The sequence below is a fragment of the Mycobacterium sp. D16Q16 genome, from assembly GCF_002013745.1.
GTDB lineage: Bacteria > Actinomycetota > Actinomycetes > Mycobacteriales > Mycobacteriaceae > Mycobacterium.
This window is the reverse complement of record NZ_MAEY01000005.1, coordinates 230687-282741: the sequence shown is the minus strand read 5'-3', so window position 1 is coordinate 282741 and position 52055 is coordinate 230687. Positions and strand designations below refer to the sequence as shown.

At 62.8% G+C, this 52055-nt stretch carries 60 protein-coding genes and 3 pseudogenes (1 of these 63 cut by a window edge); 22 read left to right on the top strand and 41 right to left on the bottom strand.

Features of this window, described 5'->3' with window-relative positions; genetic code table 11:
• The coding region (locus tag B4394_RS08655) for an ester cyclase (protein WP_217697766.1) at positions 1-471 on the top strand (471 nt) is incomplete at its 5' end.
• A gap of 45 nt (positions 472-516) precedes the next feature.
• On the opposite strand, the gene B4394_RS08650 is transcribed toward B4394_RS08655, so the two are convergent.
• Positions 517-1545, bottom strand: coding sequence for a fused (3R)-hydroxyacyl-ACP dehydratase subunits HadA/HadB (locus B4394_RS08650; RefSeq protein WP_078314750.1), 1029 nt, complete (start codon positions 1543-1545; stop codon positions 517-519).
• A gap of 215 nt (positions 1546-1760) precedes the next feature.
• Between B4394_RS08650 and B4394_RS08645 the strand changes: the two genes are divergently transcribed.
• Positions 1761-2015 carry a hypothetical protein gene (locus B4394_RS08645; protein ID WP_078313039.1) on the top strand — a complete coding sequence of 85 codons (255 nt, stop codon included), beginning with the start codon at positions 1761-1763 and terminating at the stop codon, positions 2013-2015.
• Between the two features lie 112 nt (positions 2016-2127).
• A complete protein-coding gene (locus B4394_RS08640; RefSeq protein ID WP_078314772.1) occupies positions 2128-3036 on the top strand; it encodes a glycoside hydrolase family 6 protein in 909 nt (302 codons plus the stop codon).
• Between the two features lie 15 nt (positions 3037-3051).
• On the opposite strand, the gene B4394_RS08635 is transcribed toward B4394_RS08640, so the two are convergent.
• Positions 3052-3672, bottom strand: a complete 621-nt coding sequence (locus B4394_RS08635; RefSeq protein WP_078314749.1) for a TetR/AcrR family transcriptional regulator — start codon at positions 3670-3672, stop codon at positions 3052-3054.
• 22 nt (positions 3673-3694) lie between these two features.
• Between B4394_RS08635 and B4394_RS08630 the strand changes: the two genes are divergently transcribed.
• Positions 3695-4174 carry a hypothetical protein gene (locus B4394_RS08630; RefSeq protein WP_139360037.1) on the top strand — a complete coding sequence of 160 codons (480 nt, stop codon included), beginning with the start codon at positions 3695-3697 and terminating at the stop codon, positions 4172-4174.
• A 53-nt stretch (positions 4175-4227) separates the two neighbouring features.
• On the opposite strand, the gene B4394_RS08625 is transcribed toward B4394_RS08630, so the two are convergent.
• Positions 4228-4932: a chymotrypsin family serine protease gene (locus tag B4394_RS08625; protein ID WP_139360036.1), complete on the bottom strand. Its 705-nt coding sequence runs from the start codon at positions 4930-4932 to the stop codon at positions 4228-4230.
• Between the two features lie 442 nt (positions 4933-5374).
• On the opposite strand from B4394_RS08625, the gene B4394_RS08620 reads away from it, so the two are divergent.
• Both B4394_RS08620 and B4394_RS08615 read left to right on the top strand, forming a co-directional pair.
• The gene (locus B4394_RS08620; protein WP_078314747.1) at positions 5375-5644 is read left to right on the top strand and encodes a hypothetical protein; all 270 of its coding nucleotides are present in this window, start codon (positions 5375-5377) and stop codon (positions 5642-5644) included.
• Positions 5645-6014: 370 nt separating this feature from the next.
• Entirely contained in the window at positions 6015-6815 is an 801-nt protein-coding gene (locus B4394_RS08615; protein WP_078313056.1) for a DUF4344 domain-containing metallopeptidase, read from the top strand.
• Between the two features lie 43 nt (positions 6816-6858).
• Here B4394_RS08615 and B4394_RS08610 read toward each other — a convergent pair whose 3' ends face one another.
• Positions 6859-7248 (bottom strand): PPOX class F420-dependent oxidoreductase, encoded by a 390-nt coding sequence (locus tag B4394_RS08610; RefSeq protein WP_078313034.1) that lies wholly within the window; start codon positions 7246-7248, stop codon positions 6859-6861.
• A gap of 11 nt (positions 7249-7259) precedes the next feature.
• Complete coding sequence (locus tag B4394_RS08605; protein WP_078314746.1) at positions 7260-7874, bottom strand: class I SAM-dependent methyltransferase; 615 nt, start codon at positions 7872-7874, stop codon at positions 7260-7262.
• Positions 7875-7953: 79 nt separating this feature from the next.
• Between B4394_RS08605 and B4394_RS08600 the strand changes: the two genes are divergently transcribed.
• Both B4394_RS08600 and B4394_RS08595 read left to right on the top strand, forming a co-directional pair.
• Positions 7954-8526 carry a TetR/AcrR family transcriptional regulator gene (locus B4394_RS08600; RefSeq protein ID WP_078314771.1) on the top strand — a complete coding sequence of 191 codons (573 nt, stop codon included), beginning with the start codon at positions 7954-7956 and terminating at the stop codon, positions 8524-8526.
• A 202-nt stretch (positions 8527-8728) separates the two neighbouring features.
• Positions 8729-9526 carry a L,D-transpeptidase gene (locus B4394_RS08595; protein WP_078313033.1) on the top strand — a complete coding sequence of 266 codons (798 nt, stop codon included), beginning with the start codon at positions 8729-8731 and terminating at the stop codon, positions 9524-9526.
• A 110-nt stretch (positions 9527-9636) separates the two neighbouring features.
• Here the strand turns inward: B4394_RS08595 and B4394_RS25345 are convergent, their stop codons facing one another.
• From B4394_RS25345 to B4394_RS08580, 3 genes are all read right to left on the bottom strand, one after another.
• Positions 9637-10086 carry a hypothetical protein gene (locus B4394_RS25345; protein WP_078313032.1) on the bottom strand — a complete coding sequence of 150 codons (450 nt, stop codon included), beginning with the start codon at positions 10084-10086 and terminating at the stop codon, positions 9637-9639.
• 400 nt (positions 10087-10486) lie between these two features.
• Positions 10487-10942, bottom strand: a complete 456-nt coding sequence (locus tag B4394_RS08585; RefSeq protein WP_078313031.1) for an SRPBCC family protein — start codon at positions 10940-10942, stop codon at positions 10487-10489.
• A gap of 40 nt (positions 10943-10982) precedes the next feature.
• A complete protein-coding gene (locus B4394_RS08580) occupies positions 10983-11984 on the bottom strand; it encodes an adenylate/guanylate cyclase domain-containing protein (RefSeq protein ID WP_078314745.1) in 1002 nt (333 codons plus the stop codon).
• A gap of 141 nt (positions 11985-12125) precedes the next feature.
• On the opposite strand from B4394_RS08580, the gene B4394_RS08575 reads away from it, so the two are divergent.
• The 3 genes from B4394_RS08575 (at position 12126) to B4394_RS08565 (ending at position 15967) form a co-directional block, all read left to right on the top strand.
• Positions 12126-12572, top strand: a complete 447-nt coding sequence (locus B4394_RS08575) for a hypothetical protein (protein ID WP_078313029.1) — start codon at positions 12126-12128, stop codon at positions 12570-12572.
• Positions 12573-12749: 177 nt separating this feature from the next.
• Positions 12750-13148, top strand: coding sequence for an MmpS family transport accessory protein (locus B4394_RS08570; protein ID WP_078313028.1), 399 nt, complete (start codon positions 12750-12752; stop codon positions 13146-13148).
• A gap of 35 nt (positions 13149-13183) precedes the next feature.
• Positions 13184-15967, top strand: a complete 2784-nt coding sequence (locus B4394_RS08565) for an MMPL/RND family transporter (RefSeq protein WP_078314744.1) — start codon at positions 13184-13186, stop codon at positions 15965-15967.
• On the opposite strand, the gene B4394_RS08560 is transcribed toward B4394_RS08565, so the two are convergent.
• From B4394_RS08560 to B4394_RS08550, 3 genes are all read right to left on the bottom strand, one after another.
• The gene (locus B4394_RS08560; RefSeq protein WP_078314770.1) at positions 15873-17144 is read right to left on the bottom strand and encodes a PepSY-associated TM helix domain-containing protein; all 1272 of its coding nucleotides are present in this window, start codon (positions 17142-17144) and stop codon (positions 15873-15875) included. The two genes, B4394_RS08565 and B4394_RS08560, sit on opposite strands and share 95 nt — an antisense overlap.
• A 115-nt stretch (positions 17145-17259) precedes the next feature.
• Complete coding sequence (locus B4394_RS08555) at positions 17260-17955, bottom strand: cupin domain-containing protein (protein ID WP_078313026.1); 696 nt, start codon at positions 17953-17955, stop codon at positions 17260-17262.
• 72 nt (positions 17956-18027) lie between these two features.
• Positions 18028-18636 (bottom strand): TetR/AcrR family transcriptional regulator, encoded by a 609-nt coding sequence (locus B4394_RS08550; RefSeq protein ID WP_078313025.1) that lies wholly within the window; start codon positions 18634-18636, stop codon positions 18028-18030.
• 124 nt (positions 18637-18760) lie between these two features.
• Here B4394_RS08550 and B4394_RS08545 point away from each other — a divergent pair, with 124 nt between their 5' ends.
• From B4394_RS08545 to B4394_RS08535, 3 genes are read left to right on the top strand one after another with little or no spacing between them, the layout of a single operon-like run.
• Positions 18761-19696, top strand: coding sequence for a metal-dependent hydrolase (locus B4394_RS08545; RefSeq protein WP_078314743.1), 936 nt, complete (start codon positions 18761-18763; stop codon positions 19694-19696).
• A 2-nt stretch (positions 19697-19698) separates the two neighbouring features.
• Positions 19699-20865: a hypothetical protein gene (locus B4394_RS08540; protein ID WP_078314742.1), complete on the top strand. Its 1167-nt coding sequence runs from the start codon at positions 19699-19701 to the stop codon at positions 20863-20865.
• 38 nt (positions 20866-20903) lie between these two features.
• Entirely contained in the window at positions 20904-21314 is a 411-nt protein-coding gene (locus B4394_RS08535) for a WhiB family transcriptional regulator (protein WP_078314741.1), read from the top strand.
• On the opposite strand, the gene B4394_RS08530 is transcribed toward B4394_RS08535, so the two are convergent.
• The 20 genes and pseudogenes from B4394_RS08530 to B4394_RS08440 form a co-directional block, all read right to left on the bottom strand.
• The gene (locus B4394_RS08530) at positions 21304-23250 is read right to left on the bottom strand and encodes a YhgE/Pip domain-containing protein (protein WP_078313021.1); all 1947 of its coding nucleotides are present in this window, start codon (positions 23248-23250) and stop codon (positions 21304-21306) included. The genes B4394_RS08535 and B4394_RS08530 overlap by 11 nt on opposite strands.
• A gap of 2 nt (positions 23251-23252) precedes the next feature.
• Positions 23253-23993: a hypothetical protein gene (locus tag B4394_RS08525; RefSeq protein WP_078313020.1), complete on the bottom strand. Its 741-nt coding sequence runs from the start codon at positions 23991-23993 to the stop codon at positions 23253-23255.
• Positions 23994-24082: 89 nt separating this feature from the next.
• Positions 24083-24757 carry a nitroreductase family protein gene (locus tag B4394_RS08520; RefSeq protein WP_078314740.1) on the bottom strand — a complete coding sequence of 225 codons (675 nt, stop codon included), beginning with the start codon at positions 24755-24757 and terminating at the stop codon, positions 24083-24085.
• A gap of 13 nt (positions 24758-24770) precedes the next feature.
• Positions 24771-25136 (bottom strand): hypothetical protein, encoded by a 366-nt coding sequence (locus B4394_RS26005; protein WP_078314769.1) that lies wholly within the window; start codon positions 25134-25136, stop codon positions 24771-24773.
• A gap of 21 nt (positions 25137-25157) precedes the next feature.
• Positions 25158-25502, bottom strand: a pseudogene (locus tag B4394_RS08510) (terminase large subunit domain-containing protein); the annotation flags it as partial.
• Complete coding sequence (locus B4394_RS25670; protein ID WP_286141994.1) at positions 25450-26232, bottom strand: DNA-methyltransferase; 783 nt, start codon at positions 26230-26232, stop codon at positions 25450-25452. The pseudogene B4394_RS08510 and the gene B4394_RS25670, both read right to left, overlap by 53 nt.
• 10 nt (positions 26233-26242) lie before the next feature.
• The gene (locus tag B4394_RS25665; protein WP_286141993.1) at positions 26243-26557 is read right to left on the bottom strand and encodes a ParB N-terminal domain-containing protein; all 315 of its coding nucleotides are present in this window, start codon (positions 26555-26557) and stop codon (positions 26243-26245) included.
• Positions 26558-26752: 195 nt separating this feature from the next.
• Positions 26753-27745 (bottom strand): hypothetical protein, encoded by a 993-nt coding sequence (locus B4394_RS08500; protein ID WP_078314739.1) that lies wholly within the window; start codon positions 27743-27745, stop codon positions 26753-26755.
• Between the two features lie 18 nt (positions 27746-27763).
• Positions 27764-28870, bottom strand: coding sequence for an LppU/SCO3897 family protein (locus B4394_RS25660; RefSeq protein WP_286141992.1), 1107 nt, complete (start codon positions 28868-28870; stop codon positions 27764-27766).
• A 730-nt stretch (positions 28871-29600) separates the two neighbouring features.
• Positions 29601-30191 (bottom strand): annotated as a pseudogene (locus tag B4394_RS26000) (hypothetical protein); the annotation flags it as partial.
• A gap of 316 nt (positions 30192-30507) precedes the next feature.
• Positions 30508-30927, bottom strand: a complete 420-nt coding sequence (locus B4394_RS25085; RefSeq protein WP_139360033.1) for a HicB family toxin-antitoxin system — start codon at positions 30925-30927, stop codon at positions 30508-30510.
• A gap of 1 nt (position 30928) precedes the next feature.
• Complete coding sequence (locus B4394_RS08480) at positions 30929-31144, bottom strand: type II toxin-antitoxin system HicA family toxin (RefSeq protein ID WP_078314738.1); 216 nt, start codon at positions 31142-31144, stop codon at positions 30929-30931.
• A gap of 655 nt (positions 31145-31799) precedes the next feature.
• A complete protein-coding gene (locus B4394_RS08475) occupies positions 31800-32108 on the bottom strand; it encodes a hypothetical protein (protein WP_078314737.1) in 309 nt (102 codons plus the stop codon).
• Between the two features lie 54 nt (positions 32109-32162).
• Positions 32163-32366, bottom strand: coding sequence for a hypothetical protein (locus tag B4394_RS08470; RefSeq protein WP_078314736.1), 204 nt, complete (start codon positions 32364-32366; stop codon positions 32163-32165).
• A complete protein-coding gene (locus B4394_RS08465) occupies positions 32359-33012 on the bottom strand; it encodes a recombinase family protein (RefSeq protein WP_078314735.1) in 654 nt (217 codons plus the stop codon). Before B4394_RS08465 ends, B4394_RS08470 begins: the two co-directional genes overlap by 8 nt.
• Positions 33009-33224 (bottom strand): hypothetical protein, encoded by a 216-nt coding sequence (locus B4394_RS08460; protein WP_139360032.1) that lies wholly within the window; start codon positions 33222-33224, stop codon positions 33009-33011. The genes B4394_RS08465 and B4394_RS08460 overlap by 4 nt, the downstream gene beginning before the upstream one ends.
• Before the next feature lie 228 nt (positions 33225-33452).
• Positions 33453-33824: a hypothetical protein gene (locus B4394_RS08455; protein ID WP_078314733.1), complete on the bottom strand. Its 372-nt coding sequence runs from the start codon at positions 33822-33824 to the stop codon at positions 33453-33455.
• A gap of 151 nt (positions 33825-33975) precedes the next feature.
• Complete coding sequence (locus B4394_RS25650) at positions 33976-34158, bottom strand: hypothetical protein (RefSeq protein WP_286141990.1); 183 nt, start codon at positions 34156-34158, stop codon at positions 33976-33978.
• A gap of 169 nt (positions 34159-34327) precedes the next feature.
• Complete coding sequence (locus tag B4394_RS08445; protein ID WP_078314732.1) at positions 34328-34522, bottom strand: hypothetical protein; 195 nt, start codon at positions 34520-34522, stop codon at positions 34328-34330.
• Between the two features lie 18 nt (positions 34523-34540).
• Entirely contained in the window at positions 34541-35386 is an 846-nt protein-coding gene (locus tag B4394_RS08440) for a patatin-like phospholipase family protein (RefSeq protein WP_078314731.1), read from the bottom strand.
• 156 nt (positions 35387-35542) lie between these two features.
• On the opposite strand from B4394_RS08440, the gene B4394_RS08435 reads away from it, so the two are divergent.
• Positions 35543-36598, top strand: coding sequence for an NAD-dependent epimerase/dehydratase family protein (locus B4394_RS08435; protein ID WP_286141989.1), 1056 nt, complete (start codon positions 35543-35545; stop codon positions 36596-36598).
• Between the two features lie 21 nt (positions 36599-36619).
• Positions 36620-37243, top strand: a complete 624-nt coding sequence (locus B4394_RS08430; RefSeq protein WP_078313015.1) for an MBL fold metallo-hydrolase — start codon at positions 36620-36622, stop codon at positions 37241-37243.
• Here the strand turns inward: B4394_RS08430 and B4394_RS08425 are convergent.
• Positions 37240-38199, bottom strand: coding sequence for a GlxA family transcriptional regulator (locus B4394_RS08425; protein WP_078313052.1), 960 nt, complete (start codon positions 38197-38199; stop codon positions 37240-37242). The genes B4394_RS08430 and B4394_RS08425 overlap by 4 nt on opposite strands.
• 136 nt (positions 38200-38335) lie before the next feature.
• Here B4394_RS08425 and B4394_RS08420 point away from each other — a divergent pair, with 136 nt between their 5' ends.
• Complete coding sequence (locus tag B4394_RS08420) at positions 38336-38971, top strand: HD domain-containing protein (RefSeq protein ID WP_078314730.1); 636 nt, start codon at positions 38336-38338, stop codon at positions 38969-38971.
• 10 nt (positions 38972-38981) lie between these two features.
• Here the strand turns inward: B4394_RS08420 and B4394_RS08415 are convergent, their stop codons facing one another.
• The 4 genes from B4394_RS08415 to B4394_RS08400 form a co-directional block, all read right to left on the bottom strand.
• Positions 38982-40319 (bottom strand): HNH endonuclease signature motif containing protein, encoded by a 1338-nt coding sequence (locus B4394_RS08415; protein ID WP_078314729.1) that lies wholly within the window; start codon positions 40317-40319, stop codon positions 38982-38984.
• A gap of 100 nt (positions 40320-40419) precedes the next feature.
• A complete protein-coding gene (gene poxB, locus B4394_RS08410; RefSeq protein WP_078314728.1) occupies positions 40420-42159 on the bottom strand; it encodes a ubiquinone-dependent pyruvate dehydrogenase in 1740 nt (579 codons plus the stop codon).
• A gap of 27 nt (positions 42160-42186) precedes the next feature.
• A complete protein-coding gene (locus B4394_RS08405) occupies positions 42187-43122 on the bottom strand; it encodes a patatin-like phospholipase family protein (RefSeq protein WP_078289916.1) in 936 nt (311 codons plus the stop codon).
• Between the two features lie 56 nt (positions 43123-43178).
• The gene (locus tag B4394_RS08400; protein WP_078313051.1) at positions 43179-43946 is read right to left on the bottom strand and encodes an SDR family oxidoreductase; all 768 of its coding nucleotides are present in this window, start codon (positions 43944-43946) and stop codon (positions 43179-43181) included.
• A 150-nt stretch (positions 43947-44096) separates the two neighbouring features.
• Between B4394_RS08400 and B4394_RS08395 the strand changes: the two genes are divergently transcribed.
• Entirely contained in the window at positions 44097-44642 is a 546-nt protein-coding gene (locus tag B4394_RS08395) for a TetR/AcrR family transcriptional regulator (RefSeq protein WP_286141998.1), read from the top strand.
• Between the two features lie 47 nt (positions 44643-44689).
• Positions 44690-45121, top strand: coding sequence for a pyridoxamine 5'-phosphate oxidase family protein (locus B4394_RS08390; protein ID WP_078314726.1), 432 nt, complete (start codon positions 44690-44692; stop codon positions 45119-45121).
• A gap of 24 nt (positions 45122-45145) precedes the next feature.
• On the opposite strand, the gene B4394_RS08385 is transcribed toward B4394_RS08390, so the two are convergent.
• Genes B4394_RS08385 through B4394_RS08375 form a run of 3 tightly spaced genes read right to left on the bottom strand, consistent with a single transcriptional unit; the run spans position 45146 to position 48660 of the window.
• Complete coding sequence (locus tag B4394_RS08385; RefSeq protein ID WP_078313009.1) at positions 45146-45415, bottom strand: metal-sensitive transcriptional regulator; 270 nt, start codon at positions 45413-45415, stop codon at positions 45146-45148.
• Positions 45416-45448: 33 nt separating this feature from the next.
• Positions 45449-48265, bottom strand: a complete 2817-nt coding sequence (locus B4394_RS08380) for an MMPL/RND family transporter (RefSeq protein ID WP_078314725.1) — start codon at positions 48263-48265, stop codon at positions 45449-45451.
• On the bottom strand, positions 48262-48660 hold the full coding sequence (locus B4394_RS08375) for an MmpS family transport accessory protein (RefSeq protein WP_286141988.1): 399 nt from the start codon (positions 48658-48660) through the stop codon (positions 48262-48264). Before B4394_RS08375 ends, B4394_RS08380 begins: the two co-directional genes overlap by 4 nt.
• 330 nt (positions 48661-48990) lie before the next feature.
• Between B4394_RS08375 and B4394_RS08370 the strand changes: the two genes are divergently transcribed.
• Genes B4394_RS08370 through B4394_RS08360 form a run of 3 tightly spaced genes read left to right on the top strand, consistent with a single transcriptional unit; the run spans position 48991 to position 50971 of the window.
• On the top strand, positions 48991-49611 hold the full coding sequence (locus B4394_RS08370; protein WP_078314724.1) for a mycothiol-dependent nitroreductase Rv2466c family protein: 621 nt from the start codon (positions 48991-48993) through the stop codon (positions 49609-49611).
• An 8-nt stretch (positions 49612-49619) separates the two neighbouring features.
• Complete coding sequence (locus B4394_RS25995; protein ID WP_502688428.1) at positions 49620-49796, top strand: DUF8730 family Cys-rich protein; 177 nt, start codon at positions 49620-49622, stop codon at positions 49794-49796.
• Complete coding sequence (locus B4394_RS08360; protein ID WP_078314723.1) at positions 49793-50971, top strand: NAD(P)/FAD-dependent oxidoreductase; 1179 nt, start codon at positions 49793-49795, stop codon at positions 50969-50971. Before B4394_RS25995 ends, B4394_RS08360 begins: the two co-directional genes overlap by 4 nt.
• A gap of 1 nt (position 50972) precedes the next feature.
• Here the strand turns inward: B4394_RS08360 and B4394_RS08355 are convergent.
• Positions 50973-51805: pseudogene (locus B4394_RS08355) on the bottom strand (glycoside hydrolase family 16 protein).
• A 56-nt stretch (positions 51806-51861) separates the two neighbouring features.
• Positions 51862-52055, bottom strand: partial view of an NAD(P)/FAD-dependent oxidoreductase gene (locus B4394_RS08350; RefSeq protein ID WP_078314722.1) — the final stretch only. It continues 967 nt past the right edge of the window; the window shows 194 of its 1161 coding nt (coding positions 968-1161); its start codon lies off the right edge, out of view — the gene reads right to left on this strand; its stop codon occupies positions 51862-51864.

Genomic DNA, 52055 nt, shown 5'->3' with positions numbered 1-52055 from the left:
AGTGTACGCCGGAAACAGACACACGAGGGAGCACATCTCATGAGCGACAGCGTGCCTGGAGACATCGCTAAGGAGATCGTGCGACGCAATACCGAGCGAGTCCAAGGTCAGGGAGACTTCGCCTTGTTCGAGACGCTGTTCGCCGACGACTTCGTCGATCACACACCGCAACCGGGCACGACAGCCGATAAGGACGGGGTTCGGGTGCTCTATCAGCGGCTGCGCGCCGCCTTCCCTGATTTCCGGCCCGAAATCCATTGGCAGACCGTGGATGGTGACGTGGTCACCACCTTCAAGACCTATCACGGAACGCATCGCGGCGCGTTTCTCGGAATCGAGCCGACGGGCAGGGTCGTACGGTTCGAGACTGTCGACGCGATGCGCGTGCGGCGCGGGCAGATCGTCGAGCACTGGGGAGTGGCCAACTTGTACTCGGTTGTCCACCAGCTTGGCGGTCGCGTCCAGTCGTGAACCTGGCAAGGCCACGCTGCACCGCTGTGACCGCGGATCGTCAGGTCAGCTGAAGCGGACGTGCATGGTCGCGAGGCCGAAGATTTTTTTACCGCTGGACTTCGCAGTCACAATGATGATGCCGGTGCGGGTTTCTGGATCCAGCGATTTGATCTTGCCGCCGAACTCGATGTCCGCGCCCTCGGCGGACGACACGATCGCCGGTGCGGACAGCCGGACCGCATAGCGAGTCACCGCGCCCGGGTCGCCCGACCACGCCGAGAAGAATCCGGCCCCCAACCCCATGGTGAGCATGCCGTGTGCGATTACGTCGGGCAGCCCGGCCAGCTTGGCGATCTCCTCGTCCCAGTGAATCGGGTTGGCATCGCCTGCGACGCCGGCGTAGTTCACCAGGTCGCCCCGGGACAGGCGGGTGTGATGTACCGGCAGCTCGTCGCCGACCTTCACGTCGTCGAAGGACGGCGTCCCGGGGGGTCGTGCGGAGTCGGCAGAGATCCGAACCTCACCCGCGGGCCGCAGGGTCTTCTCGTAGGTCTCGGCCGCTGCGCCGATGCCAGAGAAGTCGACGTCGTGCATCATCGCCCTCTGCACGGCCGCCATCGTCCCCGGATTGATTTCATCGGCGGTGACGCCGACGACGGTGGTGTGCAGGGTGTGCACCCGCTCGCCAGCCATATCGGTGAAGGTGTTGGTCACGGTGATCAGGTCCCGGCCGGCGACTCGGCGCACGGACGTCAGCTCCACGTCGATGTGCAGTTCGTCTCCCGCGACAATCGGACGGTGCTGTTCGAAGACCTCTTCTGTCTGAAGGTAGGTGTCGTAACCGACGACAACGGATTCGAACATGCGGCGGTTACAGGCCATGGCCGGGGTGGACGTGAATGTCAGCGGCGCCACCACGCCCGAGTAGCCCAGATCCGCGGCGGCGTCGACGTCCCAGTGTGAGGGGTGATAGTCCTGCACCGCTCGGGCGTACTCGCGCACCTTCTCACGACCGACCAGATAGGGGCCGTCCATCTGGTAGTAGTGGCCGATGCGTGCTTCGAGTGCCGATGCTTCTGCCGGTGCAGTCATGAGATGTCCAACTTTCCTATCGGCCTGTTCGCTGAGGCCGACGCAAGCACACTAGCGCGCAGACCCCGGGGAGGTAGACGCCGATCCGCGTCTCAATCGGCCATCAGCACGATCATTACTTAGTAAAATAGGTGGTCACCGCCCGTGTGCACGACTTGCCGCTGCTGGGAAACCGTGATCGGGGGGCTGTGCCCCTATGAAGAAGGGAGGGCACTATGGCCAGTATTGGAGGCGTCGTTGCCGCGGCCTGTGCCGCCGCGATCGCGGGTTCTTTTCACGTCGTGGTTCCCGTCGCGTCTGCGGCGCCCACCGCTCACGTGATGTGCGAGCGAGTCAACGAGGTCGGCGATTGCGAGCAGGATCCGCCCAGCCAGCAGGACAGCGGAGATAACTGTGTACTCGTCAACGAGTTGGGCGCTTGTGAAGACAAGCAGGAAGTAGACAATCCGCCGCACACCATGGACAGGTAGCCCACGAGATCTGCCCCCCTGGGCCGAATGGCGCTCGTGGGCGTGATACCGCTAGTTTTCTGAGGTGATTTCCTCAGCTGCTGGTGTCCTCGCGCGATGGATCGCCCCCCTCCTGGCCGTTACATGTCTGGGCCTATTCGTTGGCCCGGTGGCCAGGGCGGATAACCCGTTGGATGGTCAGGGGTTCTATGTCAATCCAAACTCGGCGGCCATGCGTGCCGCGCAGGGTGGGGGAAGCCCCGAGCTGACTTCCATCGCCAACACGCCGCAGGCGTACTGGATGGACAACGTCTCGACTCCCAGCGTGGACGCGAAGTACATCAGTGCGGCGCAGGCGTCCGGTGCCACGCCGGTACTCGCTCTGTACGCCATCCCGCACCGCGACTGTGGCAGCTTCGCGGCCGGGGGCTTCGGGTCGGCCGATGCCTACCGAGGGTGGATCGATGGCGTCGCATCCGCTGTGGGCTCTGGTCCGGCAGTGATCATCCTCGAACCCGATGCGCTCGCCATGGCCGACTGCCTGTCGGCCGGCCAGCGCCAGGAACGCTTTGAGCTGATGCGATATGCCGTCGACACGCTGACCCGTAACCCGGCCACTGCGCTCTACGTCGACGGCGGCCATTCGCGTTGGGTGAGCGCCGACACCATGGCCGCCCGGCTCAACGACGTCGGCGTCGCCAAGGCGCGAGGCTTCAGCCTCAACACCGCGAACTTCTTCACCACGGATGAGGAAATCGGATACGGCGACGCGATTTCCGGAATGACGAACGGCGCGCACTACGTAATCGACACCTCGCGCAACGGAGCGGGACCCACCGCTGACGCGCTCTACTGGTGTAATCCCAGCGGCCGGGCACTGGGCACCCCGCCCACCACGGCCACCGCGAGCCCGAACGTCGATGCCTACCTGTGGGTCAAGCGCCCCGGGGAATCCGACGGTTCATGCGATCGCGGGGACCCGCGGGCCGGCACCTTTGTGAACCAGTTCGCGATCGACCTGGCGCGCAACGCGGGCCGGTAGGCCCCTACGGCGCCCTCAGCCCATTGTCGGGTTGCTCCCGGGCCATAGCGTGCCCAGGGTGTACTCGACAATCTCCGCGCGGGTCACGCCGGGATGCTCCAGCCACCACTCGTAAATCCGGATGATTCCGGCGACGAGAACAGCCGCATTGATCTCTGCGAGCCGTTTGGCCGGTTCCTTACCGCGGCGCTCAAACTCGGCCTCCAGAAGAGGGGCGATGCCCATCTCCGCCAAAGTCCGCATCTGCCTACCGCTTTCGGCAATATCCGGTTCGAATGCAGAGTCCAGTGTCAGTATCTGCGACACCACCGGATGCTCAGAGACGAAGGTGAAGTAGGCATCAACGGCGCGCCAGGTCCGCTCCCGTGGCGTCATGCCCTGCCTCGCGGCGGAACGAACCTGTTTGAGCAGCGCTTCGGTCTCATCGTGGAACAGCGACAGCACGAGTTCCTTCTTCGACGGAAAGTGATCGTAAAGGACCGGGCGTGACACCCCGGCTGCCTTCGCGATGTCCCCCATGGACACGCCGTCATAGCGACGCTCGCTGAGCAGACGCAGAGCCGCCTCGACTATCAGTGTGCGCCGCTCAGTTCCCTTGAGCCGTCGGCGAATTTCAGCGGGCCTTTTAACCGACACCTCTGTAGGTTAACATAGCTGGATGAACGCCACACCGAAGTCGGGTAGTCGGTGGATGTTGGGCGATCCGCGATCGCCGCTACTGCCCTACGTACTGCGCATGGTCGGGGTGTTGTGGTGTGGCACCTCCTTCACGGCGATCTGGTGGACGGTGTCCCTTGCGCGCTCATCGAGTGGGCTTCCGGAGCGCATGGCGTCGGCCATCGGAGCGTTTGACGGGCACGTGATGTTCGGTGGGCTCAATGTGGGTCTGGGGTTGTATCTGATCTTCGCGAGTGCCAATCCGATCCGATACCGCCAAGCCGTTGATGTGTTCCTGGTCTGCCAGGGACTCAGCACGTCGGCAGCGGCGGCGTTGATGTTGCTGGCCCCCGCCTACCACGGATACTGGGCCGGGGAGATTCTGATGAGCAGCAGCGGAGTGGTTCTGGTGTCCCTCATCTGGCTCCCGGTAAGGGCGGCCGTTGCTGCCGTGCCCGATTCCGGAACACAACGCCCGTGAGTGCCTAGAGCGATGGAGGCACCGCACAGAAGCGTTGCCGGACAGTGACACTTCTAGGGTGCGGGACAGCTCGAGCTACCGCAGAACACGGTGGCCTTGGTGGTTTCGAGCACGGGCGCTAACAGCGTGAATTCGGTGTAGCCGTCGTCCCCTTCGGGGGATCCGCGCAGGATGCCGACAGCGGCCACCTCATTGTTGCCCAGCTTTACGTACGCAGGAGCACCGGAATCTCCTGGCAGGGAGAATAGGTCCGCTTCGATTCGGGACTCGGTGACCCGTTCGACCTTGCCGCAGGTCTCTCCGGAGACAAAGCCGAACTTGCACAGAGTCACGTTGGTGTTCAGTAGATAGTGGTGGTCCAGGACCTTGGTGACTCGGTATACCCCGGCAACACGGGAGTTATCTTCCGCCGTGGCGGCGAGTGCGGTGTCCACCGTGATCATGGCGAAGTCGGACCAGTCGTCCTTGTCAGTCTTGACTACTTTGTTGCGCTGATCGGCGGTTTGGAAGGTGGTGAAATCGCCCAAGTCAATCGAGTTGTCCGGGTCGGCCTTTCGGGTGAAGTAAGGCCGGTCGGTATAGCCGTCTTGGTCGCAGTGCCCTGCGGTAAAGGCGATCGCCGCACCTGAGGAATCCCGCCCGAGGAATGCCAGCGTGCATTCGAGCGTGTGTGTGGAATCGGAAATGTTGTCGGTAGCGATAGCGATTCCCGGTACAAAGTCATCGAAGGACAACCAGTCATTGTTGGTGCCAGTCATTACCGGCGTCATGTTCGGTTGTTCCGCTGGCACAGTGGGATTCGGCCATAGGACGAGAACTGTCAGTGTGATTGCCACGGCCGCAACGATTCCAGTCGTGACGACGAGTAACCGCCGCAAAATCCGCCGCGGCGAAGTCCGAGTCGGAACAGGCTGCGGCGGCCACGGTGGTGGAGGTGGTAGAGGATGAAACGGGCTGTTCACGGTGTCTATCCAGCGCTCCAACTAGTTGCTGTTGAACGTTGTTTGCCCCGGTTCGGGCGGCCCGTCGGCAGGGGCGTTGAAGGTGGTTTGTCCAGGTTCGGGTGGGCCTTGAGTCGGACTGCTGAAGGTGGTCTGCCCGGGTTCGGGCGGGCCATCGGATGGACCGCTAAATACGGTCCGTCCGGGTTCGGGTGGCCCATCCCCGCCAGGATTCTCTCCACCTCCATAGTTGGGGTTGGTGCAGATGCTGCCCTCGCAGGGCACCATCGATCCGTCACCGTTCGGACTCGGGACCATCACAATCGTTGTGGTAGTTGTCTTTCCACCCGGCAGCGTTACCACGGAGGTGGTTGTGCTCTTTGGCGTGGACTGGCCCGGCGAACTCGAGCCGTGTGGCGCCTTGGTGGTCGACGGCGACACCGATGGTGCGGGGCTTTTGGCGGGCTGTGAACAGCCGGGGATTGTTGTCACGGCGGCGGCGGTGAGTGCAACAACCAACCGGCATTGAACCGATTTCATCACAACCGCATCGTAGGCCAGCCCGCCTGTGTCCGTAGCACAAATGAATGTTCCTGCCGTGAAGTCGAATACGTGGCGCATTTCTTGAAAGCCGTAAACAATTTCGAAGGCGCGAAGGGCGTGAGTCGTATAGATAGACGCTTTTCGCTGCGGTGGACCGGCCTGGGATCAGCTTGGGCCACAAGATGTTTGACTGGCGGCGCAGGTATATCGAACGCTGGTGCTGATTCAGGAAACGGATTGTATGCTTCTGCTTCCGGGGCATCCACCACGGATTTCCGTATCGGTGGGCGAAATCGGCATGGAGAGGATTTCTCGTGCAGGTACATACGGCCAGGATTGGGCTACTGGTAGCGGCGATGTTGACGGCAGGCTGTGGGAGCGGCGGCCACCCAATGCCCACGGAATCGGGGATTGCCGCGTCGTCAACCACTGAGGCAGCGCCTGTGGCCGGGCGCATGACTACGAATTACGAGGACGCCTCCACGCCGGAAGCGACGAGAGGACGTGCGCTGCTACAGGGCGAGCATCTACTCGAAGACTTGGCCCAAAGCGTCACGGACTCTTTCAATCTTCCCTTCGATGTCCCGCTGGTCGGTTCACAGTGCGGCGAGGCCAACGACTATTGGAGCCAATCGGATAGATCGCTCACCATGTGTTACGAGGACGTCGACGAGAGTCTGCGGATATTCCGTGAAGCCGCGGATCCCGATCCCGAAGGTGTCGCCTACCGGATTGCCGTCGCATCCTTCTACCACGAACTCGGTCACATGGCGATTGATCTTTACGACCTGCCTGCCACCGGCCGTGAGGAAGACGTAGCGGACCAGATGTCGGCATACGTGCTGCTGACGCCCGACGACGATGGCCACGTCGACCCCGAGAACGTCCAGGCCGCCAAGGACATTGCGCGCGCCTACAGAGTCGAGAGTCAGGAGGATGGAAGCCCGGACGAGGCGGCGCTCGCCGACGTTCACACGCTCAATGAGGCGCGCATGTACAACTTCGAATGTTGGATCTACGGCTCGAACCCGAACGGCAACGCTGACGTCGTCACCGACGGCCTCCTCCCGCAAGACCGCGCTGACGGCTGCGAGGACGAATACAACAAGCTCGTACGCGCATGGAGCACACTGCTTGCGCCGCACATGAAGGACTGATTCGGCGCAGCATGCTTAAGGCAGGATGCCTCGCCCGTGTCCGTCAGACGTTTCTCCCGCGCGTCTGTGGGTCTTCGATTCCCCACGAGATGATCCGGTGCGGCGTAATTCGGATGATGTCGCCGCTTAGCCCGCCGTCGGTGCTGCCCTGATCGGGCATCACCTCCGCCGTCCCGCGGATCTCGATGCCGTGCGCCCGCGGCGGTTTCACCGAGATCACTTCATCGACGATGAAGGCCACGCGCGGGTTACCGATCACGTTGCGCCACTTCTGCGTTGATGCCAGCGCGTGACCGACGATGTCGATCGCTCCATCAGGACTGAGGTGTACACCTACCGGTCTGATCTGCGGATCGCCGTCGGCGCCTAGGGTGCACAGACGACCTATGGGCTGTAGGCGCAGAAACTCCCGTTCACTCGGGGTAAAGGCCATCACCGGGCCCCTTAGGCCTTGCGGGCGATCACGAGATGTCCGGGCAACTGCACACGCGCTTCGCCGATTCCCGCCTGGAGACGCGCGGGGCGAATGCTCTCGACCTGCCAGTGCTGCGAGAGCACCTCGCGTAGCTGCTCTTCGGTGAACTGTGTCGGTGCGGGACCGTTGTGGTCCGGGAACGCGCCGGTGCCGAACGCCAGGATGTAGAACGCGGCGCCGGGCGCCGCCGCACGATGAACGGACTGCAGGTACCCGTCGCGCAGCTCTGCGGGCAGCGCATGCAGCAGACCACTATCGAAGATGGTCGAGAATCGGCCGTCGTAACCGGTGAATGAGCTGATATCAGCCTGCTGGAACGTGGCAGTGCGCAGACCGCGTTCAGCGGCGGCGGCCGTGGCAGCTTCGACTGCGGTGGGCGTCAGGTCGATCCCCACGACGGTGTGTCCACGCGCGGCCAGGGCCAGCGCGAGTTCGGCGTATCCGCACCCGGCGTCGAGTACCTCGCCGCGCACAACACCGTCTTGGTCGATGAGTGCGGCGTACTCGGGCTGTGGTGCACCGATGTTCCACGCAGGCGTGTCCTCTTCTCGGTAGGCGCCATCCCAGTCGATTACGTGTGTCATGCGTTCGTCCCTTCCCATCGGAATCCTCGACCACAATAACTCAACAGCTGTCTACTTTTATTCCTGCGAGGATGTGTCCATGTCTTCACCAACACCCGAGCGCAAGGGGCAGCGGACGCGGCAACGAATCCTGTCGGCCGCGCGCCGGGTGTTCGCCGAGGTCGGGTACGAGAAGGCCACGATTCGGGGTATCGCGGCCGCCGCCGACGTAGATAAGTCGTCGGTCATCCAATACTTCGGGAGCAAGAGCAACCTTTTTCGCGAGGCTGTCCAGTGGAGAATCCCGGTAGACGAGCTGACCGTGACGGATCCCGCGGAAACAGCCGAGAACTATCTGCGCGGCTTGCTCTCGGGATGGGCGGCCGAGCCGGATGGCCCCATGGCGGTGCTGCTGCGTAATAGCATGACCAGCGAGGATGCCCTGAAGTTGTTGCGCGAGCAGGTAACCGATCACGCGGTGAGTTCGGTGGCGGCCACCATCGAGCAGCCCGACGCGCGGCTGCGAGCGGCATTGTTAAGTGCCGTATTGATGGGGATTGCCAGTCAGCGGTACCTCTTGCAGATGCCCGATCTGGCGGCCGCCAGCGACGACGAGATTGTCGCGCTGATGTCCCCGTTGTTGACGGACCTCATCTCTGGGGAAAACGCCTGATGAGACCCCATAATTTGGGGTTCCTCTGAGACCAGTTAGCGGGCCAATTCCACGGACTTTTTCGTTATCAAACCGTGGGGAACGCGTTACCGAAACGGCAAGCGCGCCCGCTACTTCCGGCCCTGACACGTCCATACGATCACATCGTTCATGACGAAGTGGTCATCCCAAAGGGGTCGGGTCGATGAGGACAGTTCTTCACATGGTTGTCGCGGTATCCGTGGTTGCGGCGACGCTGGCCGGGCGTGCCACCGCCGTCGAGACCACGGCGGTCAGTCTGCCGCTTAATCTGGACATCAGATCCATTGCGCCCACACCCGACAAGTCTGTGGGTATTGCGCACCCCGTGGTAGTGACTTTCAACGGCCCCATTGCCAACCGCCAGGCCGCCGAGCGGGCGCTGGGGATCACGTCAACGCCCGCCATGACGGGGAAGTACGAATGGATCGATAACGACGTCGTGCAATGGATTCCGGACCGGTTCTGGCCGTCGCACAGCACGGTGAAGTTGATGGTGGGTGGCAAGCCCGCGGAGATCTCGACCGGCCCTGCCCTTATTGGTATCGCCAGTATCTCTCGGCACACGTTCACGGTGTCCTACGAAGGAGTGTGGCGACGACCGTCGGATGGGGAGACGGGATTGCCTGCGCCGCATCATCTTCCCCGTCTGGGCGAGGAGGGGGTCTTCCCGGCCTCGATGGGCCGGCCGGAGTATCCGACACCCGTCGGCACCTACTCGGTCTTAGGTAAGGAGCGCTCGGTGCTGATGGATTCCAGCAGCGTCGGCATTCCTGTCACAGCTCCCGATGGCTACAAAATCGACGTGGAGAACGCCGTCCGTTTCACCAACCGCGGCCTCTTCGTGCATTCGGCTCCGTGGGCCGTGCCGGCGATGGGCTATGAGAACGTCAGCCACGGCTGCATCAGCCTGCCTCCGGCTGCCGCCGAGTGGTACTTCAACAACGTCAATATCGGCGATCCGGTAGTCGTGCAGGAGTAGCGGCGCGACAAGCTTGGAACCCGCTGCGGCCCTTAATAATGAGCGAAAAACAATGATGCCGAGACTCCTTAGGGGAGCCTCGGCATCATTCGGGGAATCGGGTGTGGCGATCAGTCCTGCGGGCCGGCCGGGGTCGGAACGCCCGGGGTCGGACCACCCGGAACCGTAGAACCGACCGGTGCGCCCTTGCCGGCCACGGGGCCTGCGGCCAGCGCGCCATCCAGGGGTGCGGCGGCGGGGACGACAGCGGGTGCCGCCGGAACCACCGGCGCCGCAGGAACAATCGGCGCGGCCGGGACAACGGGTGCTGCCGGAACGACGGGCGCGGCGGGTGCCGCGACAGGCCCCGGCAGGATCGGCACACCGGCTATGGGTGCCGCTCCTGCGGCGGGGGCGCCGACGAGCGCACCTTTACCGGAGCCGCCGGCGCTGTCGTCGATGGCGTAGTACCCGACGGCGAGTGACTCCGCGACCGCGGACGGCGCCCATGCCAGGGCGGCCGCACATAAACCAGTGCTGGCAATTACTTGAATAGCTAATCGATCAAAGATGATCGCCACCGACCCGACTCCCTAGCTTGTGCGTGTAAATCACGCGGTTGAAATTCGATGGCTGAACTTTATAACGCACCAAAAATGGCGTCCAGCTGGCATACAGGGTGGTTATCAAGTTGATGCGGAAAACGAACTGCGCTCGTGATCTAACAGGGGCACGGCGGTGATCAGATGTTCGGCGAGTACCCGGCGAACAGGCATGTCAGAAGGTGCATCGCGGCAAAACCGCACCTCTCCCCGGGTGAGACGGAACCGTGACGGAAAAGTATTTAATACGAGTCAATGGTCATGTAGGGCGTAAGTAGCCATGCCAAAAAATTACCGGCCCAAAAAAGGCGCACCGAATGGACCAGATGTGCAAATCTGTGCGCTTGGAATTTAAATACGGCCGTTACTCAATGTGCGCTCAAGAGGCGTCACGAGAAGTGCCGCCCGCACCTCTGCGCGCGGCCTCGCGCCGTGCGCCGTTGACAAGGCTCGACATCGATTGACGCAGCACCCAAACCATCGCGGCATGGGGCACCGGGATCAGCGGAGTGGACTCCATCGAGTAACGCACCGCAGTCCCCTGAGGGTGATCGGTGAGCGTGATGGTTCCTATGTGTGAGCGCACCGGCAGTCCGCCAACGACCCGGTACTGGATGCGTTCGCCTTCAACGAGGTCGACAATCTCTTCCTTGACGCCAACGGGTCCGATGCCGATGCGGTGAACGGCCCCGACGCCTTGCCGTTCGGTGGCGCCGGGGCGCACCAGTGTGACGGTGAAGGGTAGGAACGCGTTGTACCCCTCGCGGTTGGCGAGCAATTCGTACACGATGTTCCGGGGTGCTTCGAAGACGGTCTCCTCGGTGTACTGAGCCATCTGCTGCCTTTCGTATCCGGTGGGTGTATTTGAGAAACTGTCAGCGTTTTCGCGTGCGCAATACGTGCGAACCCAATCGGGAGAACCCTTTGACGCGCACACCGCGCAGATGGCGGAGAAGGAATTCGTCGTTGTCCCCCAACGCCGTTGCCGCGGCGTCGTCGAGAAGGATCGTTCCGGGCCGCGCCACGCCGGTCAGTCGCGCCGCGATATTTACCACGGTGCCGTAGAGGTCGCCGAAGCGCACGAGCACTTGTCCGTAGGCCAAGCCCACTCGTATCTGCGGCATGTCCGGAATCCGCTGTGCTGCTTCGGTGATCGCCGCGTTCATGGCGATAGCGATGCGCGCGCCCGTTCTGGCGTTCGCGGCCGCGAACATGACCTCGTCGCCGACGTTCTTGATCACCCAGCCGCCATGCGTGGTGATCGCATCGGTGAGCGCGGTCTCGAAGGCCTCTAGAAGGTTCGTCAGCTCTTCGGGGTCCAGGTGGCGGGACAGGCGTGTGTAGCCCACCATGTCGGCAAAACCTACGAGTAATTGTCTTGTGGTGCTGCTGGATTCATGCGCTCGGGTGAGCGCCGCGGCGAGGTGTCGCTGCCAGGCATAGTCCTGCAGCGCCGTCAGTGTGGAGATTGTCTGGGTGACAGCCTCGACGCTTGACGTGGGCGCGAATTGGTCGCCGTCGGCGGCAATGCGATCTCCGATCTCGCGAGTGAGTAGGTCCGCCTGCCACTCGGCGAGCCGCGCCATGGCCTGACCGAGTGTTCGGGCGGCGGCAACTTGGCTCTGTTCGTTGGCGGAAGTCGTCGTCTCCAGCGCTGCGAAGGTGCGGATCGCGGAGACATCGGCATCGGTGAACGCGACGTCGGCATCGCTTTCCGCCGCCGCGAAGCCTAGTGCCACCCATAGCTTCCGGGCGCGCTCGACGGGCACGCCGGAGAGCTCGGCTACCTGCGAGCGGGTGTACTTGCGTGGGCCACCGAGGAGCGACTGCTCGATCGCGGCATCGACCACCTCGTTGAGCTCGCGAGACTCGGGCATCTGGCCAGTACAGCACACCTAGAACCCACTGTTGGCATAACGATACGAGCGGCAGGCAGTGTCAGGAGCCTTGACTTGATCCGGGGAAACCTCGAGTATCTCCAAGAAGATTCCTCCACGGCGGGGCAAAGGGACGGTGTGATGAACTGGAACTTCTTGGGGCATAACTGGCACCTCTTCGGGTACCTGGCGATTCTCGCCTTCGTGGCCCTGCTGACCTTCGCCACGTGCATGTTCGTGTACACCACGCGGCTGAGGACCCGTGGGTCGTCACCGCTGGCGGACCAGGTCGGCGGCTACCCATCCGTGCTGAAGAAGGTGCGTAAACGGGAGCCGATGTCGGACGACGAGCTCCACTTCGCACGACAGGCGATCACCGACCGGGGGTCGCTGTGGGCGTTTTCCATCCCGGCCACGATCTTCAGCCTGGGATGCTTTTATGTGCTCGGCAGCCTCGAGCAACTGCACGGAGCCACACCTTCCGAGCGAACATTTCTCGGGGTGATTCCTATGATCTCGTCGATCAACATCACGGCGCAGGTACTCAGAATGCGGCGGTTGAAGGCGCGGCTGCCACGCGCGGCATGACGCCGATCTGACGGACTGTCGGGGTGGTCAAAGTTGGCGTTCGGATTCCCAGGTTGGGCTGATAACATTTCCGACCGTACTTATGTCAGTTCCATTGACATACGCGTGACGTGAGGTGCGGGAGGTGGTCGGGTGAGCCCACGTTCGGTTGGCAGGAGGGTCCTGGCACGAGCCTGGATGCCTCTCGTCGCAGTCATCGCGCTCGGAGTGGCCGGTGGCTCGATGTTGAAGGTGCACGAGTTGTCGGCTCCCGGACCCGTGCTCACCGTCAATCCGCCGCAGGCACCACCGGAGTTCACGCCCAAAACCCTCACCTACGAGGTCTTCGGCTCAGTCGGGAACGGCGGGATGTTGAGCTATATCGATATCGACGGTCATCCGCACCAGGTTGACGTGACCACGCTGCCGTGGTCGCACACGGAGACAACGACTCTCACCGTGGTGTCGGGCAGCATCTCCGTACAGGTGCGTGGGGGCCAGGTCGGCTGCCGGATACGGGTGAATGATGTGGTCCGCGATGAGATGTCCGACGATCACGCGGACGCGAACGTCATGTGCAGGGTGAAGTCGGCATGAGCGAGCATCGGGAGAGGAAGCCCTTCGTCGCGAGGATGGTCCGCGTCCTGGCGGTGCCGATCATCGTCTTCTGGGCCATCGTCGCGGTAACGACGAATACGTTTGTGCCGCACGTGGAAGACGTTGCGGCAGAACTCGCCGGGCCGATGATCCCGCACTACGCCCCGTCTCAGCGGGCAATGCTGCAGATCGGGGAGAAGTTCCAGGAGTCCACATCCACCAGCTTGACCATGCTGGTACTGGAGGCCGATCGGCCGCTCGGCGAGGCCGATCACCAGTACTACGACGATCTGGTACGCAGGCTCAAGAACGACACCGAGCACGTGCAGTACGTGATGGACACGTGGGGAAAGCCCATCACCGCGGCCGGGGCACAGAGCCTCGATGGCAATTCAGCGTTTGTATTGCTGCGCCTGGCAGGTGATATCGGCCAGATGCAGGCGAACAAATCTGTCGTCGCGGTCAAGGACCTGATCGACAAGGACACTCCACCGCCCGGTCTCAAGATCTATGTCAGCGGTGCGGCCCCCCTGGCCTCGGACACGTTGAGCGTCGCGAACTCCAGCCTGAACAACATCACGATCGTGACGATCTTCCTGATCATCTTCATGCTGCTGATGGTGTACCGCTCCGTCACCACGATGCTGGTGCCATTGTTCGGCGTTCTGGTCGAGATGCTGGTTGCGCGAGGGGTTGTCGCGACTCTCGGGCACTTCGGATATATCGAGCTGTCCTCATTCGCGGTCAATATCGTGATCTCGCTGACGCTGGGCGCCGGTACGGACTACGGCATCTTCCTGTTGGGGCGTTACCACGAGGCGCGGAACGCAGGCCTGAGTCGGGAGGACGCCTTCTACGCGGCGTACCGCGGCGTCTCTCACGTCATCATCGGCTCAGGATTGACGATCGCGGGCGCGGGCCTGTGTCTGAGCTTTGCGCGGCTCAACTACTTCCACACCATGGGTCCGGCCGTTGCCATCGGCATGCTCTTGACCATCGCGGCAGCGCTCACGCTCGGGCCGGCCATGCTGCACCTGGGCAGCCTGTTCGGGCTGTTCGACCCCAAACAAAGGGCCAAGGCACGTCTGTACCGCCGCATCGGGGCAAGCGTGGTGCGTTGGCCTAAGCCGATACTCGTGGCAAGTGCCGCAGCAGTTCTCGTCGGAGCGGTCTTCGTGCCGACCTACCAGGTGAGCTACGACGATCGCGCGTATCAGCCGTCGGACGCTCCGGCGAAGGAAGGTTTTGCCGCCGCGGACCGGCACTTCCCGCCCAGCAAGTTGTTCACCGAGATGCTCATGGTCGAGTCGGATCACGACATGCGTAACTCAGCCGATTTCATCTCATTGGACCGGGTCTCCAAGAGCCTGGTGCGCCTTCCAGGCGTCGCGATGGTGCAGAGCATTACCAGGCCGATGGGGCGAGCGCTCGAACATGCCTCTCTGCCTTACCTGTTCACCACTCAGGGCAGTGGAAACGGTCAGCAGCTCCCGTTTACGAAGGCGCAGAACGCCAACACCGACAAGCAGGCCCAGATCATGGCGCACTCTGTGGCGGTCCTGCGGCAGACCGTCGACCTGACGCAGAAACTTGCGGATGAAATGCATAACACCGTCGTGACGATGGAGGACATGCAACAGGTCACGAAAGACATGGACGAGAAGGTGTCGAACCTCGATGACTTCATGCGTCCGCTGCGCAACTACTTCTATTGGGAACCACACTGCTTCGACATTCCGGTGTGCTTGTCCTTCAGATCGTTGTTCGACATGCTCGACAGCATCGACAAGCTGGCGGCCGACATCAAGGACGCGGTGGGCTCCCTGGAGGCCGTCGATCGACTGTTGCCGCAGATGGTTGCGCTATTGAAGCTGACGGCCAACGACCAGGAAGCGCTACAAGCCCTCATCGTCAATACCTATGGCCAGACCAATCTGCAGTCCACCGCGACGGATCAGACCTTCGACGACATGATCAACGTCGGAAACGATTTTGACGCATCCCGCAGCGATGACTTCTTCTACATACCGCACGAAGCGTTCGACAACGAGGACATCAAAACCGGTATGGCGCTGATGATGTCACCCGATGGCAAGGCTGCCCGGTTCATTGTCACCCACGTAGGAAATGCCATGGGCCCGGAAGGTATCGAGCACGTCAACGAGTTCCCCGATGCCATCACGACGGCGCTGAAGGAAACCTCGTTGGCCGGGTCAAAGGTCTATATCGGCGGTGCCGGGTCCAACAACAAGGACATCAAGGAGTACGCCGCATCGGATCTGCTCATCGCGGCAATCGCGGCCTTCACACTGATCTTCTTGATCATGATGGTCATCACGCGAAGTCTGGTGGCGCCCTTCGTCATTATCGGCACCGTGGCCTTCTCGTTCGCGGGTGCGTTCGGCCTTTCGGTGCTCATCTGGCAGCACCTTGTCGGGCTGCCGTTGCACTGGCTGATCCTGCCGCTGACGTTCATCATCTTGGTGGCGGTGGGCTCGGACTACAACCTGTTGCTGATCGCCCGGCTCAAAGAAGAGACCCATGCCGGGTTGAACACCGGACTTATCCGCGCGCTGGGAAGTACTGGTGGCGTGGTTACTTCCGCCGGCTTGGTGTTCGCCTTCACGATGCTGGCGATGCTGTCGAGTGATCTGCGGACCATCGGCCAGGTGGGCACCACCGTGTGCATCGGTCTGCTGCTCGACACGTTGATCGTGCGTTCGTTCATTGTGCCCGCACTCGTTCGGCTGCTGGGGACGTGGTTCTGGTGGCCGACTCGGGTGCTGTCGCGTCCGCGCCGGGAACCTGTGCGCTCCTGACGCGGGCCCGCAGACGGGCACGGCGGCGCCAGCGCCAGGTGCTGAAGCCGGTGATCGCGAGCAGCAGGGGAGCCATGCCGAGGGCGAACCAGATCGCGCGCCAATAGCCGCTCACGGCAAGGCCGAAATGTGCGGCAGAACTGGCCCATTCGTCGGCGATGGCGTTGGACGCGGTGGCTGGCTTACCTCGAAGAATCTGCACGTGTCCGGCGTCGTGAGCGTCTACGCCCACGGAACGATTCCCGTGGTAGTTGTGGCTGTACGCCCGTAGGTCCGGCCCGTCGTGATCCAGCAGGTCGACGGTGTAGAACGAATTCTCGGTGTCCGGCATGCCTATCCAGGTCACCTCAGAGCCCGGGAACTGGTTCCTGGCCGCCGCCATGGCGTCCGCCACGGTGACGTTCTGATCGCCAGAGTCTGCGGTGAAGGTGTTTTCGGCGACCTGGCCCCCGGTCAGCGAATACCAGAGGGTGGTGAGTCCGGGGATCTCGAATTGCAATCCGGTCAGCCCCCATACGATCAACGGCGCCGTGGCGACGATGCCGATTATGGCGTGCAGATCGAAATCGCGAGCGAACCGTCCTGAGCCCCATCGCACACGTAAGGCGTTGCGTAACTTACGGATCGCCCTCCACCAGATGTACGGCGCGGGAACCACCAGCAGCAGGAGGAGGACCGCTGCGAACGCCAGTATCGCTGCGCCCCAGGATAATCCAGAGAAGGCGTTCATCTGCGCCAGCGGGCAAGGCTGGGCGAGGAATGGCAGATAGCCGCTGTAGTCCTCGCAGGTGAAACCGCAATCATGCAGATTGACCAGAAACCCCAGCACGCCCGTGCCGAGGTCCATTCGCCCGTTGATCACGCCGGTCCCCGCGTCGACGAAAAACGTGTCGTGGGTGTCGGTCGAGGCGTTCAGTAGGTACACGCCGTCCTTCAGTGACGCATTCGCAAGCTGAATGTCGGGGTAGCGCGACTGGACCGCGTTCATCGCCTGCGTAAAGCCAACCGGCTTATCGGCGGCGGTGGCGTGGAACATCTCGGGATGCAGCGCACGGATCAGCTCCGGCTGGTACACGAGCAGGGCACCGCTGGTGCTGACGACCACGACAAGGAGCCCGCACACCAGGCCGACCCAGCGGTGACCGAGAACCAGGGCGCGCCGGATCTTTAAGGACACACGACGGCGCCGGGATGTGGCCACCTTCTCCTCCATAACGCGCACCGACCGCTGCCCGTCGAGTAAGGCTAGTGTCGGTGAACGCGCCATGGGCGCCTACGTATCGGGTGGGGTGTTACGCGGTAGGTCTGCGCAGGATGGTGATGGACTCGTCGATTTTCTTGAACTTTGCGAAGGTCTCCGTCGGCACACCGAACACAGCGGCCAGGACGTCGGGTGGGAGCTTGCTGATCGAGGCGCCAATTCCGATGTCGTCCTTGCCTTCCGCAGTGCTCGCGTTGAACACGATCAGCAGCTTGAGGTCTTCGGTGCCCTTGTTCTCGAAATAGTGCAGCGATCCCTGGGGCGCGAAGACCACATCGCCCACGTGGGCGTCGAAGGTTTCGCTGTGTCCCTCGGGGTCCAACAACGTCCACTTCGCGACGCCGTCGGTGATGATGTTGATCTCCCAGGCGCTGGGATGCCAGTGTGGCTCCCGGATTCCGCCCGGCTGCAGGGTCACCATGACGATGCTGGCCTGCTGCCCGGTGAGGATGGGGAAGTTGCCCTCGTGCGCCTGGCGCAGGTCTCCACCGTCGAAGGTCTGCGGTGCCAGGGCGCCGAGGTGAAACATGTGCGGTTGGGCGGTGTTCAGTTCGGCAGGGATGCGGGGATCGCCGAAGCGGGCGGCGTCATCGGTCACGGTCTGGTCCTTTATGTCGTCACGGGAGCGCGGGGAAGACAGTGCACGGTCGGCTCCTGCACCGGCGACGGCTGCGACCCCCGCCACTCCGACACCGCCGAGCACGGCACGTCGATTGATCGGCTTCATAAGGCGACGGTATGTCCGCCCAGACTAATTATGAAAGGCGATATAAACGTTTAGTTGAAACGTAAATCTCGATTAATGAGAGGGCTGGGCCAGAATGGCTCCGCCCAGCCAGCGCGCGAGGAAGCGCCGCAATTCGTCGCGGGAGCGGGTGGCCTCATTGGGGGAGACGAAGAACGACAACATGATTCGTAGCGCGAACTCCACAAGTCCGCGCTTGGCCTCGTCGTCGTATCCGTACTGATCCCACTCGACGTCAAACCGGCCGAGCATGCGCAAACCGAACGCCTGCGCCTGATCCGAGGTCATATCGCTCGTGTGGGAGTGTGCGTAGGGCTCGGACATCATGATGGCCAAATGTGGTGTCCGAGTGACCTCTTCCAGGGTGTAGAGCACACCTTCGGTGAGTGCCTCGGCCGGATCGGTGATGCCGCGCACCACCTCCGTCAGCCGGTCTAGGAAACCGTCCACCGAGGCGATGGAAGCGGCGTGCATCAGCGCATCGGCGGTGGGGAAATACCGGTAGACGGTTTGTCGGATAACGCCGAGTTCTGCCGCGACGTCGGCGAGGCTTACCGCCGCGCCGGTCTCGCCGATCAACTTCACCGCTGCGGCGGTGATCCGCTCGGAAGCTTCCTCGTCACTGCTGGGCGGCTGCCCGTCCCATCCCCGCCTACGCGCCATCGTCGAGTCCTCTGGCCGCGGGCATCCATGCAGCATATCGGCCGTTGACAGAACTCAGCCTATCCAGTAATCATACAGATCAACAAATCAATGTCTTATTGTATGTTCAAGTGAGGTGCCTGCCATGACGGAACTCATCGTGCGCAAGTTGCGGTTTGCGTTCGCCGACCACCACGTGCCGTTCCTGTGGAACGAGTCCAACCCGGCGTTTTCGAGCATGGCCAACGCTGTCTCCTTTCTGGCAATCGCGTTCGAGAAGATGATCGGGCAGATGATTCCCGAGGCCATTCCGTTGATTGCGGATCCCGAGATCGCGCAGGAGGCAGAGGCCTTCGTTCGGCAAGAGGGACAGCACTCCATGGGGCATCGTCAGCACGCCAAGGGCCTGATCAAGAGCTACCCGGGCCTCAAGGAAACCCTGGATGAGGTGATCGCCGCCTTCGACGACCTGACCGCCAATAGGCCATTGAAGTACCGGTTGGCGTACACCGCCGACCTGGAGGCGACCTTCACGCCGGTCTTCAAGCTGATGCTGGACCACGACGACAGCTTGTTCGCGCCCGGCGATGATCGCGTCGCCTCGTTGTTCTTATGGCACTTCGTCGAAGAGGTTGAGCATCGGAGTTCAGCCCTGGTCATCTATGACGCGGTGGCCAACGATCCGTGGTACCGCATGCGGATGGCCCCCTCGATTTTCAGGCATGTGTGGTCCGTGCTGCGCATCGCGTGCGAAGGATTCAACAAACACGTTCCGCTGGAAGACCGCAAGGTGGATGCTCTGTCGATGTTCGGTATGCAAGCGCGTAAGAAGTCACTGCTGCACCGCATCCCATTCGTAGACGCGCCGTACGACGGGCCCATTGAAAACGCCTTCAGGCACCTGCCGGTACGCGAGGTGATGGTCGCCATGTCGGGCGCGGTGCGCAGTCAGATTCCGGGCCACAATCCGGCGCACGAGAAGCTGCCGGCATTGGCCGACGAATGGTTCGCCCGGTATGAGGCCGGTTACGAAGTCACCCAGTGGTACACGGCCGATCAGGCGACGCAGGTAGGAGTCTGATCGTGTCTGATCTGTGTGCGCCGACCTTTGCCGATCTGGCGGTGCGGCTGGGTTTCTCATGCGACACCGCAGGCGGGATCGCTGTCTTCCGCAGTCCGTTCTCACTGCAGAACTGGACGCTGCCGGTCTTGGAGCTGACCGTGATCGCAGGGGCGGTGCTGGCATTGGTGTACGCGATCATCCGGCTGCGCCGCCACAACGATCCGACGAACATCGTTGTGTGGTTCGGGGCGATCGCGTATCTGTTGATCATCGAACCGCCGCTGTATTTTCCCGGGCCGTTCGGCATCAGCGAGCATGTCGATACCATGTTCGCGCACAACGTCTTTACCGTAGATTTTCTGTGGGGCCGGCTACCCCTGTACATCATCGCGATCTACCCGATGATGGCCACGGTAGCCTTCGAGATCGTGCGGACATTGGGGGTCTTCCGCCGCTATGGGGTTCTGATCGGAGCGGCCTGCGTCGGTCTGGTGCATCACGCGTTCTATGAGATCTTCGACCACCTCGGGCCGCAATTGCGTTGGTGGGAATGGACTCTGGACAATCCACTGAACAAGCCGTTCTTCGACTCGGTGCCGATGGGCAGTGTGGTCGTCTTCGCCGCCCTGTGGCCGATGTCCCTGGCGTTCTGTGCGCAGCTATTTGTCGGCCGCCACGTGGACGAAGGGAAATCCTTCACCGGTGGTCAGATCATATGGCGCACTGTGGTTATCGGCGTGCTGGCCTCGATCGGTACTGCGGTCCTGCCGATGCCTGCCACCATCGCGGGTGCGATATCGGGCAGTACCGCGGTGGTCGGTGTCGTCTACGCCCTGGAGCTGATAGCCCTGGTGGCAGTGGCAGCACCGGCGCTGATCAAACAGTGGCTCGATGTCCGGCGCGCTGGCGCGGATGGTTACACCACGCATCCGGCCATCCTGATGTATGCCGGCATCTACCTTGCGGTCATGGCAGTGCTGTGGGCGAGCGCGCTGCCGGGCTACTTCGGGGCGGCGAATGGTGTGACCACTGCAGGCGATCCGATCGGCAGCCTCTGGTACGCCGTGATTTGTCTCGGCGTCGCAGCGGCGAGCACAATCGCCGCCTGGACTGTTGCCACATCCGTCCGCCGAGGTGACGTCGCTCAGCGGTCGCGCACAATAGCGATGGGCACTGGCGAATCCTAGAGCCAGTCGGGTCAATTCCGCGGCGCGCATTATCCAAAGTGGCTATCGCGTATCGCCGGCATTCGGCTCCAGACTCGGTGGATGCGGATGGCATCGACGCGCCCGAATGTTTGTGGGTGGTCTGGAGCAAGGCCGTGACACGACCAAAGTTTCGCGGCGTGGAACCGGCGCTGGATGAACTGGAGTGGCAGGTCAAAGCGGTCTGTCGCGGAATGTCGACGGATATCTTCTACGACGCCGAAACTCAGCGCGGAGCGTTGCGGAAGCAATACGAGGTACAGGCAAAACGGATCTGCAACGAGTGTCCGGTACGAGTGCCGTGCGCGGCCCATGCCATAAGAACCGATGAACCACACGGCGTTTGGGGCGCGATGACGACACGCGAGCGCCGGGTGGCCATGACACAGTCACGGCGCAAGGCCGCCGCGGCGGATCAGGCTACATCTTGATCGACGGCAGCAGCCTCGTCAGATTCCAGAGCTGATTACGCCGGGCCGAGAGGCTGGTGATCAGGAGCCCACCCAACGCGATGCAGAGCAGCGTGACCACCGCCTGCCACAGTCTGCCGTCGATACCGCCCAGGATCAGCTGGCGTAGCCCATCGACGCCGTACGTCATCGGGTCGTATTTGTGCAGTACCTGGAAGGGTCTCGACGTGGTCTCCACCGGATACATGCCACCGGCACTGACCAGCTGCAACATCAGTAGCGCCATAAGCAGTACGCGCCCGACGGCGGGACCGACCAGCGCGTTGATGGCCTGGGTCGCGGCGACGAACGCGAACGAAATCAGCACCATGAAGCCGAGCATCGCGACCGGGTGCGCGGCATGCATTCCGAGGGCGAATCGCACCACGCAGTACAGGATGATCGCCTGGAAAATCCCGATGGTGGCGGCGGGCAGATAGCTGGAGAGGGCCACCCGGATGGGGAGAACCTCTGCGGCGATTGCACGATTCTGCAAGGGCCGCAGTATCATCCACAGCACCAAGGCCCCGAAGAACAATGCCAGTGTGACGAAGAACGGCGCCATTCCGGTGCCGAAATTAGGTGCGGCGTTCTCATGCGAGGTCTCTAGATGCACCGGGCCGCCGATGGTATCGGCGATGGCGTCCTTCTGTTGAGCACTCCAGTTGGGCACCTGCTTGGCCCCGTCGGCGAGCTTGGTCGCCAGTTCCGCCGAGCCGGAGCGCAGTTGCGAGGTACCGGACTTCAGTTGTTGTGCGCCATCGTCCATGCGAGCGATACCGCTGGCCAATTGCGCGTTGCCGGTCGCCAGCTGCTGTGCGCCGTTCCGCATCTGGGTGAGCTTGTTGGTGAGTTCCTGTCCCTTGCCGCCCACTTGATCGAGCGCCGACTTCAGCGGACTGCCAGGGCCCCGCAACGTCTCGGTCATCGCGATCGACGCGTTCTCTGCGTCTGTCAGCTGCTGGCGAACCTGGGGTGTGAACTGATGTTCGCGTAGCTGATCCTGGATTCCGCGCAGCGTGTTCGCCGCCGGATCTTGTCGTCCCGCCAGCTGATCGATTACGGCGGTCAGCGCGTTGGCGGCGTTGTCCTGTGCCTTGGCAATGCCGTCGATCTGATCGTTGGCTTGCCGGAGCGCGTCCGTGCCCTGCTGAAGTTTGTCGGTACTGCCGCCGATGTTTGCGACTGCCTTGCTGACGGTCAGCAGAGGGTCAGTGGCCTGGTTGATGCCATCGGAGAGCTGCTTGGCGCCGGTGGCCAGTTGGGCAGATCCGGGCCGGGCGGTGTGCAGCCCGTTGGCGAGCTGCCCCGCACCGTCGTCGACCTTAGCCGCGCCGTCCGCGAGTTTCTGAGCGCCATCGGCGGCTTGCTGGATACCTGCCCCGGAGGAGACCACGACGGACAGAACCTGATTGACGGCCTGGCCGGAGATACGGGTCGAGACCGCATTGAGCACCTGATCGATGGCGGTGCGGCCGATGCTCGAGGAGATGTAGTTATTGGCGTCGTTGTAGACGGCGACCAGATTGGCCTGCTTCGGCTGACCGGTGAGCGGCGAGGCGATGGCCTCACTGAAATCGGGGGGCAGCTCTAACATGAAGTAGTACGTGCCGTGATCAACCCCGCTGCGCGCCTCATCGAGACTGAGAACATGCCAGTCCATGCTGCCGTCGGCGGTGAGGCTCTTGGAGATTTCCTCGCCGATGTTTACGTGCTGGCCGGAGACGGTGGCGCCCTTGTCGGCGTTGACGAGTGCCACGGGCATCTTGTTGACGTGGCCGAAGGGGTCCCAGTACGCCCACAGATACAGCGCGCCGTACACCAGCGGCAGCAGCATGAGGACGACGATCGCGGCGCGGGTCATTCGGCTGCGGCCGAAACGCTTTATTTCTGAACCGTATGCGAGTCCAGCGAGCATGGTTAGTCCCTCCCGGTGAGGATGCGGTGATCGTGCAAGTCGTGGACGGGTGCGTCGATGCCCAGGGGATTGGTCACCCCGACAACGACGGTGCGGTTCTCGGCGATCGCACCGAGCCGCTCGACGGCCGTGGCGCGGCGCGCGTTGTCACGGACCTGCTCCAGGTCACCGACAACCAGAATGGGCCGGTCCGACAGCAGCGCCAGTGTGATGCGTAAGAGGAATAGGTCGAGATCGGACAGTTCGACGATGAACGTGCTTGCGGATGGCGGCGGGAGTTCCCCGAACACCTCGGCCAATTTGTCGCGTCCGGTATCGACGGGTACCCGCGAGAACCACGGTGCTAGCCAGCGGACCTGCTCGGCGAGAACGGTCTGGACCGTCACAGTCTCTTCCAGCTCGTCGATATCGGCGAAGGCGGCGATGGCGCAGTGTCGGCGGATCGCACGCGGATCGCTGTCGCCCATCACGGTGACGGAGCCGTGGCTGGGCTTGAGCCGGCCGGCCAGCGCCAGCAACAGCGTGTGCTGCCCGGGTCCGCCGGGCATCTGGATGGCGTGAAACCCCGAGGTGAGTTCCAGGTCGATGCCGGAAAAAAGCGGTCCGTGTTCGCCGTCCACCCCCAGCCCGGTCGCCGTGATCAGCGCCGGAGCAGTCTCCTGGCGAGCGTCGTCTCCGGGCTCCTCGGGTAGGGCGGTGTCCGGTTCGTCCGGTGTGGTGTCCGGTTCGTCCTGTGCGTTCACGGGCGGCTCGTTTCAGATCGCAGACTGGCACGTCCATTCGATCAAACGCCGTCGTGACTGACGCCCACGGGTTCCCCGGGCCACAAACCTCAGTCGGTTCCGGGAAGGTAGGGGTCCCCGTCGAAGCGTTCGCGGGTGACGAACTCGTCGACGGTATTGCGTCGTAACTTCCTTAACTGCTTTACGGGCTTGCCGATGGGTAAGACGGCCGCCACCGCATATGTATCGGGGATACCCAGCAGCTCACGCACTTTCAGCTCTTGCGCCACGGCCATGGTGGTCAGGGTGCCGCCGAAGCCCTCCGCTCGGGCAGCCAGCAGGATGTTCCACACCAGCGGATAGATCGACGCTCCGCTGATGACGCCGATGCGATCCAGCCCCTGATCCGTGGCCGCGACCAGTCTCAGGTCCACGCACACGACCAGCACCACCGATGCGGTGCGCAGCGGTTCGAAAACCGACTCGGGAACCCTGGTCGCGGCGACGGTTTCCGGGGCAACGAGGGTGGGACTGACCGGATTCCACGGTGACTCACCGGCCGCGATCTGCGCGAAGTACCGGCGTGCGCCCGGCGTGGTCGCCTCGATCAGGCCCGCACGCGTGGAGGGGGCCCTGATCACGATGATGTGTCCGGCCTGCCGATTGCCTCCGCTGGGAGCGAACCGGGCGTTGTCGAGGATGCGGTCTAACACATTGTCGGGCAATGGTTCCCCGGTGAACTCACGTGCCGCGAAGGTGGTGCGCATGACGTCGTAGAGCTCCATGGCGCCACTCTAGTCAGCTCCCGGGGCGAGCCAACCGTCGCTTGATCTCGTTCTGGAACGACGCCAGGACGCCGCGCACCGCCGACTCGGTGACGGTGACCGGTGTGAGCACCGACTCGGCGAGTCCGACGATCCGCTCGATGCGTGTCATCACGTTCTCCATCCGCTCGACGACGAGCATCATGCGGGGCGTGAGCTCGCCGATGACACCAAGCGTGTCGTTCATGTCGATGAGAACGGCGGACATGTCGGTGAGCACGGTGTCGAGCTGCCCGACGGTGACATCTGCGTTGAGCGCCGCTCTGGCCAGCTTCTGGATGCGCTCACGCCCGGTACGGGAGGCGGCCGGGCTGCCCTTCTCGGGGGTGTCGTCGAGCACCACGCGGCCAGCATTACAGCCGTGTTCACGGATGATCGCCCGCACCTTGCGGGAGTGGGTCTGTGCCAGGTCATCCCCGTGGGACACCACAACGATCTTTAAATCCGGGTTGCGCTGCAACGCCCACACTGGCGTCCAGATAGCGAACAGCTCCGACTTGCCGGTTCGCGGAGGGGCATTGACGATGTCCCGCTGGTCCGGTTCCACCACCCATCGAACCGCCACATCCGACAACAGTCGAATCGTCGGCGTCACACGGAACTTCGGGTCGAGTCGGCGCGCCAACTCGGCCGGGCTCGCCGGCCGACGACGGTCACGAGCGGCCCGCACATATCGGGCCGCCGCCAGACTCAGCACCGCGGACATGGCAGGCAGCGTTCGCGAAGGAAACCGGCGCCCCACCGAGCTCCGGAACAATGCCCGTGTGCTCCTCGAAGCGCCGCAGAATCACGTCAGCGTACCGAGGGTCCAATTCCACACCGAAACAACGCGACTGGCGGCCATGCGCTGCGATCAACGTGCTGCCCGAGCCTGAGAACGGATCGAACACCACACCACCCGGACGCAGACTGTTCGCGAGCATCGCATCGATCAACGCCACCGGCCTCATCGTCGGATGCTCCGCGTTTCGGGCAGGCTTATCGACCTCAAACACCGTGGTGGACTTGTTGTCACCGAACCAACGCTCCCCGCCACGACCCAATCGGCCCTCACCACCCGACGTGAACCCGTACAGGATGGGCTCGTGCCGATACTGGTAGTCCGAACGGCCTAGTGACATCATGTTCTTCACCCACACCAGGTTCTGCCGAAACTGCAGCCCGGCACTGTCCATCGCGGACTCGAACGTCGCGCGCTCGGTGTCCGCGTGCGCCACATACACGGGCGCGCCCGGCCGGGCCACCGCGGCCACCACATCGAACGCCGCCTTGAGTAGCTCGAAAAGCCCACCCGCCCCGTCATTCTGGATTCGCAGCGCCGCTTTCGTCTTCCCCACATAGTCGACACCGTAGGGCGGGTCCGTCCACACACAATCCGGCTGGACGTCGCCACACAGCGCGCGCACCCCGTCAAGGTCGGTGGCCGACCCAACCATCGGCCGATGATCACCCCAACGACCACAACTGCCCCGGCCGCGACACAGGCGACTCCGGCGTCGGCGGCACATCATCCGGATCGGTCAACGGCTCCGGCGGGAACAGATCCCGCTCCATCGCCAGCAGATCGTCCAGCGCGTAACCAGTTCCGCCCAGGTCGGCCAGCCGGTTATCGGCGGCCACGATCGAGCGCGCGGTGTCCTCGTCGACGTCCACGATGCCGACATCGATCGTGTCCCAGCCGAGCGACCGTGCAGCCATCAGCGTGTGGTTTCCCGCCAGCACCTCGTTGCGGCGGCCGGTCTGACTGCCACGGTTGACCACGATGGGCCGGTATTGGCCGTGTTTGGTCAGCGATACAGCGATACAGCGATCTGACTGACGTCGCCCCGGCGCGGGTTGCCTTTGAAGGTGTGCAGGTCATCGACGGCAAGCTGCGTGTATTCGGGCACGCGCGGCAGTCTCGCAGGGAGTGATGAAACCCGCCCTCGACGACTGCCGCACTGAAATGTTTCGGCGCTACGTAGCCGCGGGAGCCAGCTGCGCTAGTTGGGCGCGTTTGCGTGCGACGGCAGTCATCGTGCGGCCGGTACGCTCGGCGACCTGACCGTTGGTCAAAGATCTGTCTCGGGCGAACTGCATCTCGTCATCGGTCCACCGCCGCACCGCAGGCTGACGGGTTGGGTCCGCGAAAGCCGTGCGTGCGTTCTGCACCGCATGAGCCGTGCGACCTAACCGCAGAGCGGCTTGCACCGCCGTCAACGACATGTCCAATGCGACCTCGATCTCCTCGACCCGCCACGGCTGCTTATGCTGATGCGCCGCAGGCATGGTCAACAACACCTTGTTCTCCGCCTGCTCGCGGCGATGCCGAGACACCTTCTCGGGATTGCGGGCCTTCCAACGGGCCTGGCCCGCAGCAGCATTAGCCCGAAACTCATCCGGCATCTGCTCACGCCATTGCTGCTGCCACTGCCGATACGCGGCATCACAACGGTCACATCGGCAATCCCACAACTCATACCCGCGCCCAGTTCCATGAACATCTCCAGGTATCGGCCGCTGACGTACCCCCGTCAGGACGCGCTGTCGGCGCACCGCCGCGACCGTACGCCCCAACCGCTGCGCCGCTTCGCGCACATCAATACCCGGATCAGCGGCGATAGCCAATTCCTCGGCAGTCCAGCGCTGCCCCTTTTTCGCCGCGTCCCCCGTCTCACCACGATGAGACCCCAGGCGAGAAATGCGAATGCCCTTGATCGATGCCACCGAACGCCCCAACTTGGCCGCTGCCTCTGCCCTTGTCAGCGACATATCCAGAGCTACCGCGATCTCATCGGCCGTCCACCGCTTGCGCTTCTGCCGCCCCACGGCCTTGCCAGCCCCGTACTGCAGACGCGCCCACTTCACCGCCGCATCGGTACGCCCCAATCGCTCCGCGGCCTCCCGCCGCGACAACGACGCATCGAGGGCGACCGCGAGCTCATCAGACGTCCACGACCTACCACTCATAACAGCAACAAACGCTACCTACTGCTGGGTCTCCGTGCACACCGTGAACCGGCGCACAGGATGCGCGAAGCCACCAGACGGGCAATCTGAGGCAGATACAGAATCGTTGATCAGCCGAGTCGGCCGCTCCCTGCCTGTGCGCGAGCGATCGTCACATGCGACCCGGGTGGCACTGGCACCTCTAGTAATACTCAGACAGTCGTCATGCCTCCACGCGTAGTCGAGACAAGCGGTCCACTGCCCGCCTGGCGGGTTGAGATAGAACTTGTCATCTACATCCGCGGGGCACTGGCGGGGCGTTTCAACTCGCTGAATGACGCGGTAGGCGGCTTTGTCACATGAACCTACCGACAGACTGGGATTTGATCTAGGACCCAACATATCGACACAGGCACCTACAGGCGCATCGCCCTCTCCCGCTTTCACTAAAACCGGAAGGGTACCTATTTGAGCTATCGATTGTTCAATTGGAATTGATTCCCCGGCCTGAGGAGCGCGATAATCGTCTTTCCGCATGCCCGAGAAGTAGTAAACGACAACAACGCTCGTGGCCACCATGAATACTGCAGTAAAATTCAGGATGAACTTACGCCGGTAATTCTGATCCACGGTGCCGCTATAACCAAGAGCGATAAGCACCGGGCCTAACGGGATCAGAACTGTCAGAAGCATTAGCACAAACAGTGCGAGCCGAGGCGGGCGGAGATAAAAGTATGCCGTCATCGCAACGTAAGCCGACAGTGCGACTGCCCCGATGAGCCCGCTGTATCTGACATCACCCACAAAAAAGCCCACCTTGGCGAACTGCCCAAGCAGTGGACGCGCCCAAATCAACCCGATATAAGCATTCGCTAATCCACCTACTATCGAATAGGTGAAGAGAATTCTATTGGATGCCCTAGGGTGGGAATTTTCATCATAAACTTGATCTCGACTTTGCGTAACAAATTGCACTAAAGACGCCGCGGATGTGATAAATAGCAGCACCATAATAGGAATAACTACGTATTTTGTTTTGATGGATGTCACTGACATCAGCACCGCCGCAATACAGGAGGCGCCCAACAGCAGGAACGGAAGCCCCCGTTGCCAGTTTCCTAGCACATTCTTCTTCTTGCTATCCATTTGTGCACCACCCCGAAGCGTCCCTAGTGAACGAGATTATCGAGAACGGATAGGTGGTAAGCGCTAAGCATCCACCCTGATTCTTGATCGCCTCAAGAACTTCGCCTGCTTGTATCGAACTTACACCACCAGACGTGCCGCATATGAGGCCGAACAATGCCAGAGCTTCCGCTCCTAACTTCACGTAGGGATTACCCGGCACCTTTGAGCCGTAAGCGGCACCAGCGGTCAGGGCGCCACAACCAAGGGTCTTCCAACCGCCGTGATCCGCGGCAAATCTTGTCGACCACTCCGCTAGTGCTCTCGAATTCTTCTGGTTCAGGTACTCGGTGCAGGAGATTGTTGCGCAACGTGAGACGCACTGTCCGAATTGTCCCAAGTTGTAGCTTTCGCATACCTTTCCGCAGCTAGTGCCCTTGGTCAAGACATAGCAGTCCTGGTACACATCCTCATCCGGAACGCATTTTCCGCTAGCTGCACCGTTCTTGCAGTCCCGCGGGTCCTTTGGCTGTTGCTGATTGTCCTTCTGAGTTCCCGAGTCTTTTTGTGCACTGTCCTTCGGGCAGCTAGGGCAGTTCGGATCAACGGGGATGGGGTCCAGCCCAGGCTCAAAGAACCAGATCGGGCTTCGCCCACCGCCACCGATCATCTGAGTCCCACTACCGGCCATGTCGACCCCAGTATTGACCAACTGCGAGGCCATGTCGGCCATATCCGCCATGTCGGTCACAGCGGCTTGGCATTGCTGCTGCCGTTGCTGCTGCTGCTGATCATTGAGCTGCTGCGTCGTGTCATCCTGCTTGTTCTGCTGTTGCTGCTGTTGCGGCTGCTGTCCCTGCTGGGGGGACTGTTGTTGTGGCGCTTGGTAATCCGGATTCGCTTGCCCGGGACCCTGCGTATACGGCGTCGCGGTCTGATAGTCCGGTATCTGCGTTCCATGAGCGGGCTGCTGCGCCTGCTGGGGCTGCTGCCCGCCCTGCTGACCCGGAACTTGTTGCGCGCCAGGCGATCCCGTGTTGTAGATTGAGACCCCGTTGTCCTGGTTCAACGGGGGCTGATTATTGCCGCCCTGGTAATCGGGCATGGAACTGGGCATTTGCGGCGGCTGGAACTGCTGACCCCCGTCCATACCCGGCCCGCCGGTGGGTCCGCCCGGCCCCGTTGGATCCGCAGCTACGGTCGCGACCGCCGAAAATCCGCTACCGGGGGCAGTGTTGTCGTCGACAACCTTCGCTCCACCAACAGCCAGGGCGATAATCGCCACCAGCGCCGATGCCCGCCGCAAACCCGCAGGCATCGTCCAACGATCCTTCATGACCATGAATGCAACCGCCCCTTTTCGTCGACGCTCCTCGCGTACGTCGCCGTATCATGACATATACATCGTTGCCATGTCGATAAAACCCCAGCTATCAAGTTAGCCACCCCGACCACAGCCTCACACCGCCCCAGCTAGAGACAACCTGCGGGCCCTCGCTCAGTACCGCGATCTTGGAGCAACATAGGTCAAGCGGCACCACGCCTCGGCGGGCATATGGGAACGCATTCGCCAGACGGCCATATCCTGGCCATCACCGCCCGATAGTGTCTCCGCCGCATACCCCACAAGGGAGCTGCCCCTCTGGCCGCGCCAACCGTCAATGCATAACGGAAATCAACTGCTGTGCACGCTGAAACGAAACCCCGAGCACCTCACCGACATCACGCACCGCGATCCCATGATCCGCCAAAGAACGAGCCAGCTCCCGCGCATCGGCCTGATACGCCGCCATCTGACGCTCCGCCGCCTCACGCTCATTCGCCAACTTCTGCGCCGCGGCTGTCACCGCAAGCCCATCGACCTCAATCGAGATATTCACCGCCACCTCCGAGGGCGCGGAATCAGTCACCGTGCAGATGAAATCGACCGCCTGACTACGAACTTCGGAGATCCGGCGAGCTTGCGTGGTGTCACTGAGGTTGATCGCTCCATCTGCGCCCACGTACCCGTCGAGCTCGGGAACCGTGATCATCCACCACCGGTCGTCGCGGGTGACGTTGACCTGATAGGTGTGCATGTCAGTCCTCCTTGCAGTTGGTGGCGCAGGCTTCGATCGCCGTATCGACCTGGCGGCGAACACCCGGGCTGATGGTCCGGTGACCGTCGGCCAGCGAAACGCTGTAGCTGCCATGGGAGCAGGTCCACACGGTGTGGCTTCCCTTTCCAGGGCGAGCCGTGAAGCCCGCCTTCTTGAGCTGCTTGACGATTTCACGGGTGGGCGCCGGTGCGATCATGACTGTAGTCTATCTTGCTAGACAATTTCCAGTCAAGCGAGCTAGACAAAAATGGCTTGCCATTTATGTGCCACACGGCAGTCAAAACCGGCAAGCCATTTACATAAAACGCGCACACCCCCACATATTGGTCGTCGGCGCTCCCCAAATTCGCTGTACTGAACCCATAGGCTCAAAGGCATGGACATCAACCAGTACACGCTTCACTACGCTGGCCTGGAGATCTCGGTCCCCAGCGCCGAGAAGGGAAGGGTCGAAAACGCCCTAGCCGCCGTAACTAACGGCAAATCAATGTCACAAACATTCAGCTCCGGATGGACCGTGCTGTTCACCCCCGGCGTTCCAATCGCACTGCACGTCACTCCGAGGATGCCTGCGGTCAGCTCAGGCCCCGCCCTAGCTCCTGTGAACCCCACATACGCCGGACCTCCACCACTGCGCTAGACAGCAGACACCGGGGCCCATCGATAGGCAAAGGCTCGGTATCAGAGGTGCTTCAACACACCGCCATCGATCGCGTCCTCGTCACGGGGGTACCAAGCGGAAGGCTCACCGTTATCCCACTCCACTAACGCACTCGTGTCGTTCACCTGCACCACCGAGCCAGACCAACCCATTTGGTTGTGCACTCGGTCATTCACGGAAAACATGACGGTCAGTCGTCGTCTTCGTTGAGGCCGGGCTCCTCGTCCTGCTGTTCGATGATCATGGGACCACCCTCCACGTAGTCGCCCTGCCGCAGGTGCGCGGCGACCTCACGCAAAGCCCGCACATACCCACGCTGAAATTCTTTGTCGCCCGTGTGCGAACCCTGGAGGCGTGAAGCCCACCCGCGGATACTCCGGGCAATCCGTAGGTGGTTGACATACAGCGCTGGCTGCTCGACGAGGATCTTGTCGATCACATCCTGGTCATAGCCCGCGAGGTTCTCAGCGTCGAAATCGAAAATGTCAGGTGTAGGCACGCGTCAGACGGTAACGGGCAATCCTATCCCGCACGCCCAGTTTCACATCAATCATCAACCGTCCTGCGCAACGATCACCCGCTCCTCACGCCGGACAATTCGCGCATTCCGCACCACCGGTCCTGTCCCGCGAGTCAAGTCTTCGAAGAACGCTCGCGCCCCCGACTCGTCGGCGGGCCCGAACCTAGTCGGCCCCCACTCGCCATCACCGAACTGCAGCTCATACCGCACGAAAAACGACACATCGACTTCAGCCATCGCGATCCTCCTCAGTTGCCGCCCGCGCTCGCACGTTGTAGACGGTCGCACGCGACACACCGAACTCACTCGCCAAATCCACCGGCGACTCACCAGCGGCCAACCGCTCCAACACCACCGCAGTCTGCACATCAGTCAACGCCGGTTTCCGTCCCTTGTACACACCCTTGGCCTTCGCGATCTCGATGCCCTCACGTTGGCGCTCCCGGATCATCGACCGCTCGAACTCCGCGACCGCACCCAACATCGACAGCAGCAGCGTCGACATCGGCGAGTCCTCGCCCGTGAACGTCAATCCCTCCTTGACGAACTCGACCTTGACGCCGCGCCCGGTCAGCTCCCGCACCAGACGCCGCAGATCCTCGAGATTGCGCGCCAGCCGATCCATCGAATGCACGACCAGGGTGTCGCCCTCACGGACATAGGTCAGCGCGGCCTCAAGCTGCGGACGGTTCGTGTCCTTGCCGCTCGCCTGGTCGATGAACACCCGATCCAGCGCCACACCATCCAACTGGGTCTCGGGAATCTGGGCCAGCGACACGTCGACCTGACCGCGGTCGATGGTCACTTCGAGGCCGTCGAGTTGTCGCGCTACGTTCTGGTCGATGGTGGAGACCCGGACGTATCCGACCCGCTGCCCCGTCACCGTTGGTCCCTTGTGCCGTCGAGCGCGGCCAGTAGTTCCTGCGCAGCCTCGATCACCCAACCAGCGTCGGGTGGTTCTTCGCCCTGAATCCGCGCATCGTCGCGGATTTCGTAGTCGGAGAGCGCCTTGCGCAACTTGGCCTCGGCCCCACTGAAGCGCGGCGAAGCCGCCCCCTCGGTGGGAGCGGCTTGCTGCGAGCTGTGATCGCTCATCGGTGCATCATCCCCTTCGTTGCGTGTCACTCGAACCACTCCCCGGTTCCGTCGCAGTCGCCGCACTCTTCGTCAGCGACGTAGCCCGTGCCAGCGCACGTCTGGCATTCGTGGAATGTCCCACCGTCGGGACGTGTGGGCTCGAAGCTGGCCATGGTCACGCCCGCCCGTTGATCTGGCGGATGGTGGCGTTCATGTCGGACTCCTGTCGGGTGGGTTGCCTGGCCGTCAGGCCAGGTCGGACCAGTCGGCCCAAGTCGGGTAGAGGTGGCCGTCGAAATGGACGATGGCGATGGGACGGTCGCGCTCGTTGAGCAACATGCCCTCGGCGCCGGTGTGCCGGTGTTTGACGCGTCGGTCGGCCAGCGCGATGCGGATCGCGTCGAGGTAGGTGCCGTTGAACGTCTCGTTCGCGAACACCGCGTCCAGTGCGCCGTCGATGCCCTCGCGCTCGGTGATGGTGTCGGCGATGAGGGCGCCGAGGAGACGCGTCTCCGGGGCGCTGGTCATGGTCTCCATATGAGCCAGATAGGACAGCAGTTGCGCGGTGGTGCGGGTGTTGATCGCGGCTTGCAGCTTGTCGCTGGCATTGGTGGTCACGAACCCTCCGTTTCTAATTAGGTTCTAGACCACAGTAAATCATCGTCTAACAATTCGTCAACCACCCTTTTTGGACCGTGATTACGCAGTTCAGCGTGGATATCCGAGATCCCCAGAGCAGTTCGGCACGGGTGTACCCCAGTTAGACGCGCTACTTGTCGCGAATCCGGTTACCGGCGTCGTCGAACGGCTCCCCGTCGTCCTCGTCTGCCATCTGCTCCAGCACGCGCGCAGCCCACGAATCGGTTGGCGCCTCCCTGAGTCCCTGCGCCTTTCGGGTGACAGCCAGCCACTCGGCCAGCTCGTCGACCGGGATGCCGTCAAGGGCGAGCACCTGCCGCGCCACCTCCACGTGGATCTCCCACAGCGGATCGTCCGACCCGGCGACGAACGCGAACAGCTCGCGGCGCTCGGCGCTGCAGCGTCGAGCCGTCCCTCGGCGATGTCCTTGGCCACCGACATCGCGGCCTTGATCGCATCCTGCGTCGGTTCTGATGGCTCGGTCACTGCTCGACCACCTCGGCGTCGATCACGGGCTGAGCAGAGATAGCCGACCGGCCAGGCGCGGCGAGCGCCAGCAGCTCAGCCTCCACGCGCTCGAGCACCGCGACAGCAGTCGTGACGTTCACGTTGACCTCCTCGGGCACGACGATGAACAGCCCCCACAGCTTCGCTTCCTTCTCGAAGCTGTCGAGCACAGCGCGCGCTTGTTGCGCTCAGTCGTGGTGATGTTCCAGCAGATCCGCCTGATTGATCTTGAATGGTGGCATGAGTAGCCACCTGAGGGTCTGCTGACGTGCGCGGGTGATGAGCTCACCCGAATGTGAGAAGTCGATCGGTGAGATACGGACCGGACAGAGTGCTGGCACCACCCGCAGCTCGACGGTCTGCTCGAAGCGGGCCACGTCGACGGCCAGGCGCTGGTTGATGGCCAGCGTGGTGGCGTGCAGCGCCATGGCCAGCGCCCCCTTCGGAGCCTCGCGAAGTGCACAGGCGTAGCCGGTGGGCAGCACCCAGATCTCATCGGCACCCAACGAAACGGCATGGGAGAGTGGGGTGTTGTTCACCACGCCACCATCGATGAAGACCCGTCCGTCGATGGTTACCGGTGGCAGCACGGCGGGCACCGCGGCGCTGGCAGCAATCGCGTCGATCGGATCGCCGCTGGATAGCAGAACGTCCTTGCCGGTGAGCACGTCGGTCGCCACGACATGCAGTGGAATGGGAGCGTCTTCAAGTCTGCGAAACTCCAAGTGTTCCTTCAAGAGACGACGCAGACCCGAATCAGAAACCAGGCTGCGTCGACGACCGACGAATCCGAGGAACCCGGTATACAGATTGGTGGGGAAGACGTCGCTACGGGAGAGTGACCGCCAGAGGTCAGCGAGCGCATTCACGCCATCCATGTCGGATCGGGCGGCCAGCCAGCCGCCGTTGAGCGCACCCACCGACGTTCCGACGATCAGGTCGGGGACGATGCCCGCCTCCGTCAAGGCCAGCAGCATGCCGACTTGGATCGACCCGAGGCTGGCGCCACCGGACAACACAAACGCCGTTGTCATAGCGCAACACTAGCGATCTACCGGAGCGCGGGGTCGCCACATAAACCATCCTGGACAGGTGTCTGGTTTTGGGTAATAGTGGATGAGGTCTGACCCGTACCCGGCCTTGGCCACAAGCAGTTCAGTACCTGGACACTTGTCTATTTGGAGGTTGATGTGACCAGCGATCGTGTTCTGGTAACCGGCGCGTTCGGCCTGGTGGGGTCCGCTGTGGTGGATGCTCTCGCGGCGCAGGGTTGCGCCATCGTCGCGACGGACCTGCACACCCCGGCGAACCTTCAGAGTGCCCAGCGTGTTCCGGCCGGGGTCGAGGTGCGGTGGGCGGACCTCACGTCCGCCGCCGAGGTCACCTCGTTGGTCGAGTCCACCGCGCCCGGCGCGATTGCGCACCTGGCGGCGCTGATCCCGCCGTTCTGCTACACGAATCGGAGAGTGGCGCAGGCGGTCAACGTCGACGCGACTGGTTTCCTGCTGTCTGCGGCCGCGAACCTGGCGTCACCGGCGCGGTTCGTCCTGGCCTCCAGCGTTGCCGTGTATGGCGCCCGGAATCCCCATCGCGACAAGGGATTGCTCACAGCGGACACACCGGTCAATCCCAGTGACCTCTACGGCGCCCATAAGGTCGCGGCGGAGAATCTGGTGCGGTCGTCGGGCCTGGACTGGGTGGTGCTGCGTCTTGGCGGGGTACTGACGGCGGCTCCTCGCTGGAGTATCGATCCCAATCTGCTGCGATTCGAGGCGGTACTTCCCTCGGACGGCCGGATCCAGACCGTCGATGTGCGCGACGTCGCGCACGCCTTCTGTGCCGCGATATCGACGGGCCACGTGCGCGAGGTCTTCCTGATCGGTGGCGACGGCTCTCACCGCACCACTCAGTCGGCCGTGGCGTCGGAAACGGCCGCCGCCATGGGGCTCGCCGGCGGCATTCCGGCTGGACGTCCGGGCGATCCCGACGAGGATCGCAGCTGGTTCGTCACCGATTGGATGGACACAGAGCGTTCCCAGCAGGTTCTGGGTTTCCAGCGACACTCGTTACCTGCGATGCACTCCGAGACCAGTGCCGCGGTGGGGTGGAGGCGTGGGCCGATGCGGCTGGCAGCGCCCATCGTGCGTGCCGTGCTCAGAACCCAGTCGCCATACCGCGGGATGGGCGGACAATTCGCCGATCCGTGGCGCGCGATCGAACGGTGCTGGGGCGATCCGCAATACTGAGACGATGCGAAAGGTCGATGGATGAGCGGAATCGAACGGGTCGTCACGCGCGGGACCTTCGAGCTCGACGGCGGCAGCTGGGAAGTCGACAACAACATCTGGATCGTTGGTGACGGCGATGACGTGGTGGTCTTCGATGCCGCGCATTCGGCAGAGCCGATCATCGACGCGGTCGCCGGACGCAACGTCGTCGCGGTGGTGTGCACCCACGGCCACAACGACCACATCACCGTCGCCCCGCAGCTGAGCCAGGCCCTTGATGCCCCGGTGCTGCTGCATCCGGCCGACGACATGTTATGGCGAATGACGCACCCGGACAAAGAGTTCCGGGGCGTCGAAGACGATATGGTGCTGCCGGTCGGCGGCCTGGAACTGCACGCTCTGCACACGCCGGGCCATTCCCCGGGCTCGGTGTGCTGGTACGCGCCTGAACTGCGAGCGGTGTTCTCGGGAGACACCCTGTTCCAGGGCGGACCGGGTGCCACCGGGCGATCGTTCTCCGATTTCCCGACCATTCTGCAGTCCATCTCGGGGCGCCTCGGCCCGCTTCCCGCGGACACGGTGGTCTACACCGGTCACGGCGATACGACCACCATCGGCGACGAGATCGTGCACTACGACGATTGGGTGGCGCGCGGCCACTAGCGCGCGGCGGTATGGAAGCGGTCGCGGTAGGCCTTCGGTGAGACTCCCAGCTCGTTGACGAACACCCGCCGCAGCGTCTCCGCGCTCCCGAAGCCCGCGATTCGAGCTGCCTGCGCGACGGTGTTTCCCGCATCCAGGGCGCCACGGGCCGCGTCGATTCGGACGAGTTCTACGTATCTGGCTGGCGTAGTGCCTAATTCGGTGTGAAAGAGCCGTGTGAGCTGGCGGGTGCTCAGCGCCGCTCGTGCGGCCAGCTTCTGGACACTGTGATTGTCGGCGGGGTCGGCGGCGATGGCATCGGTTGCCGGACGCAGTGCCGAGCCCGCGGGTGGCGCCGACTCGACGAAGACCGAGAACTGAGATTGTCCGCCCGCGCGCTTGAGATAGACGACCAGCGATCGGGCCACTTCGCGCACGATGTCGGAGCCGTAGTCATCCTCGACGAGCGCCAGCGCCAAGTCGATCCCCGCGGACACCCCGGCCGAGGTGAAAACGTTTGCGTCCCTGACGAAGATCGCATCGGGCTCGACGGTGATGTTGGGGAATGCACGTTGCAGCAGACCCGTATGGCGCCAATGTGTGGTGGCACGACGATGGTCGAGTACACCTGCCTGGGCCAGCAGGAAGGCACCTGTGCAGATGGATGCGATACGCCGGCAGCGTGCGGGTATGCGGGCCAGGGCGTCCACAAGTGCGGGGTCCAGTGGGCGCCCGATCAACACGTCGCCGCCCGCCACCAGCACGGTATCCGTGGACTCTATGGAGTCGATCGTCCCGGTCACCGAAAAGGGTGACCCGACGGATGTTGCCACGTCCCTGCCGTCGACCGACGCCACCATCAACCTGTAGTTCGCGCCGAATCGGTTGGCCTCGGCGAACACCTCGGCGGGCCCGGCCAGGTCGAGCAGCTTCATGCCGTCGAACACAACGATCGTGATGAGCCGTGCGTCGGACATGACCTCAGGATCGCAGATGCGCACCCGCGCACATGTCCGGATCTGTGGGATCGACGACTGCTCTGCACCTCTCACCGGCGAGCCATGTGGCCAGAGACTCGTAGCTGACAGAGTTCCACCAGACAAAGGACATGCGATGACCGATATTGCCGGAGTCGAGATCCCTGACACGCCACTGGCGCGCGAGATCACCGAGTACATCCGCGACACCGAGGACGACCTGCTGTTTCACCACTCTCGCCGGGTGTATCTCTTCGGTGCGCTGCAGGGTCAGCGTCGCGGCGTGAAACCCGATCTGGAGCTGCTGTACGCCGGCGCGATGTTCCATGACATCGGCCTCACTGAGGGGTTCCGGGACTCGCAGCTGCGGTTCGAGGTCGACGGCGCCAATGCCGCCCGCGACTTTCTGACCGAACGCGGAGTAGGCACCGAGGACGCCCAGAATGTGTGGCTCGCGATCGCGCTGCACACCACGCCCGGGGTTACTGAATTCCTCAGCCCGGAGGTGGCCCTGGTCACCGCCGGGGTGGAAACCGATGTGGTTGGCATTGAGCGGGATGCGTTGTCTGCCAAAGATTTGGATGCCGTGACGGCGGTGCACCCGCGGCCCGATTTCAAGAACAGGATTCTGAACGCTTTCTTCGAGGGCAATCGGCACCGGCCGCGCAGCACGTTCGGCAACATGAACGCCGACGTGCTCGCGCATTTCGACCCGTCATTTGTGCGGGACGATCTGGTGGAGTTGATCCGGGCGAACAGCTGGCCGGAGTAGCCCACGGCGCCTAGAAAGGTGGCGGGTCGTGGGCGGTGAGTGCGGCCAGGGCCGCTTCGCGTTGTAAGCGTTCTTGACGGTTGAGGCTTCGTTCCGACTGGCGCCGGCGGTCGCGTTCCTGTTTTCGGGTGCGCTGGCGGGTAAGGGTGGGGAAGAGGAACCGGCTGGCGGGAGTGGTGACATAGGTGTGCCCCGTCGGCGCCTTCCACAGCACGGTCCCGTCGGGTCCTTGGATCTCGGTCCAGCCGCCAAAGGTCTTCAGCAGATGATGCTTGCGGCACAACGCCTTCAGATTGGTGCCGGTGGTAGGACCACCCACAGCCCAGGGCACGGTGTGGTCGATATCCGTCCGGTCGGCTGCTGCCTCGCAACCTGGGAATCGGCACAGCTGGTCGCGCGAGCGTACAAAGGCAGCAAGGCTGCCCGAGGGCCGGTACCCGGTGCTGTGGCAATCAGTGAGCGCGCGAGTGCGGGCATCGGCGGCCACGGCGCGGGCCTGCTCGGCGGCGAGCACCCCGAAGCCGGGGACATGGGCAGGTACATCGTCCTGACCATTGAGGGTGGATTGGTTGACGACCACGTTGACGACGACCGCGATATCGGGGACATTGCGCCCAGTACATTCGGGACGTCCACAGGTGCAACGCATCTGATCAAGACCGCGTGTCAACGCGCCGACCGCGTCGGCACGCCGCTGGGCCTTGGTGCGTGGATCTGCCGGGCACACGGTCGCTGCCAGAAGATCGAGGCGTTTGTCCAGCGCGACGGCATGGGTGGCCTGCAAGGTGCCCCAGATCTCGGCGACGGGTTCCCCGTGACCGACGGGGCGGATCTCTACATAGCGGCCCTCGCTCGCGGATCTGTTGCGCCGCACGGCATCCCGATCGAAGCGAAGCACCAACGCATCAAGTGCGGCGGTGATGCGCTTGTGGGACCAGCGCGCCCAGCGCGGCAGTGCCTGCACGATCGCAGTGTCCACCTGCGTCACCACCGTGTCGCTCTCGACGAGTTCGGTGCGGTTGACGATCAGTGCGACAGTCCGATAGTCAAGATCACCAGCGGCGAAGCGTTCAGCGACCGCTGTGAGGCGGTGCCGCAGAACCTGGGCATACCGCATCTGGCTGGAGGCCAATGCCTGGGTGATGCCCTGAGCCGCGGAAATTTCGGCGGCGATCCTGTCCCAGCGATCCAGGGGGTGACGGTCACGCGCATCGGCCTTGTCGAGGTCTGCGTGCCGGTCGACGAGCACGCCGATAGCGTCCAGCCGTCGGGCGCACGCTTGCGCCTCGGCACGCTGTGCCGACGTGATCACATCGATCAGATCCGCGTCGCGCAATGAATCGAACATATTTTCGATATTAGGGAAATCTGTTGAGCAGCACGTGTACCAACCCGCCGTTGGGGACAAGCCACGGTTTGTGGATAACTCGGAGAATCCCTAGTGCGACTCACCGGCGGCGCAGGCGCGCGCCGAGGTTCGTCTTGGCCAGGTCGATGAGCTCGTCGCCGCGCCCCGACAGCAGGGTCCTCGTCGCCCACAACGAGAAGCCTGCCACCTGTGCGGCGGTGATGGTCGGTGGAATCGAGAGCTCCTGGCGAGCGGTGACTACCTCCACGAGGGCCGGGCCATCGTGACTGAAGGCCTCCGACAACGCCGCATCGAGCTGGTCGGGGCGTTCCACGCGCGCACCGTGAATCCCGAGAGCCATTGCGACATCAGCGAATACCGGGTTATCCAGGGCCGTCCCGTAGTTCACAATCCCAGCGGCCTTCATTTCCAGCTCCACGAAGCTGAGCGCGCCATTGTTGAATACCACCATCTTGATGGGCAGCTGCGACTGGGTGAGCGTGATGAGATCTCCTAGCATCATCGCCAGCCCGCCGTCACCGGAGAGGGTGACGATCTGGCGGCCTCGGTGTGATGCCTGTGCCCCGATTCCCTGGGGAACGGCGTTGGCCATGCTGCCGTGGTTGAACGAACCGAGCAGGCGCCGTCGGCCATTCATGGACAGGTAGCGCGCGGCCCAGATGACGGGTGTGCCGACATCGGCGATGAAGACCGCGTCCTCGTCCGCCAACTCGTCGATCCTGCGTGCGACAAGTTCCGGTCGCACGGGCGTCTGATTGCGATCGTCCACGGCCAACCGGTCGAGCTGAGCACGCGTGCGCGTGTAGTTCTCTCTCGCGCGCTCTAGATGCTTGCCCTCGGAATGCGGAAGGAGTATCGAATTGAGCTGTTGCAAAGTGTCTTTCACCGAACCGATGAGTGGGACATCCACCCGGACACGTCGGCCGATGTGTTCACCGCGGATATCGACCTGAACGACGGTGGCCTTCGGCGGATAGAACTGTCGATATGGGAAATCCGTCCCGAGCATCAGCAGCACCTCGGTGTCCTCGAGTGCGTCGTACCCGGAACGGAACCCCAGCAGGCCCGTCATGCCGACGTCGAACGGATTGTCGTACTCGACGAATTCCTTGCCGCGCAACGTGTGCACGATCGGCGCCTGGAGAGTGCGAGCAGCTTCCAGCAGCTCGGCATGGGCGCCCTCACAGCCGGCCCCGGCGAGGATGGTGACCGCGTTGGATCCGTTCAGCACCCGGACGGCTCGCTCCAGGGACACTGGGTCCGGCAGGCGGGTCCCGATGCCCGCGACGATCGGCGCCGAGGGCGGCGCCGCATCTGTCTTGGCGCTGAGGATGTCTCCTGGGATTGTCAGGACCGCCACCCCTTGCTGGTCCAGCGCCGCGCGGATGGCGGTGTCCAAGACGTACGGCAGCTGTTCGACGCTGCTCACCAGCTCGCTGTACACGCTGCATTCGGCGAACAGATTCTGCGGATGGGTCTCCTGGAAGTAGCCGCTGCCGATTTCGGCGCTGGGTATGTGCGAGGCAATCGCAAGGACGGGGACTCGACTGCGGTGGGCATCAAAGAGACCGTTGATGAGATGCAGATTGCCCGGGCCGCAGCTGGCGGCACACACTGCGAGGGTGCCCGTCAGCGCCGCCTCTGCCCCGGCGGCGAATGCCGCCGCCTCCTCGTGGCGCACATGGACCCACTCCACGGTGCCGTCGCGGCGCAGAGCCTCGGTAAAGCCATTCAACGAGTCGCCGGGCAGGCCGTAAATACGTTGAACACCGGCGGCTTTCACGGTGTCGACGATGAGTTGCGAGACGGTACGGGCCATGCTGCCCTCCAAAGGGGATGTCGGCGGCTAGTTGGTGTTCGCGTATGCGTCGAGAGCCTCAGCGGCGCAACGGCGCCCGACCTCGATGACTTCGGTGGCACGATGGAAGTCCAGACTGCGACTGACACTTCGGGGTACCTCGATGAGGACATCCGGAGGGTGCGCCGCGAGCTGCATGCGGGCAAGGGCCGACTGCATGACCTCGATGGTCCGGTTCATCACTTCGAAGCTTGTCAGTTTTGCGGCGGGATCTGGTTGGCCTGCTGCTTCGGTGCCGTCGGTCTCGAACAGGGCCGAAGTGCTGCGCAGCAGCCGGTTCAACCACTCTGTGGTCACGCGCGGTTCACGAGGCTCGGGATCAAGGGGCGGTGCCGGAGTGCGCGACTCCTCGCCTCCGCTGAGGCTTACCGCTACTCGCAGCTCGGCGTGTACCCCGGCCAGTGGCGCAACTGCCATCAGGTCCAGGACGCCGCCGTCTGCCAGCACGCGGCCGTCGAGTACATGCGGAGAGATCATTCCGGGAATCGCGATAGATGCGCGGATAGCGGAGGCCAATGAACCGCGCTGCAGCCACACCGACTTGCCGGCGATCAAGTCGGTCGCGACCGCGGTGAACGGAATCGGCAGGTCTTCGATCGCGACGTCGCCGAGCAGCTCGCGTACCACGTCCAGAATCTTCTCGGCGCGGAAGAAGCCGGGGCTGGTCCACGTCGGGTCCAACAGCCGCAGTACCGCGCGCTGGGTCAGCGATGTTGCCCACGAGGTGAACCCGTCGAGCGCTCCGGCCGCCTCCAGGCCGCCCACCAACGCGCCCATCGAGGATCCTGAGATGCCGGAGATCTCGAAGCCGCGCTCTCGCAACTCCTGGATCACACCGATATGCGCATAGCCGCGGGCCCCACCGGCGCCCAGCGCCAGCGCGATCTTGGTGCCGGGTGCGCCGGTACTCGCCTCGTCAGTCATCCACTCAATCTTGGCAAGAGCGACGCCAGGTATCCAGGTGAGGTGTGCGACACCCGTTACTGGCGAGCGTGGGGATCGGAGGCGTTGAGCGTCGCGACGACTTCGTCGTAGTCACCGCGTGCTTCGCCGTAGCGCAGGAACTTCACCCGCTCTACCTGGATTTCGGTGGCGTCGGGCTGGGTCTCCAGCAGAGTGACCACTTCATCGACGAAGTCCTTCAGGGGCATCGCGAAGTCACTCTCTTGCTGTCCCGGCATGAGGTCTGTGCGAACCGCGGGTGGCTGGAGTTCCTTGACCGTCACCCGGGTGTCCGCGAGCTGCAGCCGAATCGACTCAGTGAGCATGTGGATGGCGGCCTTAGAGGCGTTGTAACTGGGCGTGACCTTCAGTGGCGCGAAAGCCAACCCGGACGAGACCGTGATGATGGTGGCTTCGGGCTGGGCCTGTAGGTGCTCGATGAAGTTGGCGATCAGGCGAATCGGGCCCAGCACGTTGGTGGTGACGATCTCCTCGGCCGACTGAAGGAATGACTCGGGGTGATGCCAGTCTTCGACGCGCATGATGCCTGCCATCGCGATGAGGATGTTCACGGTCGGATGGTCGGTGAGTATCCGTTGGGCAGCGGTGTGAATGCTCTCCGGATCGGAGATGTCGATCTGCACAGCCGAGATGCCGGGATGTTCAGCACGGATGCGCTCGAGTAGCTCGGTGCGGCGCCCGCCGACTATCACGGTGTTGCCCTTGGCCTGCAAGGCCAGAGCGAGTTCCAGGCCGATCCCGCTCGTGGCTCCGGGAATGAACACCGTGTTGTCCGTGATCTTCATCGAGGAGCCCTTCTGTTGATTATGTGTACGTACCGTACATATATGTAATGTACGGTACGTACACATAGTTGGCAAGGAGTGGGAGCGATGGTGACTGCCGCAGGGGACGAGGTGAAGCAGCCGCGCCGGGGGCGGCGGCCGGCTGACGAGGTGCGCGAAGAAGTGCTTCAGGCCGCGGGCGACCTGCTGTTCGCCGAGGGGATGAACGGATTCACCATCGACAAGGTCGCTGCCCTCTCCGGCGCGAGCAAGATGACCATCTACAAGTGGTGGCCGTCCAAAGGGGCTCTCGCGCTCGACGGCTACTTCCGACAGGTCGAACCGGAGTTGGGGTTCCCCGACACCGGGGACATCGAGCGCGACCTCCGCACTCAGCTGCATGCGTTCCTCGGCGTCATCCGGGACACGATTGGGGGCGGGATCATCGGTGAACTCATTGGTCAGGCCCAAGTGGATCCGGCGCTCAAAGCGGCCTTTCTGCAACGGTATTCGGGGCCCCGTCGTGCCCTTGCGGTGACGGCGATACGTCGGGCACAAGAACGTGGCCAGCTCGGTGCGAAGGTGGACCCGGAGGTCGTCGTGGACCAGCTGTGGGGCGCTTGCTACCACCGGCTGCTGATACCCGACCAGCCGCTGACACGGGATTTCGTCGACGCCTTGCTCACCAACGTGTTTCACGGGATCAAATCCAGATGAATCTAGGTACGGGAATAAGCCCCGCGGATCCGCGGGTTTGACGCGATATGCCACGTCAGTTCACCGAAGCGGAGCGTCAGGATTTTCTCGCGGCCAAGCACATTGCTGTGCTGTCGGTTGCGGCCGACAAGGGACGGCCGCCGGCCAGCGTGCCGATCTGGTACGGGTATACGCCCGGCGGAAACATTCAGATCAATACCAGTGCGGGCAACCGCAAGGCACGCCTGATCGAGCAGGCCGGCGCAGTCACGCTGACGGTGCAGCACGAAGAGCCGCCGTATCAGTACGTCATTGTCGAGGGCACGGTTGTCGAAACGGAGCGGCCGGCCTCGGCAGAGGTACGGGAAGCCATTGCCATCCGCTATCTCGGCGAGGAGGCCGGTCGGGAGTTCGCGCGCGGATACGATGAGGCCGACACCGTGCTGTTCGTCGTGCGCCCCGATCGCTGGTTTACCGCGGACTTCTCAGGCGAGCTCTGAGCTAGGGCTTGCCGGGCCACGGTGCTAGGCCAGGGCGAGGAACAGTTTCTCGAGTTCAGCCTCGGTCATGGGCGCGGTGTTTCCGTCGCGATCGGCGGTGATGCATTCACGCAGGCCGGTGGCGACGATCTTGAAGCCGGCGCGGTCGAGCGCTCGTGACACGGCAGCCAGCTGAGTCACCACGTCTTTGCAGTCGCGCCCGGTTTCGATCATGTTGATCACTCCGTTGAGCTGTCCCTGCGCCCGGCGCAGTCTGCTGAGGATGGCAGTGATGCTGTCTTGATCGTCGATCATGGATCTACCTTTCGAGGTCCCGAGCTATTGACACTATACCCTCCTGGGTATAGGGCGCGTGCGGACTTTCAGTGGCCACCAGAACCATGGGCCGAGCAGCCCAGCGATGGACGGGGTCATCAGAGACCGCACGATGAGTGTGTCGAACAGTAGACCCAAACCGATCGTGCTTCCGGCTTGGCCGATTGAGCTCAAATCGCTTGCAGCCATGGACATCATCGTGAACGCGAATACCAGTCCCGCGGACGTGACGACTCCGCCGGTTTCTCCCATTGAGCGGATGATGCCGGTCTTGAGTCCCGCACCGATCTCTTCCTGGAAGCGGGATACGAGCAGCAGGTTGTAGTCGGATCCGACGGCCAACAGGATGATCAGGCCGAAGACCGGCGCGATCCAGTTGAGCTCGAGACCGAAAATGTGTTGCCACACCAGCACCGAGAGCCCGAATGCGGCGCCGAGGGATAGCAGTACGGTGCCGACGATTACTAGCGAGGCGACCAGCGCACGTGTGATGAGCATCATCACAGCGAAAATCAGTGTTACGGCAGCGATTCCGACGATCAACAGATCATAGTGAGAGCCGGATTGAATGTCGCGGTAGATCGCGGCGGTGCCGGTGAGGTAGAACTCGGCGTCGGTCAGGGCGGTCCCCTTGACGGCTTGATGGGCGGCCTCCAATTCGGGGATGACTGAGGAGATTCCTGCGGGGGTGGCCGGGTCCTTGTCATGGGTGATGATGAAGCGTGCAGCTTTGCCGTCGGGCGACAGGAACAGCTGCAGACCACGCTGAAAATCGGGATTCTGAAACGCTTCTGGTGGTAGGTAGAAGTAGTCCCCGCTGCGGGAGGCGTCGAAGGCTTGGCCCATCGCGCTGGCAGTATCGGTCATCTGCGCCATCTGTGTGACCAGGTTGGCGAAGCTGCTATGCATCGTCAGCAGAGTCCCCTGCATGGACTTGGCCACGGCGATGATCGTGGGGAACTGCGCACTCATCTGGGGAATGATCGCGCCGACATTTCCGATGTCTGCGGTCAGTGCGCGCATCTTGTCACTGAACGTGTCGACACCGTCCATCGCGTCGAATACCGAACGTATGGCCGAGCACACCGCGATGTCGAAACAGTTCTGCTCCCAGTAGAAATAGTTGCGCAGGGGCCGTATGACGTCGTCGAACTCGGCCAGATGGTCCCGAATTTCGTTCAGCGTCGCCTGCGCGTCTGTCATATCCGTGGTCATGCGGTGAGTCGCGTTGCTCATCTGGCCCAGCAGGGATTGCATGCGTTGCATGGAGCCGATCATGGAACCGAGATCTTCACTCATGGTGAGCATGTCGGCTGTACGGTCCTTCATGAATTGAAGATTCTGCTGGATCGGAATCGACTGGGCGCTGATCTGAAACGGTATGGAGGTGTGCTCGATCGGACCGCCCAAGGGGCGGGTGATGCTTTGCACCATCGCGATTCCGGGTGAACGGAACACGTCCTTGGCGATCTTGTCCAGGATGAGCATGTCTCCGCTATTGCGCATGTCGTGATCGCTCTCGACCATCAGAATATCGGGATTCATTGTGGCGGCACTGAAATGGCGTTCGGCGGCCGCGTATCCGACGTTCGACGGCAGGGAGGCCGGTATATAGAACCGATCGTTGTAACTGACCTTCATGGTTGGCATGATGGCGACACCGATGAGCGCTATGGCCAGTGAGGCGGCAAACACCGCGCCTGGCCAGCGCACCGTGGCGGTGCCGATACGCCGCCAGCGCCGAACCTTCACAGCCCGCTTGGGATCAAGCAGCCCAAAGCGGCTGGCTATGACAACCACAGCGGGTGCGGCGGTGAGCGCACCCGCCACGACCACAAGCAGTCCCAGTGCGGACGGAATACCTAGTGCCTTGAAATACGACAGGCGTGCCAAGTGCAGGCACAGGGTCGCCCCGGCGATGGTCAGCCCAGAGCCCAGGATGATGTGGAATGTACCCCGAAACATGGTGTAATACGCTGTTTCTCGGTCCTGGCCGGCTTGGCGTGCTTCCTGATAACGGCCGATGAGAAAGATGGCGTAGTCGGTACCCGCGGCGATCGCCAATGAGGACAACATGGCGACCACGAATGTCGAGAATCCCAGTAGGTCGTAGTTACCGAGAATCGCGACAACGCCTCTGGCGGTGCCCATCTCGAAGCCGACCATGACCAGAACAAGCAGCATCGTGCTGATGGATCGGTACGTGACGAGAAGCATGATCATGATGACCGCGCCCGTCACGCCCATCATGACGAGCATGCTCTTATCAGCGGCCTCGTTCATGTCCGTGGTCAGCGCCGCCGGGCCGGTGACATACACCGCCAGGCCTGCGGGCGGCGCTGAACGGTCCACGATCTTGCGGACCGCGTCGACAGACTTGTTTCCAAGCGTGCTGCCCTGGTCGCCGGCAAGGTTGAGCTGGACATATGCGGCTTTGCCGTCACGGCTCTGGGCACCGGCAGCGGTCAGCGGGTCTCCCCATACGTTTTGCACGTGCTGCACATGCTCGGGGTCGGCCTGCAGCGCGTGCACCAGGGTGTCGTAATAGCGGCGTGCCGATTCGCCGAGGGGGTTATCGCCCTCGAGCACGATCATCGCGATGCTGTCGGAATCGGATTCGCGATATTTCTGGCCGATGTGTTTAGCCGCGATCATGGCCGGCGCGTCATGCGGCGACATCGTCACCGCATGATCTCGTGCCACCGATTCAATCGGCGGCACCAGCACGTTCACTGCCACCGTCAGTAGCAGCCATCCCAGCAGGATCGGCACCGCGAATCGGCGCACGAACCGCATGAAGGCCGGGCGTTTTCCGTGGTCGGTGTTCATGCGGCTTTCACCAGACACGAGGTTTGGGCGTCGCGCCCGTCTGTGGACTGCTCATCTTCGATGTGTCCGTTCACGGTGATTCGACACCCTATGGCGGCGCTATTCCCTTGTGCCACAACACTGGCGATGACAGCGGGTACGGTGGTCTCAATCGTGTAGGTCCATGGCAAGCTGCTGAAATCGGCCCGTTGTGGCTGAGCGTTCTTGTCCAGGTAGCTCACCGCACCTGTGGTGCCGCTGGGTCCGTAGATCTCGTATCGCACCTGCTTGATCGTGGATGACACGAGTGGTTCTGCGCTGCTGCCGGTGGCCGAGAAGATTGGTTCGGAGCCGAACGCGCCACGCAGGTGGTTGACGGCGACCGCGCCGAGGCCAACCGCGCACCCAACGACCATCGCTACCCACGCCCGTTTCAACACGGTAACTATCGCTGCCCGCACTCTTAGGCCGCCTTTCTGTTGTCGCTCAATAGTTTTAGGCCATGACCTGTGTCCTGCTGACTTGCGCCGGGTGACCGCAGATCGCGGGCGGGCCCTATGGCAGGGCCGAGTCTTACTCAATAGATACCATACCCCCTACGGTATATATCCAAAATCTGCCGCAACATCTGACTCCGGGCATATACCGTGGGGGGTATGGTATAAACGGTGGCAGAACGAACCAGCGGACCGACACCTCCACGGTCCTAGTTATCGGTCTTGCTTCACAGTGATGGGAGATGCCGCATGTCCGCAGATGGCAGTGCCGCACACAGCCGTAGGTTCGACCTGAGGATCTGGCTCGACCCGGTATGCCCGTTTTCGTGGAACACCGCGCGTTGGCTGGATGCGGTCGCGGGCCAGTCCGGTACCTCGGTCGACTGGCAGCTGATGAATCTGGCTGTCTTGAACGAGGGCAAGGAGCTGCCGCCCGCACAGCAAGCACGGATGAATGACTCGCGGCAGGTGGGGAGGCTGATGGCCGGAATCCAGCGCGAGTTGGGCCGGCAGGGCTTGCACACGGCGTATTTCGCCTTCGGTGCACTGTATTTCGACGAGTCGGTGCCTGTCGGTGCCGATCTGGCCGCTCGGGTATTGGGGGCAGTCGCGCCCCTGTCGACATCAAGCGATTCGCTGTCGGACACCTCGCTGGACGCACTGGTCCGTTCCTCTCACGAGGCCGGGCAGCGGGCATTGGGAGATGTTGGCGGCAGCCCGCTACTGCAGGTCAACGGCCGTACGTTCTTCGGCCCCGTCTTGACGGCGTTGCCGGAGCAGAGCACTGCGCACGCGTTGTTTGACGCGGTTACCGCGCTTTCGCGAGTGCCGGAGTTCACGCAGCTGCAGCGTCCGCGCCCGGCGCATTAGTGCCGATCATGTGTCATGCAGTGACGTGCTCCGTCTGTTCCAAGACCACGTGGTCTGGCTGCGGTCTCCACGTTCAATCCGTGAAAAGCACAGTCCCCGAAGATCAATGGTGTGGCGGACACGGCACACCACCGTCTGCTCCTGTGTACAGGGGCCTGTTCAGGAAAAAGGAGCGTAGAACATGAAGAAGGTTGTCGTCCTGGGTGCCGGAATCGGCGGGCTGAGCGTGATCAACGAACTGCGCCAGGCCCACGTACCGCTGGGTGACCTCGATATCACCATTGTGGATGAGGACTTCACCCACTTTCTGGGATTTACCTTGCCGTGGGTGATGCGAGGCTGGCGCGACGCGGGCAGTGTGCCCATTCGGCCGAGTTCCGAGGCGCTGTCGGGAGTAACCGCCGTGACGGGATCCGTCGCCGGCATCGATCCCAACACGCGCACCGTGACCTTGTCCGACTCGTCAACTCTGGACTTTGACGCGCTTGTCATCGCCACGGGCGCGCGCAATGCCCTCGACAAGATTCCGGGCTTGAGTGAAGCGGCCGCCCGGGGTGACGCGGTGCACTACTACGGCGTCGCCGCGGCCGGTGACGCCAGGCGCGCACTGGAAAACTTCTCCGGAAGCAAGCTCGTCTTCCTGGTGACATCGCAGCCCTACCGCTGTCCGGTGGCTCCTTACGAGGGAGCCCTGCTGGCCTCGGATTTCTTGAACGACAAGGGCATACGGACGGGTGTAGACATCAGCGTCTATACGCCGGAGAAGCACCCCATGCCCTCTGCCGGCCCCTACGCGGGGCCGCAGCTGGTACAGCTGCTCAGCGACAACGAGATCAGCTTCCATGGCGAACACACCACGGAACGCATCGACCCCGACGAGAAGGTTGTCGTGTTCAGGGACGGCACTACGGCGAGTTTCGACTTGTTGGTGTTCGTGCCGCCGCATAAGCCGTCAGTCACCATCGATGGACCCGAGTGGATCGGCGTCGACGCGCAGACGATGCAGACCCCGTATGAGGGCATCTGGGCGATCGGTGACGCTGTGTCGGTGATGTCGCCGTCCGGCAGGCCTCTGCCGAAGGCCGCCATCTTCGCAAAGAATGGTGCAAAAGCGGCCGCTCAGAACGTACTTCATTACCTTGAGAGGTCAGACCGGACCGCAGAGCTCTCGGGACTGGGGTACTGCTACCTCGATACCGGTCAGCATCGCTCGGCACAGGGAAAAGGTGATTTCTTCTCGTTGCCGCACCCGGCGATCACCCTCACGGAACCGTCCACGGATCAGCATCACGACAAACAGGACGAAGAAGCTGAATGGCGCGACATGTGGGAGTCGCACGACGAGCGCATCGGCAGCTGAGCTACCAGACACGTATCCAGTCGACGAGCATCTCCGCGGGGTAGGTGCCACCGCGGGGATCGCCGCCACCGGATCCGGCCACGGCCAGGTTCAGCACGGGAAATGCCTTGTGTCCAGGATTGTTGAACGGCCAGTCCGCCAGGGAGTTGGCGGCAACCTCGAAATACGGTGCCGCTCCGTCGGTGTAGTCCTTCCAGAACCGAATGCCCTTGTCGTCCCACTGGGTGCGCCAGGTGTGCCACGCGTTGTCCAGGGACAGGTTGTGGGTCTTCCATTCTGAGCCGTTTGCCTTGGCATGCACGGTGGTTGCGGCCGGCCAGCTGCCGTTGCCGTACCACTCGACGATGTCGATCTCACCGTCCTGATCACTGCCGAGCCAGAACGCGGGCCACGCGCCCGGGGTCAGGCAGTTGAACTTAATGCGCGCTTCCCAGGTATAGCCGACACCCAGTTCGGTCGTGCTGTAGATCTTGCCGCCGTAGTACGTGTTGCCTTCTTTTGCGGCCTTGATGACCAGGTTCGAGTTGCCGTCGAGGAAGACGTTCTTGCGATCGTCTCGATACTGGCCGACATTTTCGGGGAGCTCCCAAAAGGTCGGGTCCTTCATGGACTCGCGAGCCTTCGAGATCGCCCACTTGGATCCATCGGGCGCGGACCCGGCTGGTCCGTCAAACTCGTCGACGAAGACGTACTTGCCGGTCGGAGGAGCCGCGGGCGGGCGGGCGGTGGTTTCTGTGGTGACGGCTGCGCCCACGCCTCCGGCATGGAAACCGCTGCTGCCAACATGCCAAGCCCTGAGAACGCCATCATGCGGCGTCGATCCATGTTCACCATCGTGGCCGACGATAACAGGATTCGCCGAGCGCGGTCCGGGAGCGTGGACGTGGCCGCTAGGGACGGGCACGCAGTGAGTCGCGATCAGGTGCCAGCATCGAGGAGGTCAGACCCCGCGCGGCTAGCTCCTCGGGGAGGGGATTGCCGGTGGCGAGCGCCGCCCCCACTCGAGCAAGGGCGGGGGCCATCTGGATGCCGTAGCCGCCCTGGGCGGCGTACCAGAAGAAGCCCTCGACATCCGGGTCTTCGC

Excerpts from the sequence above, each read along its gene's own strand:
- B4394_RS08500 (WP_078314739.1), bottom strand. The coding sequence starts at position 27,745 with ATGAGTGGTAGGTCGTGGACGTCTGATGAGCTCGCGGTCGCCCTCGAT.
- B4394_RS08605 (WP_078314746.1), bottom strand. The coding sequence starts at position 7,874 with ATGACACACGTAATCGACTGGGATGGCGCCTACCGAGAAGAGGACACG.
- B4394_RS08470 (WP_078314736.1), bottom strand. The coding sequence starts at position 32,366 with ATGGCTGAAGTCGATGTGTCGTTTTTCGTGCGGTATGAGCTGCAGTTC.
- B4394_RS08460 (WP_139360032.1), bottom strand. The coding sequence starts at position 33,224 with ATGAGCGATCACAGCTCGCAGCAAGCCGCTCCCACCGAGGGGGCGGCT.
- B4394_RS08555 (WP_078313026.1), bottom strand. The coding sequence starts at position 17,955 with ATGAAGCCGATCAATCGACGTGCCGTGCTCGGCGGTGTCGGAGTGGCG.
- B4394_RS08610 (WP_078313034.1), bottom strand. The coding sequence starts at position 7,248 with ATGGCCTTTACCCCGAGTGAACGGGAGTTTCTGCGCCTACAGCCCATA.
- B4394_RS08645 (WP_078313039.1), top strand. The coding sequence starts at position 1,761 with ATGGCCAGTATTGGAGGCGTCGTTGCCGCGGCCTGTGCCGCCGCGATC.
- B4394_RS08385 (WP_078313009.1), bottom strand. The coding sequence starts at position 45,415 with ATGATCGACGATCAAGACAGCATCACTGCCATCCTCAGCAGACTGCGC.
- B4394_RS08530 (WP_078313021.1), bottom strand. The coding sequence starts at position 23,250 with ATGCTCGCTGGACTCGCATACGGTTCAGAAATAAAGCGTTTCGGCCGC.
- poxB (WP_078314728.1), bottom strand. The coding sequence starts at position 42,159 with ATGGCCCGTACCGTCTCGCAACTCATCGTCGACACCGTGAAAGCCGCC.
- B4394_RS08380 (WP_078314725.1), bottom strand. The coding sequence starts at position 48,265 with ATGAACACCGACCACGGAAAACGCCCGGCCTTCATGCGGTTCGTGCGC.
- B4394_RS08625 (WP_139360036.1), bottom strand. The coding sequence starts at position 4,932 with ATGACTGGCACCAACAATGACTGGTTGTCCTTCGATGACTTTGTACCG.
- B4394_RS08520 (WP_078314740.1), bottom strand. The coding sequence starts at position 24,757 with ATGGAGCTCTACGACGTCATGCGCACCACCTTCGCGGCACGTGAGTTC.
- B4394_RS08585 (WP_078313031.1), bottom strand. The coding sequence starts at position 10,942 with ATGGCTCAGTACACCGAGGAGACCGTCTTCGAAGCACCCCGGAACATC.
- B4394_RS08545 (WP_078314743.1), top strand. The coding sequence starts at position 18,761 with ATGACGGAACTCATCGTGCGCAAGTTGCGGTTTGCGTTCGCCGACCAC.
- B4394_RS08420 (WP_078314730.1), top strand. The coding sequence starts at position 38,336 with ATGACCGATATTGCCGGAGTCGAGATCCCTGACACGCCACTGGCGCGC.
- B4394_RS08375 (WP_286141988.1), bottom strand. The coding sequence starts at position 48,660 with ATGGTCGTTGGGTGCGCGGTTGGCCTCGGCGCGGTCGCCGTCAACCAC.
- B4394_RS08600 (WP_078314771.1), top strand. The coding sequence starts at position 7,954 with ATGTCTTCACCAACACCCGAGCGCAAGGGGCAGCGGACGCGGCAACGA.
- B4394_RS25660 (WP_286141992.1), bottom strand. The coding sequence starts at position 28,870 with ATGGATAGCAAGAAGAAGAATGTGCTAGGAAACTGGCAACGGGGGCTT.
- B4394_RS08400 (WP_078313051.1), bottom strand. The coding sequence starts at position 43,946 with ATGAAGATCACGGACAACACGGTGTTCATTCCCGGAGCCACGAGCGGG.
- B4394_RS08615 (WP_078313056.1), top strand. The coding sequence starts at position 6,015 with ATGTTGACGGCAGGCTGTGGGAGCGGCGGCCACCCAATGCCCACGGAA.
- B4394_RS08550 (WP_078313025.1), bottom strand. The coding sequence starts at position 18,636 with ATGGCGCGTAGGCGGGGATGGGACGGGCAGCCGCCCAGCAGTGACGAG.
- B4394_RS08650 (WP_078314750.1), bottom strand. The coding sequence starts at position 1,545 with ATGACTGCACCGGCAGAAGCATCGGCACTCGAAGCACGCATCGGCCAC.
- B4394_RS08630 (WP_139360037.1), top strand. The coding sequence starts at position 3,695 with ATGAACGCCACACCGAAGTCGGGTAGTCGGTGGATGTTGGGCGATCCG.
- B4394_RS08390 (WP_078314726.1), top strand. The coding sequence starts at position 44,690 with ATGCCACGTCAGTTCACCGAAGCGGAGCGTCAGGATTTTCTCGCGGCC.
- B4394_RS08575 (WP_078313029.1), top strand. The coding sequence starts at position 12,126 with ATGAACTGGAACTTCTTGGGGCATAACTGGCACCTCTTCGGGTACCTG.
- B4394_RS08440 (WP_078314731.1), bottom strand. The coding sequence starts at position 35,386 with ATGACAACGGCGTTTGTGTTGTCCGGTGGCGCCAGCCTCGGGTCGATC.
- B4394_RS08580 (WP_078314745.1), bottom strand. The coding sequence starts at position 11,984 with ATGCCCGAGTCTCGCGAGCTCAACGAGGTGGTCGATGCCGCGATCGAG.
- B4394_RS08415 (WP_078314729.1), bottom strand. The coding sequence starts at position 40,319 with ATGTTCGATTCATTGCGCGACGCGGATCTGATCGATGTGATCACGTCG.
- B4394_RS08565 (WP_078314744.1), top strand. The coding sequence starts at position 13,184 with ATGGTCCGCGTCCTGGCGGTGCCGATCATCGTCTTCTGGGCCATCGTC.
- B4394_RS08405 (WP_078289916.1), bottom strand. The coding sequence starts at position 43,122 with ATGACTGACGAGGCGAGTACCGGCGCACCCGGCACCAAGATCGCGCTG.
- B4394_RS08360 (WP_078314723.1), top strand. The coding sequence starts at position 49,793 with ATGAAGAAGGTTGTCGTCCTGGGTGCCGGAATCGGCGGGCTGAGCGTG.
- B4394_RS08595 (WP_078313033.1), top strand. The coding sequence starts at position 8,729 with ATGGTTGTCGCGGTATCCGTGGTTGCGGCGACGCTGGCCGGGCGTGCC.
- B4394_RS25670 (WP_286141994.1), bottom strand. The coding sequence starts at position 26,232 with ATGGTTGGGTCGGCCACCGACCTTGACGGGGTGCGCGCGCTGTGTGGC.
- B4394_RS08480 (WP_078314738.1), bottom strand. The coding sequence starts at position 31,144 with ATGATCGCACCGGCGCCCACCCGTGAAATCGTCAAGCAGCTCAAGAAG.
- B4394_RS08430 (WP_078313015.1), top strand. The coding sequence starts at position 36,620 with ATGAGCGGAATCGAACGGGTCGTCACGCGCGGGACCTTCGAGCTCGAC.
- B4394_RS08425 (WP_078313052.1), bottom strand. The coding sequence starts at position 38,199 with ATGTCCGACGCACGGCTCATCACGATCGTTGTGTTCGACGGCATGAAG.
- B4394_RS08570 (WP_078313028.1), top strand. The coding sequence starts at position 12,750 with ATGCCTCTCGTCGCAGTCATCGCGCTCGGAGTGGCCGGTGGCTCGATG.
- B4394_RS25085 (WP_139360033.1), bottom strand. The coding sequence starts at position 30,927 with ATGCACACCTATCAGGTCAACGTCACCCGCGACGACCGGTGGTGGATG.
- B4394_RS08370 (WP_078314724.1), top strand. The coding sequence starts at position 48,991 with ATGTCCGCAGATGGCAGTGCCGCACACAGCCGTAGGTTCGACCTGAGG.
- B4394_RS25995 (WP_502688428.1), top strand. The coding sequence starts at position 49,620 with ATGTGTCATGCAGTGACGTGCTCCGTCTGTTCCAAGACCACGTGGTCT.